This window comes from Streptomyces sp. NPDC057307 (genome assembly GCF_042667665.1).
Lineage (GTDB): Bacteria > Actinomycetota > Actinomycetes > Streptomycetales > Streptomycetaceae > Streptomyces.
Genome location: NZ_JBHUZM010000029.1, coordinates 1 through 54,890, shown reverse-complemented (window position 1 = coordinate 54,890; position 54,890 = coordinate 1). Strand labels below are relative to the sequence as shown.

At 71.0% G+C, this 54,890-nt stretch carries 57 protein-coding genes and 2 pseudogenes (1 of these 59 running past the window's edge); 29 read left to right on the top strand and 30 right to left on the bottom strand.

The window, feature by feature from the left end; genetic code table 11:
* The 6 genes from ACFUN8_RS14010 to ACFUN8_RS13985 form a co-directional block, all read left to right on the top strand.
* Positions 1-119 carry the final stretch of an energy-coupling factor ABC transporter permease gene (locus ACFUN8_RS14010; protein WP_383635769.1) on the top strand. The gene continues 988 nt to the left of window position 1, outside the view, so the window shows 119 of its 1,107 coding nt (coding positions 989-1,107); the start codon falls outside the window, past its left edge; the stop codon is at positions 117-119.
* A gap of 1 nt (position 120) precedes the next feature.
* A complete protein-coding gene (cbiQ, locus tag ACFUN8_RS14005; RefSeq protein ID WP_383635766.1) occupies positions 121-882 on the top strand; it encodes a cobalt ECF transporter T component CbiQ in 762 nt (253 codons plus the stop codon).
* Positions 879-1,649 (top strand): energy-coupling factor ABC transporter ATP-binding protein, encoded by a 771-nt coding sequence (locus ACFUN8_RS14000; RefSeq protein WP_383635763.1) that lies wholly within the window; start codon positions 879-881, stop codon positions 1,647-1,649. Before cbiQ ends, ACFUN8_RS14000 begins: the two co-directional genes overlap by 4 nt.
* A 45-nt stretch (positions 1,650-1,694) precedes the next feature.
* Entirely contained in the window at positions 1,695-2,897 is a 1,203-nt protein-coding gene (locus ACFUN8_RS13995) for a serine hydrolase domain-containing protein (RefSeq protein ID WP_383635760.1), read from the top strand.
* 81 nt (positions 2,898-2,978) lie between these two features.
* Positions 2,979-3,764 carry an SDR family NAD(P)-dependent oxidoreductase gene (locus tag ACFUN8_RS13990; protein ID WP_383635818.1) on the top strand — a complete coding sequence of 262 codons (786 nt, stop codon included), beginning with the start codon at positions 2,979-2,981 and terminating at the stop codon, positions 3,762-3,764.
* 97 nt (positions 3,765-3,861) lie between these two features.
* On the top strand, positions 3,862-4,836 hold the full coding sequence (locus ACFUN8_RS13985; protein WP_383635757.1) for a phosphotransferase family protein: 975 nt from the start codon (positions 3,862-3,864) through the stop codon (positions 4,834-4,836).
* A gap of 9 nt (positions 4,837-4,845) precedes the next feature.
* Here the strand turns inward: ACFUN8_RS13985 and ACFUN8_RS13980 are convergent, their stop codons facing one another.
* The 9 genes and pseudogenes from ACFUN8_RS13980 to ACFUN8_RS13940 form a co-directional block, all read right to left on the bottom strand.
* The gene (locus tag ACFUN8_RS13980) at positions 4,846-6,402 is read right to left on the bottom strand and encodes an MFS transporter (protein ID WP_383635754.1); all 1,557 of its coding nucleotides are present in this window, start codon (positions 6,400-6,402) and stop codon (positions 4,846-4,848) included.
* Positions 6,403-6,669: 267 nt separating this feature from the next.
* Entirely contained in the window at positions 6,670-7,920 is a 1,251-nt protein-coding gene (pcaC, locus tag ACFUN8_RS13975) for a 4-carboxymuconolactone decarboxylase (RefSeq protein ID WP_383635751.1), read from the bottom strand.
* Positions 7,917-9,587 carry a lyase family protein gene (locus ACFUN8_RS13970; RefSeq protein WP_383635815.1) on the bottom strand — a complete coding sequence of 557 codons (1,671 nt, stop codon included), beginning with the start codon at positions 9,585-9,587 and terminating at the stop codon, positions 7,917-7,919. Before ACFUN8_RS13970 ends, pcaC begins: the two co-directional genes overlap by 4 nt.
* Positions 9,588-9,762: 175 nt before the next feature.
* Positions 9,763-10,383 carry a protocatechuate 3,4-dioxygenase subunit alpha gene (pcaG, locus tag ACFUN8_RS13965; protein WP_383635748.1) on the bottom strand — a complete coding sequence of 207 codons (621 nt, stop codon included), beginning with the start codon at positions 10,381-10,383 and terminating at the stop codon, positions 9,763-9,765.
* Positions 10,380-11,165 (bottom strand): protocatechuate 3,4-dioxygenase subunit beta, encoded by a 786-nt coding sequence (gene pcaH, locus ACFUN8_RS13960; RefSeq protein WP_383635745.1) that lies wholly within the window; start codon positions 11,163-11,165, stop codon positions 10,380-10,382. The genes pcaG and pcaH overlap by 4 nt, the downstream gene beginning before the upstream one ends.
* Positions 11,162-11,449 (bottom strand): annotated as a pseudogene (locus tag ACFUN8_RS13955) (3-oxoadipyl-CoA thiolase); the annotation flags it as partial. The pseudogene ACFUN8_RS13955 and the gene pcaH, both read right to left, overlap by 4 nt.
* On the bottom strand, positions 11,398-11,520 hold the full coding sequence (locus ACFUN8_RS13950) for a hypothetical protein (RefSeq protein WP_383635824.1): 123 nt from the start codon (positions 11,518-11,520) through the stop codon (positions 11,398-11,400). The gene ACFUN8_RS13950 and the pseudogene ACFUN8_RS13955, both read right to left, overlap by 52 nt.
* A 6-nt stretch (positions 11,521-11,526) precedes the next feature.
* On the bottom strand, positions 11,527-12,279 hold the full coding sequence (locus ACFUN8_RS13945; RefSeq protein ID WP_383635812.1) for a CoA-transferase subunit beta: 753 nt from the start codon (positions 12,277-12,279) through the stop codon (positions 11,527-11,529).
* Between the two features lie 110 nt (positions 12,280-12,389).
* Complete coding sequence (locus ACFUN8_RS13940) at positions 12,390-13,220, bottom strand: CoA transferase subunit A (RefSeq protein ID WP_383635742.1); 831 nt, start codon at positions 13,218-13,220, stop codon at positions 12,390-12,392.
* A gap of 137 nt (positions 13,221-13,357) precedes the next feature.
* Here ACFUN8_RS13940 and ACFUN8_RS13935 point away from each other — a divergent pair, with 137 nt between their 5' ends.
* Entirely contained in the window at positions 13,358-15,124 is a 1,767-nt protein-coding gene (locus ACFUN8_RS13935) for an IclR family transcriptional regulator C-terminal domain-containing protein (protein ID WP_383635739.1), read from the top strand.
* 139 nt (positions 15,125-15,263) lie between these two features.
* Positions 15,264-16,559 (top strand): NAD(P)/FAD-dependent oxidoreductase, encoded by a 1,296-nt coding sequence (locus ACFUN8_RS13930; RefSeq protein WP_383635736.1) that lies wholly within the window; start codon positions 15,264-15,266, stop codon positions 16,557-16,559.
* Positions 16,560-16,582: 23 nt separating this feature from the next.
* Here ACFUN8_RS13930 and ACFUN8_RS13925 read toward each other — a convergent pair whose 3' ends face one another.
* On the bottom strand, positions 16,583-17,632 hold the full coding sequence (locus ACFUN8_RS13925; protein WP_383635733.1) for an aldo/keto reductase: 1,050 nt from the start codon (positions 17,630-17,632) through the stop codon (positions 16,583-16,585).
* A 212-nt stretch (positions 17,633-17,844) separates the two neighbouring features.
* Between ACFUN8_RS13925 and ACFUN8_RS13920 the strand changes: the two genes are divergently transcribed.
* Both ACFUN8_RS13920 and ACFUN8_RS13915 read left to right on the top strand, forming a co-directional pair.
* Positions 17,845-18,567: a hypothetical protein gene (locus tag ACFUN8_RS13920; RefSeq protein ID WP_383635730.1), complete on the top strand. Its 723-nt coding sequence runs from the start codon at positions 17,845-17,847 to the stop codon at positions 18,565-18,567.
* A 105-nt stretch (positions 18,568-18,672) separates the two neighbouring features.
* A complete protein-coding gene (locus tag ACFUN8_RS13915) occupies positions 18,673-19,623 on the top strand; it encodes an SDR family NAD(P)-dependent oxidoreductase (RefSeq protein ID WP_383635727.1) in 951 nt (316 codons plus the stop codon).
* A 16-nt stretch (positions 19,624-19,639) separates the two neighbouring features.
* Here the strand turns inward: ACFUN8_RS13915 and ACFUN8_RS13910 are convergent, their stop codons facing one another.
* Complete coding sequence (locus tag ACFUN8_RS13910; RefSeq protein WP_383635724.1) at positions 19,640-20,050, bottom strand: ankyrin repeat domain-containing protein; 411 nt, start codon at positions 20,048-20,050, stop codon at positions 19,640-19,642.
* A gap of 191 nt (positions 20,051-20,241) precedes the next feature.
* Here ACFUN8_RS13910 and ACFUN8_RS13905 point away from each other — a divergent pair, with 191 nt between their 5' ends.
* Complete coding sequence (locus ACFUN8_RS13905; RefSeq protein ID WP_383635721.1) at positions 20,242-20,898, top strand: aminoglycoside phosphotransferase family protein; 657 nt, start codon at positions 20,242-20,244, stop codon at positions 20,896-20,898.
* A gap of 354 nt (positions 20,899-21,252) precedes the next feature.
* Positions 21,253-23,037, top strand: coding sequence for a DUF262 domain-containing protein (locus ACFUN8_RS13900; RefSeq protein WP_383635718.1), 1,785 nt, complete (start codon positions 21,253-21,255; stop codon positions 23,035-23,037).
* Positions 23,038-23,811: 774 nt separating this feature from the next.
* Here ACFUN8_RS13900 and ACFUN8_RS13895 read toward each other — a convergent pair.
* From ACFUN8_RS13895 to ACFUN8_RS13885, 3 genes are all read right to left on the bottom strand, one after another.
* Positions 23,812-24,663 (bottom strand): EamA family transporter, encoded by an 852-nt coding sequence (locus ACFUN8_RS13895; RefSeq protein ID WP_383635715.1) that lies wholly within the window; start codon positions 24,661-24,663, stop codon positions 23,812-23,814.
* Positions 24,660-25,169, bottom strand: coding sequence for a YbaK/EbsC family protein (locus ACFUN8_RS13890; RefSeq protein WP_383635712.1), 510 nt, complete (start codon positions 25,167-25,169; stop codon positions 24,660-24,662). Before ACFUN8_RS13890 ends, ACFUN8_RS13895 begins: the two co-directional genes overlap by 4 nt.
* Before the next feature lie 68 nt (positions 25,170-25,237).
* Positions 25,238-26,209: a helix-turn-helix transcriptional regulator gene (locus tag ACFUN8_RS13885; protein WP_383635709.1), complete on the bottom strand. Its 972-nt coding sequence runs from the start codon at positions 26,207-26,209 to the stop codon at positions 25,238-25,240.
* A 62-nt stretch (positions 26,210-26,271) separates the two neighbouring features.
* Here ACFUN8_RS13885 and ACFUN8_RS13880 point away from each other — a divergent pair, with 62 nt between their 5' ends.
* The 3 genes from ACFUN8_RS13880 (at position 26,272) to ACFUN8_RS13870 (ending at position 28,627) form a co-directional block, all read left to right on the top strand.
* Positions 26,272-26,817, top strand: a complete 546-nt coding sequence (locus ACFUN8_RS13880) for a DinB family protein (protein WP_383635705.1) — start codon at positions 26,272-26,274, stop codon at positions 26,815-26,817.
* On the top strand, positions 26,814-27,275 hold the full coding sequence (locus tag ACFUN8_RS13875) for a VOC family protein (protein ID WP_383635703.1): 462 nt from the start codon (positions 26,814-26,816) through the stop codon (positions 27,273-27,275). The genes ACFUN8_RS13880 and ACFUN8_RS13875 overlap by 4 nt, the downstream gene beginning before the upstream one ends.
* 134 nt (positions 27,276-27,409) lie before the next feature.
* Positions 27,410-28,627 carry an epoxide hydrolase family protein gene (locus ACFUN8_RS13870; RefSeq protein WP_383635700.1) on the top strand — a complete coding sequence of 406 codons (1,218 nt, stop codon included), beginning with the start codon at positions 27,410-27,412 and terminating at the stop codon, positions 28,625-28,627.
* Between the two features lie 241 nt (positions 28,628-28,868).
* Here ACFUN8_RS13870 and ACFUN8_RS13865 read toward each other — a convergent pair whose 3' ends face one another.
* The 4 genes from ACFUN8_RS13865 to ACFUN8_RS13850 form a co-directional block, all read right to left on the bottom strand.
* The gene (locus tag ACFUN8_RS13865) at positions 28,869-29,396 is read right to left on the bottom strand and encodes a hypothetical protein (protein ID WP_383635697.1); all 528 of its coding nucleotides are present in this window, start codon (positions 29,394-29,396) and stop codon (positions 28,869-28,871) included.
* A gap of 55 nt (positions 29,397-29,451) precedes the next feature.
* Complete coding sequence (locus ACFUN8_RS13860) at positions 29,452-29,829, bottom strand: nuclear transport factor 2 family protein (protein WP_383635694.1); 378 nt, start codon at positions 29,827-29,829, stop codon at positions 29,452-29,454.
* Positions 29,830-29,889: 60 nt separating this feature from the next.
* Positions 29,890-31,515, bottom strand: a complete 1,626-nt coding sequence (locus tag ACFUN8_RS13855) for a penicillin-binding transpeptidase domain-containing protein (protein ID WP_383635691.1) — start codon at positions 31,513-31,515, stop codon at positions 29,890-29,892.
* A gap of 189 nt (positions 31,516-31,704) precedes the next feature.
* Positions 31,705-33,426 carry a dolichyl-phosphate-mannose--protein mannosyltransferase gene (locus tag ACFUN8_RS13850; protein ID WP_383635688.1) on the bottom strand — a complete coding sequence of 574 codons (1,722 nt, stop codon included), beginning with the start codon at positions 33,424-33,426 and terminating at the stop codon, positions 31,705-31,707.
* Positions 33,427-33,571: 145 nt separating this feature from the next.
* On the opposite strand from ACFUN8_RS13850, the gene rsmI reads away from it, so the two are divergent.
* The 7 genes and pseudogenes from rsmI (at position 33,572) to ACFUN8_RS13815 (ending at position 40,170) form a co-directional block, all read left to right on the top strand.
* Positions 33,572-34,486 (top strand): 16S rRNA (cytidine(1402)-2'-O)-methyltransferase, encoded by a 915-nt coding sequence (gene rsmI, locus ACFUN8_RS13845; protein WP_383635685.1) that lies wholly within the window; start codon positions 33,572-33,574, stop codon positions 34,484-34,486.
* A gap of 128 nt (positions 34,487-34,614) precedes the next feature.
* Entirely contained in the window at positions 34,615-35,079 is a 465-nt protein-coding gene (locus tag ACFUN8_RS13840; protein ID WP_383635682.1) for a hypothetical protein, read from the top strand.
* A 42-nt stretch (positions 35,080-35,121) separates the two neighbouring features.
* The gene (locus ACFUN8_RS13835) at positions 35,122-36,042 is read left to right on the top strand and encodes a TatD family hydrolase (protein ID WP_383635679.1); all 921 of its coding nucleotides are present in this window, start codon (positions 35,122-35,124) and stop codon (positions 36,040-36,042) included.
* Positions 36,043-36,131: 89 nt separating this feature from the next.
* Positions 36,132-37,461: pseudogene (locus ACFUN8_RS13830) on the top strand (ubiquitin-like domain-containing protein).
* A complete protein-coding gene (gene rsmA, locus ACFUN8_RS13825) occupies positions 37,458-38,369 on the top strand; it encodes a 16S rRNA (adenine(1518)-N(6)/adenine(1519)-N(6))-dimethyltransferase RsmA (protein ID WP_383635676.1) in 912 nt (303 codons plus the stop codon). The pseudogene ACFUN8_RS13830 and the gene rsmA overlap by 4 nt, the downstream one beginning before the upstream one ends.
* 62 nt (positions 38,370-38,431) lie before the next feature.
* Complete coding sequence (locus tag ACFUN8_RS13820; protein WP_383635674.1) at positions 38,432-39,358, top strand: 4-(cytidine 5'-diphospho)-2-C-methyl-D-erythritol kinase; 927 nt, start codon at positions 38,432-38,434, stop codon at positions 39,356-39,358.
* Positions 39,358-40,170 (top strand): hypothetical protein, encoded by an 813-nt coding sequence (locus ACFUN8_RS13815; RefSeq protein ID WP_383635671.1) that lies wholly within the window; start codon positions 39,358-39,360, stop codon positions 40,168-40,170. The genes ACFUN8_RS13820 and ACFUN8_RS13815 overlap by 1 nt, the downstream gene beginning before the upstream one ends.
* On the opposite strand, the gene ACFUN8_RS13810 is transcribed toward ACFUN8_RS13815, so the two are convergent.
* From ACFUN8_RS13810 to ACFUN8_RS13800, 3 genes are all read right to left on the bottom strand, one after another.
* The gene (locus ACFUN8_RS13810; RefSeq protein ID WP_383635668.1) at positions 40,133-40,723 is read right to left on the bottom strand and encodes a GNAT family N-acetyltransferase; all 591 of its coding nucleotides are present in this window, start codon (positions 40,721-40,723) and stop codon (positions 40,133-40,135) included. The genes ACFUN8_RS13815 and ACFUN8_RS13810 overlap by 38 nt on opposite strands.
* Positions 40,724-40,740: 17 nt before the next feature.
* On the bottom strand, positions 40,741-41,529 hold the full coding sequence (locus tag ACFUN8_RS13805; RefSeq protein ID WP_383635665.1) for a hypothetical protein: 789 nt from the start codon (positions 41,527-41,529) through the stop codon (positions 40,741-40,743).
* 90 nt (positions 41,530-41,619) lie between these two features.
* Positions 41,620-42,822 carry a helix-turn-helix domain-containing protein gene (locus ACFUN8_RS13800; protein WP_383635662.1) on the bottom strand — a complete coding sequence of 401 codons (1,203 nt, stop codon included), beginning with the start codon at positions 42,820-42,822 and terminating at the stop codon, positions 41,620-41,622.
* 251 nt (positions 42,823-43,073) lie between these two features.
* Here ACFUN8_RS13800 and ACFUN8_RS13795 point away from each other — a divergent pair, with 251 nt between their 5' ends.
* Positions 43,074-44,006 carry an alpha/beta fold hydrolase gene (locus ACFUN8_RS13795; RefSeq protein ID WP_383635659.1) on the top strand — a complete coding sequence of 311 codons (933 nt, stop codon included), beginning with the start codon at positions 43,074-43,076 and terminating at the stop codon, positions 44,004-44,006.
* Positions 44,007-44,064: 58 nt separating this feature from the next.
* On the top strand, positions 44,065-44,766 hold the full coding sequence (locus tag ACFUN8_RS13790; protein ID WP_383635656.1) for an alpha/beta fold hydrolase: 702 nt from the start codon (positions 44,065-44,067) through the stop codon (positions 44,764-44,766).
* Between the two features lie 376 nt (positions 44,767-45,142).
* On the opposite strand, the gene ACFUN8_RS13785 is transcribed toward ACFUN8_RS13790, so the two are convergent.
* The gene (locus ACFUN8_RS13785) at positions 45,143-45,922 is read right to left on the bottom strand and encodes a helix-turn-helix domain-containing protein (protein WP_383635653.1); all 780 of its coding nucleotides are present in this window, start codon (positions 45,920-45,922) and stop codon (positions 45,143-45,145) included.
* Positions 45,923-46,010: 88 nt separating this feature from the next.
* On the opposite strand from ACFUN8_RS13785, the gene ACFUN8_RS13780 reads away from it, so the two are divergent.
* The 3 genes from ACFUN8_RS13780 (at position 46,011) to ACFUN8_RS13770 (ending at position 48,081) form a co-directional block, all read left to right on the top strand.
* Entirely contained in the window at positions 46,011-46,397 is a 387-nt protein-coding gene (locus tag ACFUN8_RS13780; RefSeq protein ID WP_383635650.1) for a nuclear transport factor 2 family protein, read from the top strand.
* Positions 46,398-46,451: 54 nt separating this feature from the next.
* Positions 46,452-47,009, top strand: coding sequence for a YciI family protein (locus ACFUN8_RS13775; RefSeq protein ID WP_383635809.1), 558 nt, complete (start codon positions 46,452-46,454; stop codon positions 47,007-47,009).
* Positions 47,010-47,235: 226 nt separating this feature from the next.
* Complete coding sequence (locus tag ACFUN8_RS13770; protein ID WP_383635648.1) at positions 47,236-48,081, top strand: LLM class flavin-dependent oxidoreductase; 846 nt, start codon at positions 47,236-47,238, stop codon at positions 48,079-48,081.
* A gap of 15 nt (positions 48,082-48,096) precedes the next feature.
* On the opposite strand, the gene ACFUN8_RS13765 is transcribed toward ACFUN8_RS13770, so the two are convergent.
* The 6 genes from ACFUN8_RS13765 to ACFUN8_RS13740 all read right to left on the bottom strand — a co-directional run bounded on the left by ACFUN8_RS13765 (position 48,097) and on the right by ACFUN8_RS13740 (position 52,277).
* Positions 48,097-48,342, bottom strand: coding sequence for a hypothetical protein (locus tag ACFUN8_RS13765; protein ID WP_383635645.1), 246 nt, complete (start codon positions 48,340-48,342; stop codon positions 48,097-48,099).
* Positions 48,326-48,619: a DUF6400 family protein gene (locus ACFUN8_RS13760; protein WP_383635642.1), complete on the bottom strand. Its 294-nt coding sequence runs from the start codon at positions 48,617-48,619 to the stop codon at positions 48,326-48,328. The genes ACFUN8_RS13765 and ACFUN8_RS13760 overlap by 17 nt, the downstream gene beginning before the upstream one ends.
* 204 nt (positions 48,620-48,823) lie before the next feature.
* Positions 48,824-49,699, bottom strand: a complete 876-nt coding sequence (locus tag ACFUN8_RS13755) for a DUF4184 family protein (protein WP_383635639.1) — start codon at positions 49,697-49,699, stop codon at positions 48,824-48,826.
* Between the two features lie 185 nt (positions 49,700-49,884).
* Complete coding sequence (locus ACFUN8_RS13750) at positions 49,885-50,799, bottom strand: hypothetical protein (protein ID WP_383635636.1); 915 nt, start codon at positions 50,797-50,799, stop codon at positions 49,885-49,887.
* Entirely contained in the window at positions 50,796-51,137 is a 342-nt protein-coding gene (locus tag ACFUN8_RS13745) for a PadR family transcriptional regulator (protein WP_382561085.1), read from the bottom strand. Before ACFUN8_RS13745 ends, ACFUN8_RS13750 begins: the two co-directional genes overlap by 4 nt.
* Positions 51,138-51,188: 51 nt before the next feature.
* A complete protein-coding gene (locus ACFUN8_RS13740; protein ID WP_383635633.1) occupies positions 51,189-52,277 on the bottom strand; it encodes an epoxide hydrolase family protein in 1,089 nt (362 codons plus the stop codon).
* A 113-nt stretch (positions 52,278-52,390) separates the two neighbouring features.
* On the opposite strand from ACFUN8_RS13740, the gene ACFUN8_RS13735 reads away from it, so the two are divergent.
* The gene (locus tag ACFUN8_RS13735) at positions 52,391-52,846 is read left to right on the top strand and encodes a MarR family winged helix-turn-helix transcriptional regulator (RefSeq protein WP_383635631.1); all 456 of its coding nucleotides are present in this window, start codon (positions 52,391-52,393) and stop codon (positions 52,844-52,846) included.
* A gap of 154 nt (positions 52,847-53,000) precedes the next feature.
* Positions 53,001-53,483: a GNAT family N-acetyltransferase gene (locus ACFUN8_RS13730; RefSeq protein WP_383635628.1), complete on the top strand. Its 483-nt coding sequence runs from the start codon at positions 53,001-53,003 to the stop codon at positions 53,481-53,483.
* A 461-nt stretch (positions 53,484-53,944) separates the two neighbouring features.
* On the opposite strand, the gene ACFUN8_RS13725 is transcribed toward ACFUN8_RS13730, so the two are convergent.
* On the bottom strand, positions 53,945-54,163 hold the full coding sequence (locus tag ACFUN8_RS13725; protein ID WP_383635625.1) for a DUF397 domain-containing protein: 219 nt from the start codon (positions 54,161-54,163) through the stop codon (positions 53,945-53,947).
* Positions 54,164-54,209: 46 nt separating this feature from the next.
* The gene (locus ACFUN8_RS13720) at positions 54,210-54,590 is read right to left on the bottom strand and encodes a hypothetical protein (RefSeq protein ID WP_383635622.1); all 381 of its coding nucleotides are present in this window, start codon (positions 54,588-54,590) and stop codon (positions 54,210-54,212) included.
* Between the last annotated feature and the right edge of the window lie 300 nt (positions 54,591-54,890).

The window sequence follows — 54,890 nt, the reverse complement described above, 5'->3', positions numbered from 1 at the left end:
TCGGCGCGACGGTCGTCGTGGGCAGCGGGATCTTCTACGTGGTGCACCGGCGCCGTACGACGGACAACGCGCCGGTCTCCTCCGGGCCGTCCGCGTCCTCCTCCGCCGAGCGGGCCTGACATGGGCGCGGGCCACGCCCACAAGCTCTACCGGCACGGCCACTCCCCGGTCCACGCCCTGCCGCCGCACTGCAAGCTCGCCGCCGTCCTGTGCTTCGTGCTCGTCGTCGTCTCCACACCGCGCGAAGCCGTGTGGGCCTTCGCTCTGTACGCGGCGCTGCTCGCCGGCGTCGCCGTGCTCGCCCGCGTCCCGGCCGGCTTCCTGCTGCGCCGGATGCTGATCGAGGTCCCGTTCGTGGCGTTCGCCGTCCTCATGCCGTTCGTGGTGCCCGGCGACCAGGTCCAGTTCCGCGGGGTGTCCCTGAGCGTCCCCGGTCTGTGGGGCGCCTGGAACGTGCTGGCCAAGGGCACCCTGGGCGTCGCCGCCTCCGTACTCCTCGCCTCCACCACCGAACTGCGCGCGCTGCTGCTGGGGCTGCAACGGCTCAAGCTCCCGCCGATGCTCGTCCAGATCGCGTCCTTCATGATCCGCTACGGCGATGTGATCACCGACGAGCTGCGCCGGATGTCGATCGCCCGCCGCTCGCGCGGATTCGAGGCACGCGGCGTACGGCACTGGGGTGTGCTCGGCAAATCCGCCGGCGCCCTGTTCATCCGCTCCTACGAGCGCGGGGAGCGGGTGCATCTGGCGATGATGAGCCGCGGCTACACGGGCACGATGCCGGTCATCGACGAGATGACGGCGTCCCGCGCCCAGTGGACGTCGGCCGCCGCACTCCCCCTCTCGGCGCTCGCGGTCTGTCTGCTTGGCTGGACGCTATGAGCACGCAGTCCCAGGAACAGCCGCCGCCCTCCCTCGAAGTACGCGGGCTCGCCTACGCCTACCCCGACGGCCACCAGGCCCTCTTCGGCGTCGACCTGACCGTCGCGCGCGGCGAGCGGGTCGCGCTGCTCGGACCCAACGGCGCGGGCAAGACCACCCTCGTCCTGCACCTCAACGGCATCCACACGGCGGGCGCCGGGTCCGTCACCGTCGCCGGGCTGCCCGTCGCCAAGCAGCACCTCGCCGAGATCCGCCGCCGCGTCGGCATCGTCTTCCAGGACCCCGACGACCAGCTGTTCATGCCCACGGTGCGCGAGGACGTGGCCTTCGGCCCCGCGACGTCCGGACTGCGCGGCGCGGAGCTGGAGGCCCGGGTCGTCGCCGCGCTCACCCGGGTCGGCATGGCCGAGTACGCGGACCGGCCGCCGCACCATCTGTCCTTCGGGCAGCGCCGCCGGGTCGCCGTCGCGACGGTCCTGGCCATGGAGCCCGAGATCCTCGTACTCGACGAGCCCTCGTCCAACCTCGATCCCGCGTCGCGTCGCGAACTCGCCGACATCCTGCGGGCGTTGGACGTCACCGTCCTGATGGTCACGCACGACCTGCCGTACGCGCTGGAACTGTGCCCGCGCGCCGTGATCCTCAGCGAGGGCGTCATCGCGGCCGACGGGCCGACGCCCGAGCTGCTCGGCGACGCGGAGTTGATGGGCGCGCACCGGCTGGAGTTGCCGTTCGGTTTCGACCCCACGACGGTCGTGAGGCGGTGAACCCCGGTGGCCCTGCCGGTGCCGTGAACCGTGCACCATGGAGGCATGAGCGGGATGGTAGGCGTCGATGACGTCCAGGGCACGGTGGCCGCGGGCTTCGAACCCGTCAAGGACGCCTTCGTACGGAACTTCCAGGAGCGCGGTGAGCGGGGCGCGGCCGTCGCCGTCTACCGGCACGGGCACAAGGTCGTCGACCTGTGGGCCGGCACACGCGACTTCGACGGCGCGGAGCCGTGGGCCGTCGACACCGCACAGGTCGTCCGCTCCGCGACGAAGGGCGTCGCCGCCGCCGTACCGCTTCTGCTGCACCAGCGCGGGCGGATCGACCTGGACGCGCCGGTGGGCACGTACTGGCCGGAGTTCAAGGCGGCCGGCAAGGAACGGGTGCTCGTACGGCACCTGTTGTCGCACCGCGCCGGCGTGCCCGTCCTCGACCGGCCGCTCAGCCCCGCCGAGGCGCTCGACGGTGAGTCGGGCGCGCGGGCGCTCGCCGCGCAGCGGCCCGTGTGGGAGCCGGGCACCGATCACGGCTACCACGCGCACACCTACGGCTGGCTGATCGCCGAACTGGTGAAGCGCGTCACCGGACGGTCCGTCGGCCGCTGGATCGCCGACGAGATCGCCCGCCCGCTCGGCCTGGACTTCTGGATCGGGCTGCCCGCCGACGAGGCGCACCGGGTGGGCCGGATCGGGCGGATCGAGGAGCCGGCCGGGGTCGGCGGAGAGCTGCGGCTGCGCGCCAAGCGGTCGGTCTCGGAGGCGTACAAGGACCCCGAATCGCTCACCCGGCGGGCGTTCGGCGCGATCGATCCGCCGCCGGACGAGAACAGCGCCGCGTACCGCGCCGCCGAACTGCCCGCGAGCGGCGGGATCTCCACCGCGCGGGCGCTGGCGCGGTGTTACGCGGCGATGATCGGCCCGGTGGACGGCCCCGGGCGCGGCTACCGGGGCGGCGAGCGGCTGTTCGCCCCGGCGACGCTGACCGCCGCCCGCACCGAGGAATCGGCGGGCCCCGACCGGGTGCTGGTCGTCGGCACGCGCTTCGGGCTCGGCTTCATGCTGCACGGTTCGGGCGCGCCGCTGCTGGGCCCCGGCTCGTTCGGGCACCCGGGGCGCGGCGGCTCACTCGGCTTCGCCGACCCCGAGTCGGGCATCGCCTTCGGCTATGTCACCAACGGCATGCGCAAGGGCGTGACGGCGGATCCCCGGGCACAGGCCCTGGTGCGGGCCGTCCGGTCGGCGTCATGATCGGCCCATGAGGCGATCACGATGAGCACGACGGGCACGACGGGCACGACGGGCACGACGGGCACGACGGGCACGACCGGCATGAGGCGATTCGAGAATCACGGCGTACTGATCACGGGAGCCGGGCGCGGCATCGGCGAGGCCGTCGCGCGTCGGCTGGCCGCCGAGGGCGGGCGGGTGCTGATCACGGACGTGGACGGTGAACGGGCCGAGCGGGCAGCGGAGTTGATCGACGGCGCGGAGTCGTACGTGTGCGACGTGGGCGACCGCGCCTCGGTCGAGGCGGCCGTGGCGTACGCCGTCGAGCGCTTCGGCTCGCTGGACGTCCTGGTCAACAACGCCTACTCCTGCACCCCGGACACGCCGCTCTTCGAGGACGAACCGGACGAACACTGGGCCCGTGACCTCGATCTCACCCTGACCGGCGCCTTCCGCTGCGCGCGGGCGGCGCTGCCGCACCTGGCGGCGTCGGGGCGCGGCGCGATCGTGAGCATCGGCTCGGTCAACGGCGAGCAGGACTTCGGCAACCACGCCTACAGCGCCGCGAAGGCGGGCCTCGCGAGCCTGACCCGCACCCTGGCGGGCCACGCGACGCCGCGCGGGGTCCGCGTCAACCTCGTCGCGCCCGGCACGATCCACACGGACGGCTGGCGGGGCCGCGAGGCCAACCTGGAACGCGCGGCGCCCCACTACCCGGCGGGCCGGGTGGGACTGCCGGACGACGTCGCGTCGGCGGTGGCGTTCCTGGCCTCGTCGGACGCGGGTTGGATCACCGGGGTGACACTGCCGGTCGACGGCGGAATCCTGTCGGCGAACGTGGGGCTGCGCGACGCCCTCGCGGGGGCGCCGGTGCACGGGGAGCGATGAGTTGCGGCGGGGAGGGAGTTCGCGGGGCGCCGCGGATGGTGCTCGTAGGGTGGGGCCCTGAGCCACGCCGTGGCCGTGCCGTCGAGAGGGTCCGTACATGTCCGCGCTGACCGTGTCCCGTCTCGCCGCGATCCTGGACGCCGCCGGGGTGGGGGAGGCGCGGGCCGTCGACGGGTACGAGCCGCTGGGCGGGGGGACGTACAACTCCCTCTACCGGGTCCGGCTGGACGGCGGTGGGCGGTTGGTGTTGAAGCTGCCGCCGGAGCCGGGTGTGCCGCGGATGACGTACGAGGGTGAACTGCTCGTCAACGAGGGTGAGTTCTACCGGGTGGCCGGGGGTACCGGTGTGCCCGTGCCGGAGGTTGTGCGCCTCGCGGACGACTCGTTGCTGATGTCGGAGCTGCCGGGGGAGCCATGGGCCGGTCTCGTGGATGGGCTCGGGGACGTGGAGCATGAGCGGCTGAGGGGTGAACTAGGGGCGTACGTGGCCGAGTTGGGCGCCGTCGCCGGTACGCGTTTCGGTTATCCGTCCGAGGCCGTGCCCACCGCCGGGACCTGGCGTGAGGCGTTCGGCGCGATGCTGGAGGCGGTGCTGGCGGACGCCGAGCGGTTCGAGGCGCGGCTGCCTGTGTCCGTGGGGCGCGTACGGGAGTTGGTACGGGGCGCGGTCCCGGCCCTGGACGAGGTCACTGTTCCCGCGCTCGTGCACTTCGATCTGTGGCAGGGGAACATCCTCCTGACCGGAGATCCGGGGGCACGGCGAATCGGTGGGCTCATCGATGGTGAACGGATGTTCTGGGGCGATCCGTTGGCGGAGTTCGTCTCGCTCAATCTGTTCGGTGAGCCCGAGGACGACCAGGCGCTGCTGGCCGGTTACCGGGCGGGCGGCGGGGACACCGGCTTCGACGAGGCCGCGCGGCTGCGCATGGCGCTCTACCGCTGCTACCTGTATCTGATCATGCTGGTCGAGGGCGTACCGCGCGGCTACCCGCCCGCGCAGAGCGCCGTGACCCGCAGGACCGCCGGGACCGCCCTGATCCTGGCCCTCGGGCTGATCTCCACGACGACATGAACGAGGGGGTCAGGCGGCGGGCGGCGGCATGCCGCCCTGGAGGCGTTCGAGGTCGGAGGCCCGTACCTGGATCACGAACACCGCGATCAGGGCCGACACGAGGGCGAAGATCGCCGCGGCGATGAACGCGTTTGTCACACCGTGCGTCAGCACCTCGTCGCTCCACGGCTTCGGCAGCGACCCCGTCTTCTGGAACGTCAGCTTCTGCGCCGGGGTCGCGTGTGCCAGGAAGTCGCGGGCCTGGGTCTTCGCCTCGTTCCTGCTGGCGGTGCCGTACACCGTCACCAGGATGGACAGCCCCAGTGAACCGCCCACCTGCTGAGTCGCGTTGAAGACACCGGACCCCGCTCCGGCCTCCTCCTGGCTGATGCCCGAGAGCGCCATCAGGGTCAGCGACACGAACTGGAAGCCCATACCGAGGCCGAAGACCAGCACCGGGCCCAGCAGGCTGCCCAGATAGGTGCTGTGCACGTCCGTCAGCGTCAGCCAGGCGAGACCCGCGGCGGCGAGGACCGCGCCGGACACCATGAACGGCTTCGGTCCCCAGCGCGGCAGCAGTTGCGAGGCGAGGCCCGAGCCGATGGCGATGACCACACTGACCGGGAGGAAGGCGAGACCGGCCCGCAGGGGGCTGAAGTCGAGGACCTCCTGCACGAAGAGCGTCAGGAAGAAGAACATGCCGAACAGCGCCGCGGCCAGGCTGAGCATCATCCCGTAGACACCCGCGCGGTTGCGGTCCTTGAACATCCACAGCGGTGTGATCGGCTGCCTCGAACGCTGCTCGATGACGATGAACAGCACGAGGAGCACCACGGCCGCGGCGAAGGACCCGAGTGTCAGGGCGTCGGTCCAGCCCTCCTCGGAGGCCCGGATGAAGCCGTAGACCAGACCGACCATGCCCAGCGTCGCGGTGAGCGCGCCGACGACGTCGAAGTGCCCCGGGCGCGGCTCGGACTCCTTGATGAAGCGGGGAGTCAGAAGGATGAGCAGCAGCCCGATCGGCACGTTGACGAAGAAGATCCACCGCCAGTTCAGCCACTCCACCAGGATGCCGCCGGCCAGCAGCCCGATCGCGCTGCCGCCCGCCGAGACGGCCGCGAAGACGCCGAACGCCCTGTTGCGCGCGGGCCCTTCACGGAACGTGGTGGTGATCAGCGACAGGGATGTCGGGGAGGCGATGGCGCCGCCGATGCCCTGGATGGCACGGGCGGCCAGCAGCTGCCACGAATCCTGCGCCAGACCGCAGAGCAGGGAGGCGACGGCGAAGAGCGCGATGCCGAACATGAAGACCCTGCGCCGCCCCAGGATGTCGCCGAGGCGCCCGCCGAGCAGCAGCAGGCCGCCGAAGGTGAGGGTGTACGCGTTGACCACCCACGACAGGTTCTGGGTCGAGAAGTCGAGCGCGCTCTGGATGTGCGGGAGCGCGATGTTCACGATGGTGACGTCGAGGACCACCATCAGCTGGCAGGAGGCGATGATGGCCAGCGCGATGCCGTTGCCGCCCCCGTCCTCGGGGGTGGCGTCGGACTTCGCGGTGTTCGGCGGTGTGGGCTGTGAATCAGTCATAGGTGAGGGTGGTGGAACGGGGTGGTGCGCGCCCTCGGACAGGGAACGCCACCGTTCACCGGATTCCGACCCTAAGCGGGGCGAACCGGTCTCGCGACTCGGCCGCGACCAGGCGGGGAACCGACTGTTGTTCGAGCACTGCCGGGCCCGACACGCGGGCGTGCCTGTCCGTCAGGCCGGGGCGCCCCAGGCGGGCGTCGGCCGGGAAGGGGCCCAGGACGGGGTGCCTCAGGCGGGCGTCGGCTCGGAGGTGTCTCGAAGGCGGGCTCAGGCGTGTTCCGACAGCACGTCGTCCGCGATCGCGAACGCCTTGTTGGCCGCGGGCACCCCGCAGTACACCGCCGACTGGAGCAGCACCTCCCGGATCTCCTCGGGGCTCAGCCCGATCCGTACCGCCGCCCTCACATGCATCGCCAACTCGTCGTGGTGCCCGCCGGCGACCAGCGCCGTCAGGGTGACGCAGCTGCGCGTACGGCGGTCGAGACCCGGCCGTGTCCAGATCTCGCCCCAGGCGTAGCGGGTGATGAAGTCCTGGAAGGGCGCGGTGAACGCCGTCGTACGGGCGACGGCCCTGTCCACGTGCTCGTCGCCGAGCACGGCGCGGCGCACCGCCATCCCCGCGCCGTGCCGGGTGGCGTCACCGACGGCCTGGGCCGTCGCCGCGAGGTGGTCCAGCAGTGCGGCGAGCACCGGTGCGGGGCGTTCGACGTTCGCCAGATGCGCGGCTCCGGCGATCTCGGTGAGGCTCGTGCCCGGAATGCCGTCGGCGATCGTGCGGGCGTGCGGCGACGGCGGGGCCGCCGGGTCGTCGCGGCCGGCGACGACGAGCGTCGGGACCCGCACCGCCGCCAGTTCGTCGCGCAGGTCGTGTCCGGCGACGGCCGAGCAACAGGCCGCGTACGACTTGTCGTCCGCCGCCCGCAGGTCCGCCACGAGCGCCGCGCCCAGCGGGGTGCGCTCGAAGCCGGGCGCGAACCAGACGCCGGGGCGGCTCGCCACCAGGGACTCGGTGCCCTCGGCGAGGACGCTCGCCGCGCGGTCCCGCCAGGTGTCGGGGGCGCCGAAGTACGCGGACGAGCACAGCACGGCGAGGGAGACGAGACGGTCGGGGTGCCGTACGGCCAACTCCAGGCCCACCGCGCCGCCCAACGAGATACCCGCGTACGCGAACCGCTCCCAGCCCTGTTCGTCGGCCAGCCGCACCACCTGGTTCGCCAGGGCGGCGACGGAGACGGCGGGCGCGGCGGAGGGGGCGGAGCCGCCGTGGCCGGGCAGGTCCCAGCGCAGGACGCGGTGGTCGCGGGCGAGGGCTTCCAGCTGGGGTTCCCACACGCGCAGGGACGTGCCGAGGGACGGCCCGAGGATCAGCGGCGCGCCGTCGGCCGGGCCGTCGAGCCGGAAGTGGGGGTGGGGGAGGTGGAGTTGAGGCGTCTCCGCCGTCCCGGTGCCGGTGCCGGCATCAGTCTCGGTGCCGGTCCCGGTGCCTGTCCCGGCCCCGTCATCGGTCTCGTCGCTCATCGAGGGGCCTCCTCCGGTGGGTCCTCCGGGTGGTCGGCCAACGCGGCCCGCGCCAGGGCGCTGTCGGCGACGGCGTGTTCGGCGAGGGCGCGGTCCACGAGCGCCGGGGCGGAGCCCGTGTAGCCGGCCGGGTCGGTGAGGGCGCGCAGCCGCTCCTCCCCGATCAGCTCGGCGACCGCCGGATCGGTCTCCGTGAGCGCCTGCGCGAGCGGGATGCCCGCGCCCGACGCGAGGCGGGCGGCGGCGCCGACCAGTTGTTTGGCGCGGGCCGCGCCGACGGCCGGGGCCAGGGCCGTCGCCAGCCGCTCGCTGACGAGCAGCCCGTGGGTCAGGCCGAGGTTGTCCCGCATCCGGTCGGGGAAGACCCGCAGGCCGTGGGCGAGTGCGGCGGCGTCGTGGGCGGCTCCGCCGGTCAGCCGCAGCAGCTCGCGCAGCGGCTGCCACTCGGCGTGCCAGGGACCTGCGGGGCGTTCGTCCTCGGCGACGAGTGACCCCAGCAGTACGGAGGCGAGCGCGGGCGCCTGCCGCGCGGCGGCGGCGATCAGGGTGGCCCGCACCGGGTTCCGCTTGTGCGGCATCGCGGACGAACCGCCGCCGCGCGCCTCGGCGACCTCCCCGATCTCGGTCCGGGACAGCACGAGCACATCGGCGGCCACCTTCCCGAGCGCGCCGGCGGCGAAGGCGAGGGCCGAGCCTAGATCGGCGACAGGGGTACGGAGGGTGTGCCACGGCAGCGTCGGTTCGGCGAGGCGGAGCTGGGCGGCGTAGGCGGCGAGGAGGCGCACGCCGTTGTCGGTGCCGGGCGCGCCCCGGTCCGCCCCCGGGGCCCCGGTCTCGTTCTCCGCCGAACCCGCCGAACCTGCCGGGCGGCCCGCCGACTCCTCCGAGCCCTCGGGGACGGCGGCCTCGACCGATCTGGTGGGGGCCGCGCCCGTCAGGTCGTAGACCGGTTCGTCGGGGGCGGGGTCGGCCCCGAGTTCGGGCTCGGGGTCCAGTCTCGGGTCGGTGCCCGTGGCGGGCGGATAGTCGGGCAGCGGCTCGGGAGGGCTGTCCAACGTGGTGTCGAGCGCACCGGTGAGGTCGTAGACGGGCTCGCAGGACGCGGCGGTGGAGGTGCTTTCCGGTGTGCCGGCCACCGCGTCGTCGCTCCGCGCGAAGGCCGCCAACGTGCCCGCCGCACCGCCCAGTTGGACCGGCAGCCGGACAGCCGCCAACCGGGTGCGGGCGTCCCGTACCGACGAGAGCCAGCCCGCCGCCTTCAGCCCGAACGTCGTCGGGACCGCGTGCTGCGTGAGGGTGCGCCCCGCCATCGGCGTGGTGCGATGGGCGGTGGCCAGGGCGGCGAGCGTGTCCGCCGTACGGTCCAGATCCGCCAGGATCAGCGGCACCGTACGGGTGGCCACCAGCATCATCGCCGTGTCCACGATGTCCTGGCTGGTCGCGCCCCGGTGGACGTACTGCGCCGCTTCCTCGTCGTCCAGCACCGTCGTCAGATCCGCCACCAGGGGGATCACCGGATTGCCTCCGGCGCGCGCCCGCAGCGCCACGTCCCGTACGTCGAACCGCTCCGCCGTCCCCGCCGCCGCCGTGATCGCGTCCGCCGCAGCCGTCGGCGCGAGACCGACCGCCGCCTGCGCGCGCGCCAGCGCCGCCTCGGCGTCGAGCATCGCCCGGAGGAAGGCGGCGTCACCGGTCGCCGCCTCGGCGGCGGATCCCGCCCGGCCGGGCGAGAGCAGCCCCGCGTCGGGGGAGGGACCGGAATCCGACGGGGCGGTGGCATGGTCGGTGGCGCGGTCGGCCGCGCGTTCTGCGGCCGGGTCGGCGGCGTGGTCAGCGGCGTGGTCAGCGGAAGTCAAGGAAAACCGTCTCCTCGTCGCCCTGAAGTCGGATGTCGAAGCGGTACGTGCCGGGCGTGGGCCCGGCCTTCGCCAACAGCGTCTCCCGCCGGTCCGCGTCCAGCGAGGCGAGCAGCGGATCGGCGGAACGCGCCTCGGCGTACTCCGGCGCCGGGAAGTACAGGCGGGTGAAGAGGTGATGCGTGAGCCCCCGCGCGAAGACGCACAGACTGAGGTAGGGAGCGCGCCCCGGGCGTGCGCCCGGCAGCAGGGTCCGCGCCGCCCACTGCCCGTCGGCGTCCGTCGCGACCCGCCCCCAGCCGGTGAACGTGACACCGTCACGCCCCGCGAAACCGCCCGTCACCGGGTCCCGCCGCATCGATCCCGCCCGGCGCACCGGTTCACCCGACTGGTCCGACTGCCACAGCTCCACTAGGGCGTCGGGCACCGGCGCGCCCGCGCCGTCGTACACGCCCCCGTGCACGGAGATCGCGTCCGGGTGGCCCACGGGCGCCAGTTCGCCGCCGCCGGGGAAGGGCAACGCGTAACCGTAGAAGGGGCCGACCGTGTGAGACGGCGTGGGGCCGCCGGCCCGGTCGGGGTGCTGAGCGGAGTCGTACACCGTCATTCGCGTCCCTCCTCGATCCAGGTGGCGGACGGGCCGTCCAGCACGATGTCCCAGCGATAGCCGAGTGCCCAGCCGGGCTGTGAGAGCCCGTGGTCGTACGTCCCCACCAGCCGCTGCCGCGCGGACTCGTCCGTGACCGACCGGAGGATGGGGTCGTGGGCGAACAGGGGGTCGTTCGGGAAGTACATCTGCGTCACGAGGCGCTGGGTGAAGGCCGTACCGAACAGCGAGAAGTGCAGATGCGCCGGGCGCCAGGCGTTGTCGTGGTTGCCCCACGGATACGCGCCGGGCTTGATCGTCGTGAAGCGGTAGCCGCCGTCGTCGTCCGTCAGCGTCCGGCCCGCCCCGGTGAAGTGCGGGTCCAGCGGCGCCGGATGGCGGTCCCGCCGGTGGGCGTAGCGCCCGGCCGCGTTGGCCTGCCACAGCTCGACGAGCTGGCCCCGTACGGGACGGCCCGCGCCGTCCAGCAGCCGCCCCGAGACGGTGATGCGCTCGCCGAGGGGCTCACCGGCGTGCTGGGCCGTCAGGTCCGCGTCGAGGTCGATGACATCGGTGTGCCCGAACACCGGGCCGTACAGCTCGACGGCCTCCGGGTCGTCCGCCACGACAACCGGCGGGCGCTTCGGGTGGCGCAGCAGCGTGCTCCGGTACGGCGGGTAGTCGCGCGCCGGGTGGTGCGCGGGGGGCGCGCCGGCCGCGCGGGCCGCCAGGTAGGCCGCTTGGTGCTCGGCCATCTCGCGGTCGATGTCCCCCTGAGGTGTGGCGGGTGTGGTGTCTGTCATGGGTGCTCCAGTACGAGGGCGACTCCCTGGCCGACCCCGACGCACAGGGCCGCGACGCCCGTACCGGAACCGTGTGCGGCCGGCTGATGCGCGACGGCCCCCGCGAGCCGGGCGCCCGACGCGCCCAGCGGGTGGCCGATGGCGAGGGCGCCGCCGCGCGGGTTGACGAGGGACGGGTCGAGGTCGGGGAGACCGGCGAGACAGCCGAGTACCTGGGCGGCGAATGCCTCGTTCAACTCGACGGTGTGCAGGTCGGTGTAGTGGCGGCCCGCCCGGTCGGGCGCACTCCGGCGTACGCGCCGCCGTACTTGCCGAAGGGCGTGCGGACGGCGTCCACGACGTACACGTCTCGCATGTGGTCTCACTCCTTGTTGTTGGCGCCGGGCGCCTTGAGCGCGCGCAGTGCGGTCAGTTCGGCCGCGCTCGGCGGGTCGGTGGTGGCCGGGGAGCCGGTCGGGGATTCGGCCGTACGCAGCTCCCAGCCGGTGGCCGCGCGCGCCTGGTCCACCGTGACGCCGGGGTGCAGCTCGGTCAGTACCAGCTCGGCCGTCTCCGGGTCGGGGCGCAGGATGCCCAGGTCGGTGATGACGGCGACGGGACCGCGCCCCGGCATGCCGAGCGAGGCCCGGTCGCGCGGTCCCGCGCCGTGCCCGAGCGTGGTGACGAAGTCGAGGCGGTGCACGAAGTTGCGCGGGGTGTGGCGCAGGACGAGCAGCACCCGGCCGCAGTTGGCGGCGATCTCCGGGGCGCCGCCGGCGCCGGGCAGCCGCGCCTCGGGCCGGTCCGGACCCCGGTCGACGACGGTGGTGTTGACGTTGGCGAAGCGGTCGACCTGCGCCGCGCCGAGGAAGCCGACGTCGATACGGCCGCCCTGGAGCCAGTAGTTGAACATCTCCGGCACGGAGACGACCGCGTCCGCCGTGTCGGCCAGTTCGCCGTCGCCGATGGAGAGCGGGAGGCGGGTGGGCTTGGAGCCGATGGTGCCGGACTCGTAGAGAAGGACGAGTCGCGGGTCGGTGGTGCGGCGGGCGAGATTGGCGGCGGTGCTCGGCAGACCGATGCCGACGAAGCAGGTACGGGCACCGGCGAGGGCACGGGCCGCGTTGATCTCCATCAGCTCGTCGGGTGTGACGGCGTGAGGTGTGACGGCGTGAGGTGTGGCGTCGTGAGGTGTGACGTCATGGGGTGTGGCGTCGTCGGGTGTCACGTCGGCGAGGGCGGCGTTCATGAAGCGATCACCTCGTCGGCGCCGCGTCCGTGTACGTGTGTGTCCAGCCAGGCCGTGAACGTCGCCCGGTCGCGGGCGATCGCGTCCCACGACCGGTAGAAGTCGTTGTCGCGGACCGAGTACCCGGCGGCGTACGACGGGTGCGCCCCGCCCGGCACGACGGCCACCGCGTCGATCACCCACGTGGGCAACACCACGGCGCCGGGGCGCGGTTCGAGGGCGTCGACCAGCTCCTCGACGGTGACCAGCACCCGGCGGGCGGCGAGCGCCGCCTCCTTCTGGACGCCGGGCAGCCCCCAGAGCTGCACGTTGCCCTCGCGGTCCGCCTGCTGGGCGTGGATCACCGTGACGTCCGGATTGAGCGCGGCGACCGCCGCCAACTCCTCGCCGGTGAACGGGCAGACGACGGTGGCGACGGTGTCCGTACGAAGGGGGAGATCGCTGCCCCGGTAGCCGCGCAGAGTGGCGAACGGGAGCTTCGACGCCCCGGCGACATAGCGGTTGGCCATGCCGGCGTGGCTGTGCTCGTCCAGTTCGAGGGGGCGTGGCCAGCCGTTCTCCACGGCGTCCCGGAAGCGGTGGAGCGAGCCGACGCCGGGGTTGCCGCCCCAGGAGAAGACCAGCTTCCTCGCCGCGCCCGCGCCGATGAGCTGGTCGTAGATCACGTCGGGGGTCATCCGGGCCAGTGTCAGATCCGTGATGCCCTGACGGATGACCTCGTGCGCCGCCGCGTGCGGGATGAGATGGGTGAAGCCTTCCATGGCGACGGTGTCCCCGTCGTGGATCAGGTCGGCGACGCCGTCGTGGAGCGAGCGGAGGTCGGCCATCGTCTCTCCGGTTCTCTTCTAGGTAGTGTTCGCCTGGTGAACTAATGTTCATGAATCGCGACGGCCAGAGTGTCGTCCCGGGGTCGGGAGCTGTCAATGGGGCGCTGTCGACCACCTCCGCCGACCGAGGAGAGCCCATGAACGATCCGGCCGCCGCACCCGCCGCACCCGCCGCACCCGCCGCACCCGCCGCGCCGCGTGAGGCCGTCGGGCCGTTGATCCGTGGGCTGTCCGTGCTGCGCGCGCTCGCCGGGGCGGGCGGGCGGCTGTCCGTCGGCGATCTCGTACGGGCCACCGCCCTGGCCCGCTCGACCGTCGACCGCACCCTCAGCACGCTGGAGCGCCTGGACCATGTCCGCCTCGAAGGAAAGTCGGCCGTCCTGGCGCCCCGGTCGGCGGAGCTGGGCAACGCCTACCTGTCCGCCTGCCGGCTGCCCGACGTCTGCGGCCCGGCGGCGGACCGGCTCGCCGACGAACTCGACGAGTCCGTCTCGCTCGCCGTGCCCGACCGGGACGGTATCCGCTTCGTCCATCAGTCGACACGGCGCCGCACCATGTCCCTCGCCTTCCGGATCGGCGACCGGCTGCCCGCCGAGTGCGGCGCGGTGGGCGCGCTCCTCGCCGTCGACTGGACCGAGGCGGAGTGGGACGCCTGGGAGGCACGGCGTCGACGCGATCCGCTGTACGACGGCTTTCCCGCCGTACCGGCGGAGGCGGCGCGCGCCGGTGAGTCGTTCCGACAACGCGTGGACGCCGCACGGCGGTTGGGCTGGTCCGAGGACGACCAGCTGATCGAGCCGGGACTCGTCGCGCTGGCGATGCCCGTACGCGACGGGGCGGGGCGGCCGGTGGGGGTCGTCAGCGTCGTCAGCCACACGAGCCGCCGGGAACTGGCGTCGATGCGGCAGGCGCTGCTGCCCCGGCTGCGGGAGACGGTCGCGGAGATGGAGGCGGCGCTGGAAGGGGAGCCGGAGGGTGCGCTGGATGGGGAGCCGGCGGCGGAGACGAGGCGTGCGCCCGTTGGGCACCCGCGGCCCCCGGCGAGCGCCCCGTCCGCCGACTCCGAACGGGCCCGCGAGTCCAAGCGGGAGATGGGCCCCGGCTTCGTGGAGTCCCTGGCGCGCGGGCTCGCGGTCCTGGCGGCCTTCGGCCAGGTCCCGGCCGGTGACCGGGCGACCGGTGTCCCGCTGAGCGCGCTGGCGCAGACCACCGGCCTGGCCCGCGCCACGGTCCGACGCGCGCTGATCACCCTGGATCACCTCGGGTACGTCGCGAGCGACGACGGCCTGTTCCGACCCTTGCCGCGCGTGCTCGACCTGGGCTTCGCCCCGCTCTCCGGCCTCACGCTGCCGCTACTGGCGCAGCCGCATCTCGTGACCCTGGTGAAGCGGGTCCAGGAGTCCGCGTCGATGTCGGTCCTGGCCGGGGACGACATCCAGTACGTCGCGCGGGTCGCGACCGAACGGATCATGAGCGTCGACATCACGGTCGGTACGCGCTTCCCGGCGTACGCGACGTCCATGGGCCGCGTCCTGCTGGCCGACCTCCTGGCCGGCCTGCCGCCGGACGAGCGCGTGGAGCGGTTGCGTACGCCCGCCCCGGCGGCCCTCACGCCGTACACCGTCACCTCCGCGCAGCGGCTGAGCGCCCTGCTCGACCAGGCGGGGCGGGACGGATACGCGCTGGTCGAGGGGGAGTTGGAGGAGGGGCTGCGGTCTCTCGCCGTACCCGTACGCGATCGTGACGGCCGGGTGGTGGCCGCGGTCAACGTGTCGATGCCCGTCGGCCGTCGCACCGCGGAGGAGTCCCTCGCCGATCTGCTGCCGCCGCTGCGCGAGGCGGCGGCGGGCATCGAGGGGGACCTGTGGGTGGCGGGTCGCCACACCCACATCCGCACCGTCTAATTCGGCGATGTCCGGGGATGTTTAACACCCTTTGACAGGAAATGGGTAACTGCCCTTTGATCGAACAACCCTTGCGCGAAAAGGAAGTCGGACTGATGAAGTACGACATCAAGCCGGGATTCCGGGTCGGCGATCGGGAATGACCGGGATCCGCGGGATCGACGGAACGCTCCGTCATATCGCCGTTGTCGGTGCCTCCCCTGCGGGAATACGCACCTCGGAGGCCCTACGCGAGCGCGGCTTCGACGGCCGGCTCACGGTGGTCGACGCGGCGGACGGCATCCCGCCCGCCCTCGACGCCGAGGCGCTGCCGCATACGACGGCCGAGGGGCTGGACCTCGTCGGCCGTAACGTCCGGCTGTCGGGCGGCCGGACCCTGGACTTCGACGGGCTGGTGATCGCCACCGGCGCCGCGGCGCGGCGACCCACCGGGCTGCGGAGCGGTCATCCGGCCGTCTTCGCCCTCCGTACCTTCGAAAACGCAGAAAACGCCGAAGACGCGGAGAACACGGAAAACACGGAGAACGCGGAGGGCTCCGAGAACGCCGAGAACGCCGAGAGCATCGAGAACGCCGAGAGCATCGAGAGCGCCGAGGTCTCCCGTGCGCTGCGCGCCGCGCTCGTCGGCGGCCCCCGGGTCGCCGTCGTCGGCGCCGGATTCACGGGCTGCGAGGTCGCCTCGTACTGCCGGGCCCGCGGTCTCGACGTCACCCTCGTCGAATCGGGCGCCGCCCCGCTGGAGGGTGTGCTCGGTACGGAGATGGGGCGGGAGCTGGCCGGGCTGCACCGCGAGAACGGCACGGCCGTGACGACCGGCGCCCGCGCCGTGGCCCTCCGCCCCGAGGGGGTCGTGACGGCCGACGGCCGTCTCGTACCGGCGGATGTGGTGGTGATCGCGGCGGGGCTCGCGCCGCGTACCGAATGGCTGCGGGGGAGCGGTCTCGACGTCGAGGACGGAGTGCTCCTGGACGCGACGTGTGCGGCGGTGGGTGCCTCGCGCGTCGTCGCGGCCGGGAGCGTGGCCCGCTGGTTCAACCCGCTGTTCGGCGAGGTGATGCGGGTCGAGAACCGGAACGGAAGCGAGCACCGGAGCGACACGATGGAGCAGGCCGTGGCCGCCGCCGACACGCTGCTGGCGGACGGTGAATGCGCCCTGTCGTTCGAGTCGTTGCCCTACTTCAGGTCGGAGCAGTACGGCACCGAGATCCAGTTCGTCGGGCTCGCCACCGGTGTCCCGCACGTCGTCGCCGGGACGGTCGCGGAGGGCCGGTTCGTCGCCGTGTACACGGACGGACAGCTCGTCACCGGCGCGCTCTGTGTGAACAGACCGTCCCAACTCGACCGCTACCGGCGGATGGTGGCGGCGCGCGTCCCGGTGGATGTGGTGTTCGCGCCGCCCACCGTGCTCAAGTCGACCGTCCGACAGCCCACTTGACCTCCACTCCTGCCCCAAACCCCCTACGCGGCGGCCCGGTCCCCGGCCGGGCGTCGCCGCCGTGCGGGCTCGGTCAGCGCGAGCGGCTTCCAGACGCCGTCCGGGTGGTAGACGTTCGTACCGGGCGCCACGATCTCGTCGATACGGTCGAGCGTCTCGTCGTCCAGCGTGAGCGCGGCGCCCTTCAGCAGACCGTCCAACTGCTCCATCGTGCGCGGGCCGATGATGACCGACGTCACCGCAGGATGCGCGACGGTGAAGGCCACCGACAGCTCCGGCAGCGAGCAGCCGATACCGGCGGCCAGCTCGGCCAACTGCTCCACGATCTCCAGCTTGGCGATGTTCACCGGGAGCGTCGGATCGAACCGGGCGGGGGTCAGCGCGGCGCGGCCCGTGGTCAGGTCGATCGCGCCGCCCTTGCGGTACTTGCCGGTGAGGAAGCCCGAGGCGAGCGGACTCCAGGTCAGCACGCCCATCCCGTACCGCTCGCACACCGGCAGCACCGCCGTCTCGATGCCGCGCGCCAGGATCGAGTACGGCGGCTGCTCGGTCCTGAACCGGTGGAGCCCCCTGCGCTCGGCGACGACGTGCGACTCCACGATCTCCTCGGCGGGGAACGTCGAGCAGCCGAACGCCCGGATCTTGCCCTCCCGTACGAGATCGGTCAGCGCGGACAGGGTCTCCTCGATGTCCGTCGTGTGGTCGGGCCGGTGGACCTGGTAGAGGTCGATCCACTCCGTGTCCAGCCGCTTCAGGCTCTCCTCCACCTCCTTGACGATCCAGCGCCGCGAGTTGCCGCCCCGGTTGCGGCCCTCGCCCATCGGGAAGTGCACCTTGGTCGCGAGTACGACGTCGTCACGGCGGCCCTTGAGCGCCTTGCCGACGATCACCTCGGACTCACCGGCCGAGTACATGTCCGCGGTGTCGAGGAAGTTGACGCCCCGGTCGAGGGCGGAGTGGATGATGCGTACGGAGTCGTCGTGGTCGCTGTTGCCGACGGAGCCGAACATCATGGTGCCGAGGCAGTGGGCGCTCACCTCGATACCGGTGCCGCCGAGAGTGCGGTAGCGCATGTCGTGTTCCCTTGCTGGTCAGGCATCTGATGGGGCGTACGTCGGGCACTCTAGGACTTGGAGTGCGATCGAGGTCAAGGCGCGACGGTCCGGTACGTCAGGCGCGGCGGTCCGGTACGGAGCGGGAGCCGCGGCAGGGCCGATACTTTCGTCACGCCCGCGGATCCCTTCGACGGATACCGGCCCCGGCCACCGCTTCCTAGCCTCGGAGCATGAAGGCAATCCCCGAACAGAGCGCCGACGTCACCGTGCTGGCCCAACCGGTCTGGCTCGTCCCGGCGTTCGCCGCCGCCGGCGCGCTCCTCGGCTGGCTGGTGAAACTCCTCGCCAACTGGCTGGTGGGCTGGGACTGGGCCCCGCTGAAGGGCCCGGCGAAGCTGCTGAACTCCATTCCCGAACCGTGGCTCACCGTTCTGGGGGTGACGGCGGGCGTGCTGCTCGGGGTGCTGGTGGGGTTCATCGCGCTGCACGAGTCGCTGACCGTACGGGTGTCGGACACCCGGCTCACGCTCAAGATCCGCGACGAGACCCGTGAGCTGCGCCGGGCCGATGTCGGCACGGTCTTCCTGGACGGCAAGTTCCTCGTACTGCTCGGCCGTCACACCGAGGAACTGGTCCGTGAGCCCTTCGACCTGAACCGCGCCGCCCTGGCCACCGCCTTCACCACCCACGGCTACGCCTGGGCGGCCGAGGACCCGCACAGGGCCGACTTCCACCTCTGGGTCCCGGACACGCCGGGCCTCCCGGTGGGCGCGAACGCCCTGCTGACCGCCCGCGCGCACGCGATGCGCAAGACCGACTCGGGGGAGGACGTCCGGGCCCTGCGCGCCGAGCTGAACGCGCTGGGCCTGGCCGTCCGCGACGAGAGCAAACGCCAGTACTGGCGGCTGCCCGCGCCGCCCCCCGACGGAAACGGGCCGCTCCGCCTCCCCTGAACGGCCCGCGTGCGGTGGTTGGGTTGCGGGGTGCCGACCGGGAAGTCCGAGAAGTTCGGAAAGTCCCGGCGGCGCCCCCGACAGCCCCGAGAGGCAGGTAGCCCGATGACCACCGACTCCACCGGCCGCATCACCACCCCGTTCGACGCCGAGTCCACCGCCGCCGAGGTCGTCGCCGGTGTCGACCTCACCGGCCGGCGCGCCGTCGTGACCGGCGGCTCCTCCGGTATCGGCGTCGAGACCGCCCGTGCGCTCGCCGGCGCGGGCGCCGAAGTCACCCTGGCCGTACGCGACATCGACGCGGGCGGGCGCACCGCCCAGGACATCACCGGCACCACCGGCAACCAGCGGGTGCTCGTCGCGCCGCTCGACCTCGCCGACCAGGGGTCCGTCGCCGCGTTCGTCGCCGCGTGGGACGGGCCGCTGCACATCCTGATCAACAACGCCGGTGTGATGTACACGCCCGAGCTGCGGACGCCGGAGGGCTGGGAGCTGCAGTTCGCCACGAACCATCTGGGCCACTTCGCGCTCGCCACCGGTCTGCACCCGGCGCTCGCCGCCGCGGACCGGGCGCGGGTCGTCTCGCTCACCTCGGTGGGGCATCTGCGGCAGGCCGTGAACTTCGACGACATCGACTTCCACGACGGGCCGTTCGACACCCAACTCGCCTACGGCCAGTCCAAGACGGCCACCGCGCTCTTCGCGGTCGAGGCGAACCGGCGCTGGGCCGGCGACGGCATCACCGCCAACGCCGTCCACCCCGGCGCGGTCCTGTCGAACCTGACCCGCCATATGAGCCAGGACGAACTCGACAAGGCGATCGCCTCCGGCTACACGTTCAAGACGCCCCAGCAGGGCGCGGCGACCTCCGTGCTGGTCGCGACCTGGCCGGGGCTCGAAGGCATCGGCGGCCGGTACTTCGAGGACTGCCACGAGGCGCGTCCGCACCGCGAGGGCGACTCCGGCGGCGTCGCCGCGCACGCCCAGGACCCCGCCGCGGCCGCGCGGCTGTGGCAGGTGTCGCTCGACATGCTGGCCGCGGCCGGCCGCGCCTGACCCCCCGCCCGCCTTCTCAGGCCCCCGCCTCCTCCAGCAGCCGCACCGTCTCCGGATACGGCCCGGTCCGCGCCCACTCCAGCGGCGAGCGCCCGCCGCCGCCGTCCTCGCGCAAGTGCGGATCGGCGCCGTACGCGAGCAGTTCGCGTACGGCGCCGGCATGCCCCCAGCACGCGGCCCCGCACAGCGGCGTGCCCTCCGTGCCGTCCCCGCTCTCCGTGTCGGGCAGCGCGCCCGCCGCCAGGAGCAGGCGTACGGCGATGGCGTCGCCGTGCACGGACGCCGCGTACAGGGGCGTCGACCCCTCGGAGTCGTACGTCTGCGCCGGCGCTCCCGCCCGCAGCAGCGCGCCGACCTCCGCGGTGTGGCCGAGCCGCGCGGCCCACACCAGACGCCGCGAGAGCTTCTTCCGCCGTCGGTTGTTCATCTCTTGCCCCACCCTCAACTCGTCCGCAGCCCGGCCGACACTATGGTCTCGCCTGTCGTCACTGTCCGTGGGTACGGGCGCCTTGATTGTCCGCATGACAGGCCGGCATTAGCTGAGGGAGTTGGTGGGGCATGCCGTCTGGTGCTGAGCGGAGCGCGGGGGAAGGGTTCACTTCGGCTGTCGCTACGAGGGTGGTGGCTGCGGCATGCCGGCGGGCGGGGCTCGACGGTGAGGGGGCCCGTCTGATCCGCCTGGGTGAGAATGCTCTGTTCCGTCTGGAGGCGCACCCGGTGGTGGTTCGGATCGCTCGGTCGACCGAGTATCTGGAATCGGCCCGGGGTGAGGTCGCTGTGTCCCGTTGGCTGGCCGGTGAGGGCTTTCCAGCGACGCGGGTTCTGGATGATTTGGAGCAACCGGTTGTTGTCGATGGTCACCCGGTCACTTTCTGGCGCTTGATCGAGGAGAGTGACCGTAGGCCGAAGTATGGCGAGTTGGGAGCGATCCTCCGGGATCTCCACTCGCTCACCCTCCCTGCTTCCCTGAGTCTCCCTCCGTACCCGGTGCTGGACCGGACAGACCGACGCATCAACGCGGCGACCGGCATACCGGAGGACGACCGCGCGTTCCTGCGTAAGCGCGCGCGTGAACTCCGTGGCCGGGTTGCGGAGTTGCGCTTCGAGTCGCGGAAGGGGTCCGTGCACGGGGATGCTCACGTGCAGAACCTCATGGTGGATCGTGATGACCGGGTGATCCTGGTCGACCTGGAGAGGTTCAGTTTCGACCACCCGGAGTGGGACCTGATGGTCACGGCTACGGAGCATCACAGCTTGAGTTGGCAGACTCCGTAGGAGTACGGGGCGTTCGTCGGCAGCCGTGCCCCATCATCGGGGGTCGATGAGCCGCCCCATGCCGCGTTGATCAACGACGGTCAGGTCACACCGCTAATCAATGAGAGCGCAACATGCGGCTGCTATGTGCTGGTTCGGCGGATGCGCCACCTTGGTGTCGACGGAGAGCGCATAGAAGTACGTGAACGTTCACGCGACCGACTGCGCCGCGAGCTCGTACGAACCGTATCCGACAGTGCGTTTCTTGATCGACGTCAGTATGCAGCACGCAAGGCACGCACCGCCGTACTTTGGCCTGACCCATTTCTGTAATCTACGAGACCAATCCCCAGTACGTCGACTACGGTGATACACATGCAGAGTTCAGAGCTATCCGTCCAAGGACAGAACCTCCATCAGCTTTACAACCAGTACTACAAGAATAAACTCCTTGTCGACCGCCGCTATCAGCGAAAGCTCGTCTGGACACGCGACGAGAAGGAGAAACTCATCGACTCAGCCGTCAACAAGCTGCCGATCCCGCTAATTCTCCTCGCTCAGAGAAGAAAAGGTGGACTGGAAATTTTCGAGCTGATCGATGGGCTTCAGCGTCTCGAAGCGTTCTTCTCTTTCATGGAAAATAAATACCCTTATAATGGAGAATACTTTGATTTGGCCACAACGGGTGACACCTTGGCCAAGCTCCACTCTAGAGAGCTTGCCCAGAAAGAGCCGGTAATGTCTCGTGAGACATCTTTGGAGATTGCCAACTATCAAATCCCTGTATCGACCTATCGCGATGCGGCAACCTCATCGATCGACGAGGTTTTCCGTCGAATCAATAGTGGCGGCCGGCGCTTGAGTCTGCACGAGATTCGGCAGGCAGGTGTAACAGGGCCGCTATCAGATGTGGTGCGACGTACTAGCGCCACTATTCGAGGCGACGGAACTTTCGCTGAAGCTCTTACCCTCAGCGAGATGGAAAAGCTCTCCATCTCGCGGAAAGATCTTGAATATGGCCTAGATCTCGACCGCATCTTCTGGACGCGACACAACATTATTGGCGCAGATGACATTCGCTCGTCCGGTGATGAAGAAATGGTATTGGACCTGATTCTCGATGCCGTTCTTAGTCCGTGGCCTACGAGTGGGTGGCAGAATCGAGACGTGGCTTACGGATTGCCACGGAAAATCAGGTCAGCTTCCCCGGATGTAGTTAACGCGGCTATCATGACTGTTGGAATTGAAAACCTGCAGCAACGAATCGTCTCGGTAATCGAGCTGCTGGATGAAGCTATGCTTGACCACGGCCCACTTGGCCGCCACATGGTCCATCTGGAGACCTATGAGAAGGGCACGCGACGGCAGTTTCAGGCAGTCTTTTCTGTTCTTTATGAGCTCACTTTCGTTGATGAGATGCAGCCTCTCTCAATGGAGGCGATTCGCAATGTCTTGGACAATTTTTGGGGTCGTGACCTTGCCATTCCGACCGGCGGAAGTGCGTGGGGTAAGGATGAGAAGGCCAAGCTATACCCGCAGGTAAAGCGTCGCATCAAGAAGGCATTCTTTAATCCCGAACCCAAAAGTGTTGCCAAGCAACTCAATGCGCGCATGCTAATCGAGAGCTACCTGCAGGGCCCGGTTAACGAGGATCCCCTCATTGAGCTTAAGCAAGGATTCTGTGAACTCTCGAACCCGCCCACCGAGAATGTGGATCTATTTGACGAAGTAATGCAGACCGCAGTTGGTATTGCAAACTGGAGTCGCGACGCAACTGGTCTAATTCTGATCGGGGTTGCAGACAAGAAATCGGCGGCGCACCGATTGACAGAACTCTTCGGCGTGACCTCGGTCGAAATTCACGGGCAGCACGTAGTGGGTACCGAGGAGCAGATTTCTCACCTGGGTCACGACATCGACTCTTGGTGGCTCAAGTGGCAGGAAAGGATCAAGTCCGCCCAAGTTGACCCTGATTTCTCTGCTGACCTTGTGCACAGCTTTAGCCCACTCGTCTGTGACGGAAAGGTCCTTTGGATCATGAAGCCTAGATCGCTCGGTAAACCCATTTCATACAAGAACAGGTTCTTCTTGAGGGTTGGTGCATCAACGCGCGAAATGGAAACAGACGAATTCCTCTCCCACATTTCTCGCAACTTCTGAACTCAAATTAGACGCCCTATTTTCGTCTCGTTGAGGATTGATGGTCGGCTAGATGTGGCCACATCTTCTTCGGTGGGTGTGCCGCAGTCGCGATGCCTTAGGGTTATGCATGCTGTCTGACCTATGTGGCCCTGGTGGAGTGTTTCTGAGAAGGGCTCCTCATAAGAAAGACGAGCCCCCCGCAGTTCCAACATTGTTTTCTCGGAGTCAGTGCGACAGGTGGTGGTCGGCAAGCAACTTGGATGGAGAGTCATCCCGCAACTGATATACCTCGCCTGCGCTAACGGTTTCGCAGATGTCTGCGCAACTTTTGAAGTGGGCGTGCACTCTTCCGGCATCGTTGCGCGGTCACCCTTAGGGGGCTGGCTCATTTTTACCGCGGATCGAGATCCGAGAGGTTGGTGGAGCGGTTTTGGGGTCGCGCCGAAAGTGGCTCCGTAGCCGTGAAGTCGACCACCCAGCCACGACTTACCTATGCTCTCACCTCAGGCAGCAGCCGATTGCCGTGTGTGTAGTGCGGCGCCTTGAACGCGTCCTTGAGCAGTCGCGATGTGTCGTCGGATGAGCGGCATGCGTGCGCGGCCTCGATGCGCAAGATTAAATCCTTGTCGAGGTCGGACATGGCGCGACCAGTCGATGTCGCCGTAGACGGACGTCACGTAAGGAGGCGTCGCGCCCACGGCGTCGTGCGTCTGTACCGAGGCGCCCACTCGCAGCAGGGCGCCGACATCCGCTGTGTCGCCGAGCCCTCGCGGTCCACACCAGTCACGACCCTCAACTCGTGTGCAGCATCAGGCCGATGCCGACCACCATCAGCCCGGCGGCCGCGATGCGCGGCGTGCCGAACCGTTCCTTGAAGAACACGGCGCCTATCGCCGCCCCCACGATGATCGACGACTCCCGCAGCGCGGCGATCGGCGCGAGTGCCGCGCGCGTCTGGGCCCACAGCACCAGGGCGTACGCCCCGACGGACAGCGCCGCGCCGAGCAGGCCGAGCCGCAGATGGGGACGCAGCGCGGCGAACAGCCCCGCGCGGCGCGCGTAGAGCGCGTACAGCGGGATCAGTGAACCCTGGAGGATCATCAGCCAGCCGATGTAGCCGAGGGGCGTGCCCGATTCGCGTACGCCCACCCCGTCCACGACGGTGTACGCGGCGATCGACACGCCCGTCGCGAGCGCGGCCAGCAGCGCGGGCCACTGCGGCTTCGTCTCCGCGCTCCGCATGCCCCACAGGGCGACGCCGACGAGCCCCGCCGACGCGACGGCCACGCCCGTCGCCTGCCAGCGGTCCAGCGACTCGCCGACGAAGACCGCGGCCAGGACGGTCACCAGCAGGGGCGCCGTGCCGCGCGCGATCGGATACATCTGGCCGAAGTCGCCGAGGCTGAACGACCGCATCAGCAGCACCTGGTAGCCGACGTGCAGCACCGCCGAGGCGATCAGATACGGCCACGCGCCGGCGGCCGGGAAGGGTGCGAAGCAGACGGCGACCGCGCCGAGTACGGTGCCGCCGCCCGCGATCAGGGTGAAGGCGACCAACTGGTCCTTGATGGTGTGCGCGATCGCGTTCCAGGTGGCGTGCGTGACGGCCGCCAGGAGGACGGCGGCGGCGACGCCCGGCGTCACGCCGTGCGCTCGCGGACATCCACCAGGGTGCCGCCGGCGTACGAGACCAGGCTCTTGGGGTCCATCGGGAACACCGTGTGCGGCGTGCCGGCCGCGGCCCACACCACGGCGTGGTCGAGCAGCCCCCGGTCGGCGAGGACGCGCGTCCGGGTGCGGTGGCCGAAGGGCGGTACACCGCCGATCGCGTACCCGGTGGTCTCCCGTACGAGATCGGCGCGCGCCCGCTTGACCGCCCCGGCGCCCAACTCCTCCCGTACGCGCTCCACATCGACGCGCGACGCGCCGTCCATCAGCACCAGGACCGGGACACCGTCGGCCTCGAAGATCAGCGACTTGACGATCTCGCTGAGCCCGCAGCCGATGGCGGCGGCGGCCTCGGCCGCCGTACGGGTGGCGTCCGGGAAGGTGCGGACCTGGCCGGTCAGGTCGTCCAGGCCCAGTTCGCGCAGGGCCTCGACGAAGCGAGGATGGGCCGGGGTGTCAGGCGTGCCGCCGGGGTTGCTCATGGCGGGCACGCTAGCGCCAGGGGGACGGCGAGTGCGAACGCGTTTCGACGGGCGGGCGCGAAAGCGTTTCAGCGAGGTGCGCCGGCCGACCGCAGCCTCTCCGCCAGCGCGCGGGCGCGCCCCGCCAGCTCCTCGGGATCGAGTACCTCGAAGTCGTGCCCCAGCAGCAGGACATGCATGAGGATGAAGTCGAGGTCGCCGCCGCCGCTGAGCACTTCGCAGCGGTCGTCCCCGCGCGGCCGTACGACGGCGGCCGACGCCGAGACCTGTTCGCGCACCGTGTCGGCCGGCGCGTGCACGAGGAAGCGCGCCCGGTGCGGATAGACGCGGCTCGCCACCCCCTCCTGCACGTACGCCGCCGCGTCGGGCGCCTCGCGCGGGCGGAAGCGCCAGGTCCGCGCGGACACGGCGGTCATCCGGTCGACGCGGAAGGTGCGCCAGTCGTCGCGATCGAGGTCGTAGGCGAGGAGGTACCAGCGCCGGTCGGAGGCGACCAGACGGTAGGGCTCGGCCCGCCGCCGCCGTACCTCGCTCCCGGAGGGGTAGTCGAAGCCGGCCTCGACCTCGTCGCGGCAGGCTCTGGCCAGGGTCATGAGCACGTCCGGGTTGATCGGCGGGCGGCCCCTGCCGAAGAACGCGACCGAGCCGGAGAGCGCGCGCACCTCGTGCCGGAGCCGGGTGGGCAGCACCTGGTCGAGCTTGGTCAGCGCGCGGAGCGCCGCGTCACTCGCACCACTGCCGCCGTCCGCGCCCGCGAGCAGCGAGACGGTGACGGCGATGGCCTCCTCGTCGTCCAGCAGCAGCGGCGGCAGTTCCTGCCCGGGGCCGAGCTGGTAGCCGCCGCCGACCCCCTGACCGGCGTGCACCGGATAGCCGAGCGCGCGCAGCCGCTCGACGTCGCGCCGTACGGTGCGCGACGTCACCCCGAGCCGGCCGGCCAGCTCCGGACCGGTCCAGAGCCGGCGCTGCTGCAGCAGCCCGAGCAGCGTCAGCACCCGCTCCGTCGTACCCCGCTCGGCGGTCCCGCTCGCCCTGTCCATGGTGCCCAGCCTGACAGAGATGGCGGACCGATCCTGTCCGCCAGGGGTGCCACGGTGGGCGCATGAACGCGGACGAACTCGACTGGAACCGGACGCTGCGCGAGCAGTGGGAGTTCCACTGGAACCATCAGCTCCGGGCCCGGCTCGACGGGCTCACCGACGACGAGTACTTCTGGTCGCCGGTGCCGGGCGCCTGGAGCCGGCACGGCTTCCCCGGCCCCGGCCCGGCGGACTTCACCACCATCGCCTGGCGGCTGGATCACGTCATCGTGGACGTACTCGCCGCGCGCAACGCGGTGCACTTCGGCGCGGCGGTGGGGTCGCGTGAGACCTGGGTGTACGCCGACGGCGCGGCCACCGCGCTCGACCAGCTACGGACCCAGCTCGACAACTGGCTCGCCGGGGTGTCCGGGCTGGACGACGCGGCGCTCCGGGTCCCGGTCGGTGCGAAGGAGCCGTACCCGGATGCCCCGATGGCGGATCTGGTGCTGCACATCCACCGTGAGCTGATCCACCATCTGTCCGAGGTCTGCCTGCTGCGGGACCTCTACGCACATACGAACCCCGCCATGAACGCGAATCCCGCCACGAATGGAGCCACCCGATGAGCCGCCACGTGCAGATCACCTTCGACGCCCACGACCCCGCCGCGCTGTCGACCTTCTGGCGCGACGTCCTGGGCTACGTCCACCCCGGCCCGCCCGGCGTCGACCTGCCCGAGGGCGCCGACCCGTTGGCCGCGTGGGACGACTTCCTGGCGCGGATCGGCGTACCGGAGGGGGAACGCAACACGAAGTCGGCCCTGGAGGACCCGGACGGGCAGGGCCCCCGGCTGTTCTTCCAGCAGGTGCCGGAGGACAAGGTCGCGAAGAACCGTGTCCACCTCGACGTCCGCGCGGCTCCCGGGCTGGCGGGGGAGGAGCGGATGGCGGCGCTGGAGGCCGAGTGCGACCGCCTGGTCGCCCTCGGAGGGACGCGCGTACGCCGCGACGAGCCCGCTCCGCCGCTGAGCACCGGCTACATCGTGATGCAGGACCCGGAGGGCAACGAGTTCTGCCTGGACTGAGTGCCGGGGCCCGCCGTCGCCCCGGCGCCGGGGGGCGCCGGGGCGGGCGAGGACCGTCCTCCCAACGTTGACAGCAGCGGCCGCCCGGTGTGCCCCGCCCCGCTCCCGCCTGACCTCTCCGTAGGATGCGGCCCATGCCGGACCCCGCCTCGCCCCGCCGTCCCGAGCCCTTCACCGCGCGGGCCTCGCCCGCCGCGCTGGAAGACCTCCGCGCGCGGCTGCGGGCGACGCGCTGGCCGGACGCGCCCGAGGACGCCGGGTGGTCGCTCGGGACCGACCTGGACTACCACCGGGAGCTGGTCGCCTACTGGGCGGACGAGTTCGACTGGCAGGCCCTGGAGGCGGCCCTCGCCCGCTTCCCCCGCTTCCGCGCCCGACTCGGCGGCACCGGCACCGGCACCGACACCGGCGGCGCCGGCGGCCTCGGGATCCACTTCGCGCACGTACGTGCCGTCGCGCCCACCGGGCCCGTGCTGCCGCTCGTCCTCAGCCACGGCTGGCCGGACTCGTTCTGGCGGTACGCGAAGGTCATCCCGCTCCTGACCGACCCCGGCGCGCACGGCGCCGACCCCGCCGACGCGTTCGACGTCGTCGTGCCCGACCTGCCGGGCTTCGGCTACTCCGACCGCCCCACCGGCCCGCCCCTCAACTCCATCGCCGTCGCCGGTCTCTGGGCCGAGCTGATGGATCTTCTCGGCTACGCGCGGTTCGGCGCGGCGGGCGGGGACATCGGCAGCCATGTGAGCCGGTATCTCGCGCTCGACCACCCCGACCGGGTCGTCGCCGTCCACCGCACCGACGCGGGCGTCCCCGTCTTCACCGGCGATCCGGCGGACCTCGCCCCCGAGGAGCGGGCCTGGCTCAGGGACGCCGCGGCCTGGGGCGCGACCGAGGGCGCGTACGCCGCCATGCACCGTACGAAGCCCCAGACCGCCGCCTTCGGGCTCACCGACTCCCCGGCCGGGCTCGCCGCGTGGATCGTGGAGAAGATGCGGGCGTGGAGCGACTGCGACGGTCACGTCGAACGGAGCTTCACGAAGGACGAGATCCTGACGAACGTCACGCTCTACTGGCTCACGGGCACGATCGGCTCGTCGATGCGCATGTACGGCGCGAACGCGGCGATCCCGCCCGCGCAGCTCGCCCGCCGCGTCGAAGTGCCGTCCGGCTTCTCGCTCTTCCCCGGCGACATCGTCCGCCCGCCGCGCGCGTGGCTCGACCGCACGGCGAACGTCGCCCGCGTGACCGAGCCCGAACGCGGCGGCCACTTCGCCGCGTTCGAGGAGCCCGAGCTGTACGCGGAGGAACTGCGCGCGTTCTTCCGCCCTTACCGGGCACCGTCGTTGGACTAGGCCGTGTCCGCAAAGTCTCGCCTGGCCCGCGACGCCTGGCACGGCACCTCGCCGCGTTGTCGGAATCGACCAAGTACGCCCAGTACGAGGCCGATCCTCCGCCTTGCGATGCACCGCACCAGCCGCCGCAGGCCCCGCCCTACGGGCGGACGGCGCTACTTTGCGGACACGCCCTAGTACCCGGCGGACGCGCGAGTGGTGGGTGGCTGGTGGCTGGTGGCTGGTCTCGGATGGCGGCTGGTCAGGGGAAGTACAGGGACGCCTTCTCCAGGACGTGGCCCGTGAACATTCCGCCCCAGGTGACCCCGCCCCGGTACATGGTGACGCCGCCGGTCCCCGGGACCGTCGTCTGGACCGTGACGGGACGGCCGACCACGGTCGTTCCGACGAGCCGGGCGTCCTTGGCGGCCCAGTCCGAGGCGGACGGCCGGATGTTGCCGCTGATCAGGGCGGGCAGGACCATCAGTGCGTTGCGGGCGCCGGGCAGGCCGCCGCGGAGGTCACCGGCGTACTCCATCGCCCACCTGGTGAAGCTCGCCAGCGACGTGTCGTCGGCCTCGGGCACGGCGGCGGCCAGGACGAACAGCTGAACCTTGGTGCCGAACCACCGTGCCTTGCGGTCCGACCGGCTGCCGATGACCACCTGGCTGTCACCCCAGAGGGTCCCGGTCACCTCGCATCCGTCGGCGGCGAGCCGCCCACGGAGTGTCTCCAGATAGGCGGTTGCCGCGTCGGCCGACCGGGCCCCGCCGATTCCTTGCTGAGTCATGCGCAGATCCTCCGTCACCCACGCGTCCGGCGGAAGACCGGGGCGAGCCATCCCGTCAGGGCCCGGACGGCTCGATCTCCCCCGCGAACACGATGACTTGGTCGATGAGGCTCCGCCGCAGATGGACGACGTCCGTGCCCGCCAGGCGGGGGCCGCCGTCCGGTGTGGTGAAGACCCACTGGTACCGGGCCCACTCGTCCGGCACGTCCACCGCCGAGCAGCGCACCATCGTGCCGGTCCCCGCCGGGTGGCGCCGGATGTCCAGCACGAACCGCTCCACCGCCTCGATCCCCTCGCTGCGGCCCAGCGGTCCCCAGAAGACCACGTCCGAGGTCAGGGCCTGGGAGAGCAGCCCGGCCACATAGCTGTCGTCCGAGGCGTTGAAGGCGGAGATGAACGTGTCGATCGCGGACCGCGCGGTCTCTTCATGCATGCACCCAGTAGTACCAGTTGCCTCACGGACCGCGCTCGCCCCGTGACAGCACCGGGCGCCTCACCCCGCCGAGAGCACCGCCGCGACCACCGGTCCCGCCGCGTCCCCGCCGTGCCCGCCGGACTCGACGCTCGCGGCGACGGCCAGGTCGTCCTGGAAGCCGGTGAACCAACTGTTCGACGTGGCCTGCCCGTCGACCTCCGCCGATCCCGTCTTCGCGCCCTTGTCCCCGCCGAGCCCGGACATCGCCTTCTGACCGGTGCCCCACGCGGCTGTCGCCCGCATCATGTCGCGCAGCTGCTGGCCCACGGACCCCGGCAACTGCCGCTCCGCGACGGCCAGTTGGCGGTCGTCCAGATCGCGCGGGACGATGATCGGCTGGCGGAAGGTGCCGTCCTTCGTGGTGGCCGTGACGGACGCGATGTTCAGCACGTTCATCTGGACCGTGCCCTGACCGATGTACTGCGCGGCGGCCCCGCCCCCGTCCGCCTGCGGCACGCTGCCGTCCGCGGACGCGATGCCGGTCTGCCAGTCCAGCCCGAGGCCGAAGACGTGCGTGGCCACCTCGGGCAGCGCGTGGTCGTCCTTCGTGTCGTCGATCAGCTTGATGAAGGCGGTGTTGCAGGAGCGGGCGAAGCTCTGGGTGAATGTGCCGCCCGGGATGTCGAAGTTGTCCAGGTTGTGGAACGAAGTGCCTTGGTAGAGCACCGACTTGGGGCACTCGGCCGGCTTGCCCGCCCCGGCCAGGCCCTTCTCCAGCAGCATCGCCGCGGTCACGATCTTCATCGTCGAGCCCGGTGCCTGCTTGCCGAGCATCGCCGCGTTGAAGCCGTCCTCGCGGTTGTTGGCGACAGCGACGATCTCACCGGTGCTCGGCTTCACCGCCGCGACGGACGCCTCGTTGTACTTCTTCACGGCCTGCTCGGCCGCCGCCTGCACCTTCGCGTCGAGCGTCGTCCTCAGCTCGCCGGTCTTTCCCTTGGAGAGCGTCAGCAGCATCGAGCGGGGCGTGTTGTCGCCGTCGGTGTGGATCCACATCTCGACGCCGGACTTGCCGCCCGCCTTCTCGCCGTACTTGTTCCGCAGCTGTTCGAGCACCGGCGCGAGCGACGGGTACTTCTGCGCCGTCAGCTCGGTCCCGTTGCGGTCGACCGCCTTGATCGGCGGCTTCGCGGCCTGACCGGTGACCAGGTGCGTGTTCTTCTCCAGCTTCGGATGAATGACCGTCGGCGTCCAGTCGACCAGCGGCTTGCCGCTCGTCAGCCCACGGACGACGGTCAACTCGGAGGCGTACGAGAGGGGCTTGCTCAGCCCCTCGAACTTCACCGTCGCCTTGACGGTGAAGGGCACCTTCGCGCCCGTCGCCTTCCCCGGAGTGATCACGGCGTCGGTGATGTGCGCCTGCTCGCTGTAGCCGGCGACGGCGTCCTTCGCCTCGGCCGCGTTGTTGGTGTACGCGGCGGCGAGTTCGGGGTCCTTGCCGTCGGCCCACGCGGCGAGGAAGTCCTCGGCGGTGGTTTTGATCTCTTCCTCGCTGAGCGGCCCGGTCCTGACCTCGGTCGCCTTCGACTGGGTCGTCGTCCCCCCGCCGCCCCCGTCGAGGACGTTGTACGCCCCGTACGCGACCCCACCGGCCACCACGATGAACACGCCGCCGATCACGGCGACTTTCGCCCCACTGCGCATGAGCGCGATCCCCTCCCCCAGGAGTGCCCCCGACCACGTTTGAACGTGTTCAAAGGAGCAATGATTTCGCACTCTACGGGACGTGGGTGAACAGGGAAGGGGCCGTTATCGGACCGCGACGATCGCCACGACGGCCGCCGGGACGATCGCTCTGCCGGTTCGGCGCGCGAACCCGCCGTACCGGCGCGCTCACACCCAGGTGTCGAACCACATCCGGTCCTGCCACTGGTCGATGGGGATCGTCTGCCCCGTGTAGATCGGCCAGAAGTAGATGAAGTTCCAGACGATCAGCAGCACCAGCACACCCGCCCCCACCGCGCCGATCGTCCTGCGTCTCTCGTCCGAGCCCGCCGGGCCCAGCATCGCGCCGATCATCATCGACACCGCCAGGCAGAGGAACGGGACGAAGACCACCGCGTAGAAGAGGAAGATCGTGCGTTCCTGGTAGAAGAACCACGGCACCCAGCCCGCCGCGATCGCGCAGGCGATGGCGCCCGCGCGCCAGTCGCGGCGGAAGAACCAGCGCCACAGGACGTACAGGATCGCGAAGCAGGCCGCCCACCAGAGCAGGGGCGTGCCGATCGCCAGGACCTCCTGGGCGCACTTCTCCCCCGGGGCCGACGTGCAGCCCTCCGTGCCGCCCCTCGGGTCCTCGTAGAAGTACGACACCGGGCGGCCCAGGACGATCCAGCTCCACGGGTTGGACTGGTAGGTGTGGCCGGAGGTCAGATTGACGTGGAAGCTGTAGACCTCGTTCTCGTAGTGCCACAGGCTGCGCAGCCAGTCCGGCAGCCAGGACCACATCCCGCCCCGGCCCTCGGTGGCGGCCCAGTTCCGGAAGTAGCCCTTGTCGGTGACGATCCAGCCGGTCCACGAGGCGATGTACGTCACGATCGCGACCGGGACCGTCGACACGAACGCCGGCAGCAGGTCACGCCTGAGCACGGCGAGATACGGGCGTACGGCGCCGGCGGTGCGCCGCGCGCCCACGTCCCAGACGACCGTGAGCAGCCCGAACGCGGCCAGGATGTAGAGGCCGTTCCACTTCGTCGCGAAGGCCAGGCCCAGCATCAGACCGGCGGCGATACGCCACGGCCGCCAGCCGAGCCGCAGCCCCCCGGCGACCGCGTCGTCCGGGCGCAGCACCCCCTCCGCGTCCACCGGCAGCGCGGCCGCGAACTTCCGTCTCGCCCAGTCCCTGTCCAGCAGCAGACACCCGAACGCGGCCAGCACGAAGAACATCAGCACCAGGTCGAGCAGTGCCGTGCGGCTCATCACGAAGTGCAGTCCGTCGACGGCGAGCAGCCCGCCCGCCAGACACCCCAGGAACGTCGAACGGAACAGCCGGCGGCCGATACGGCACAGCATCAGTACGGAGAGCGTGCCGAGGACCGCCACCATGAAGCGCCAGCCGAACGGGTCGAAGCCGAACATCAGCTCGCCGAGCCCGATGATCCACTTGCCCACCGGCGGGTGCACCACATACCCGGGGTCGGTCGGCACCGGCACCTGCGAGGGGTCGGCCAGGATCAGCTTGTCGACGTCCTTGGGCCAGCTCGCCTCGTACCCCTGCTTGACGAGCGCCCACGAGTCCTTCGCGTAGTACGTCTCGTCGAATATCACCGCCTTGGGGCTGCCCAGATGCCAGAACCGCAGCAGCCCGGCGACCAGCGCCACCGCCAGCGGACCGAGCCAGGCGGACCAGCGGACCAGCCGGTCGGCGTGCAGCGGCGGCACACCGAGCACCGTCCACAGGCGGGTGGACGGCTCCGTGTACGGCGGGACCAGCCGCTCGCGCAGCCCGATCACCGGTCTCGGCGCATAGCCGAACCGCCGCAGCCGCTGGGGCCATGACGGCGGCCTGTCCTCGGCGTCCCGACCCTGGAGGGCTTCTGGCGCAGTACTGGTCACCGCGCCATCGTAGGGAACGCCGCTGCGCGCCGTGGGCACGCGTCGGCTGACACGGCGGTGGACCCGTCGCTGGACACGGCTGCGGCCCCCTCGGCGGAGTCCGCCGCGGACCGGCCTCCCGCGCCGCCCTGCGAGGATGGCGTACGTGACTACTGTGCCCTCCCGGGGAACGGCCCCCGCAGCCCCGACCGGCGTTCTCGTCCTCGCCGGGACCCCCATCGGCGACACCTCCGACGCCCCGCCGCGCCTCGCCTCCGAGCTGGCCACCGCGGATGTCGTCGCCGCCGAGGACACCCGGCGGCTGCGCAGGCTCACCCAGGCGCTCGGCGTGCAGACCACGGGCCGCGTCGTGTCGTACTTCGAGGGCAACGAGAGCGCCCGTACGCCGGAACTCGTCGAGGCACTGGCCGGCGGCGCCCGCGTGCTCCTCGTCACGGACGCCGGGATGCCGTCCGTCTCCGACCCCGGCTACCGGCTCGTGGCGGCGGCCGTCGAGCGGGACATCAAGGTGACCGCGGTGCCGGGGCCGTCCGCCGTACTGACCGCGCTGGCACTCTCCGGGCTGCCGGTCGACCGCTTCTGCTTCGAGGGGTTCCTGCCGCGCAAGGCGGGCGAGCGGCTGGGCAAGCTCCGCGAGGCCGCCGACGAGCGGCGCACCCTCGTCTACTTCGAGGCGCCGCACCGGCTGGACGACACCCTCGCGGCGATGGCCGAGGTCTTCGGCGCCGAGCGCCGGGCCGCCGTCTGCCGCGAGTTGACCAAGACGTACGAAGAGGTGAAGCGCGGCGGCCTCGGTGAGCTGGCCGTGTGGGCGGCCGACGGCGTACGGGGCGAGATCACCGTCGTGGTCGAGGGAGCCCCGGAACGCGCGCCGGTGACGGACCCCGAGGAACTGGTGCGCAGGGTGCTGGTGCGCGAGGAGGCGGGGGAGCGGCGGAAGGAAGCCATCGCCGCCGTCGCCTCGGAAGCGGGGCTGCCCAAGCGCGAAGTCTTCGATGCGGTGGTCGCGGCAAAGAATGCTGCCCGCACAGGCCCCCGGGACGGTAAAGGACCATCTTGAATTGCAAAGCGCAGACCGTGTGCCGGGCCCTTTCGGCATGGGGAGGCCAAGAGCCTGCCATTAATCGACAGCGCTGATGCGTTCCCGCCCGAATAGGCGTCCACTGGATCGAGTGGAGAGGAGCTGGCATGAGTGAGATCACGGGCAACGCCGTCGCCCACGAGGCATATGCGTTCTGCTGCATGCGATGCGGTCACGGCTGGGAGCAGGCGTACGACATAGAGCACCACACGGACGGTTCCGGACAGCAATTCGTCGTCTACAAGGCGGACGGACTGCGGGTGCCTTCACCGCTGTCGAGCCCGACCTGCGTCAACTGCGGACACCACGTCGTGCGGATCATGCGCTCGGGACAGGTGTCCTCGGTGCACGCCCTGAGCCGGCAGAGGACCGCCCCGAAGACGCCCAGAGCGCCGAAGGAGCCGAAGGCACCCAAGGCGCACAAGGCGAAGGCGCCCAAGCGGACCAAGCCGATACCCGTGACGGACGAGGCGGGCGGAGCGGCCATCGGGGCCGTGGGCGACGGCGCGCGGGGGAAGCCGGCCCACCACTGGCACCTCTCCGACCTCCTGCACCCCTTCCACCGCAAGTAGCCCGCTCCGGGCACCGGGCGCCGCCCTCGTACGATCGTGCCCATGAGCCCGAAGAGCGCCAACAGCACGAGCAGCGCCGCACGCGCCACAAGCGCCAAGCGCGCCGACGAAGCGCCACCGGCACCCGAACCGCTCCGGGTGCCGGTCGCCGACTCGCACACCCACCTGGACATGCAGAGCGGCACCGTCACGGACGCCCTCGCCAAGGCGGCCTCCGTAGGAGTGCCGGTCGTCGTCCAGGTGGGCTGTGACGTGAAGGGGTCCCGCTGGGCGGCCGACACCGCCGCCGCGCACGCGTCCGTGCACGCGGCGGTCGCGCTGCATCCCAACGAGGCGCCGCGCATCGTGCACGGCGACCCCGACGGCTGGTCGCGCCAGGGTGTGCGCGAGGCCGGCGGGGACGCGGCCCTGGACGACGCGCTCGCGGAGATCGACCGGCTGGCCGCGCTGCCGCACGTGAAGGCCGTCGGCGAGACCGGGCTCGACTTCTTCCGTACGGGGCCCGACGGCATGGCCGCGCAGGAACGCTCGTTCCGCGCGCATATCGAGATCGCCAAACGGCGCGGAAAAGCGCTCGTCATCCACGACCGCGAAGCGCACGCCGACGTGTTGCGCGTGCTCGCCGACGAAGGCGCTCCGGAGCGGACTGTTTTCCACTGCTATTCGGGCGACGCGGAAATGGCCGAAATCTGCGCCGCTGCGGGCTACTTCATGTCCTTCGCCGGCAATATGACGTTCAAGAACGCGCGCCCGTTGCGTGAGGCGTTGGCCGTCGCTCCGCTCGAACTCGTTCTGGTGGAGACGGACGCGCCTTTTCTGACGCCCGTTCCGTACCGGGGGCGGCCCAATGCGCCGTATTTGATTCCGGTGACGGTGCGTGCGATGGCGGAAGTGCGCGGGGTCGACGAGGACGCGATGGCGACGGCGATTTCGGCCAACACCGCACGCGCTTTCGGGTACTGAGACGGCCGGTTCGGCCCGGCCCCGGAGACGCTGTGTAGTCGCGCTGCTTTGGAGAGTGACCGTCGCTCCGCTAGTGTCCGCCGGGTCGCGTGGGGGCCGGACCGGACTTGTGGAGCGTCGAGCGTCATGAGCAGTACGCAGGGCAGTCACCGTGCCGGACACCGCCGTCCCGAACCGGCGCCCACCGTGGCGTGGTTCGACCCCACCGAGGCGCTGCTCCCGCACCAGCACGAGCACCAGCACCACCAGCACCAACACGAGCAGCAGCCACCGTCCGCCGTCACGCCCGACGCCGACCCGAACCTCGACCCGGACCTCGACCCGGGCCGTGGCTCCCGCCGCCGCCTCGTCCCGCAGGCCCTCGTCGTCGCCGTCCTGGCCGGCGGCACCTCCGCGTTCGTCGCCAACGACAAGGCCGTCGAACTCAGCGTCGACGGCGCCCCGCGCACGCTCCACACCTTCGCCGACGACGTGGACGAACTCCTCGCCGACGAGGGCGTGCGGATCGGCGAGCACGACCTCGTCGCCCCGGGCCGGGGCGCCGAACTCACCAACGGCGACAAGGTCGTTGTCCGCCACGGCCGCCCCGTCATGCTCACCCTCGACGGCAGACGCCGCCAGATCTGGACGACCGCCGACACCGTCGACGGCGCGCTGCGCCAGCTCGGCGTACGCGCGGAGGGCGCGCTCCTGTCCGTGTCGCGCTCGTCCGCGATCCCCCGCAGCGGTCTGGCCCTCGACGTCCTGACGGAGCGCACCGTCACGTTCATGGCCGACGGGCGTGAACACACCCTCCGTACGAACGCCGCGACCGTGTACGAGGCCCTCGCCCACGCCCGGCTCACCCTGCGCGGCGAGGACACCACCTCCGTATCGCCCGACAGCTTCCCGCGCGACGGCCAGACGATCACCGTGATGCGGATCACCCGCGACGAGATCGTCCGCGACGAGGCCATCCCGTACGACACCGAACGCGTCCGGGACCCCTCGATCCTCACCGGCACGGAGGTCGTCACGCGCCAGGGCGAGCTGGGGACGCGCCGCCTCACGTACGCCGTGCGCGCCGTCAACGGCGTCAAGCAGAAGCCCCGCAAGATCGCCGAGCAGATCGTCCGCGCGCCCGTCACCCAGTACGTCAGGGTCGGTACGAAGCAGCGCCCGGCCTCCGTCGCGGGCGCCGACGGCCTCAACTGGGCCGGGCTCGCCGCCTGCGAGTCGGGCGGCCGGCCGAACGCCGTCGACCCCTCGGGGACGTACGGCGGGCTGTATCAGTTCGACACCGGCACCTGGCAGGCGCTCGGCGGCAGCGGCCGCCCGCAGGACGCCTCCGCGGGCGAGCAGACCTACCGGGCGAAGAAGCTCTATGTGCAAAGGGGGGCGAGTCCGTGGCCGCACTGCGGCCGTAGGCTGCACGGGTGAGCACCACAGAGCCCCCCGAAGTCCCCGACGACGCCTCCGGCGCGCCCCACGCCTCCGACGCCCTGCTCGGCCCCGCGGACATCCGCGAGCTGGCCGCGGTCCTCGGTGTGCGACCCACCAAGCAGCGCGGGCAGAACTTCGTCATCGACGCCAACACCGTGCGCCGGATCGTCCGCACGGCCGGTGTACGCCCGGACGACGTCGTCGTGGAGGTGGGCCCGGGGCTCGGCTCGCTGACGCTGGCGCTGCTGGAGGCGGCCGAGCATGTGACGGCCGTCGAGATCGACGACATCCTCGCCGCCGCGCTGCCGCGCACCATCGAGGCCCGGACGCCGGCCCGCGCCGGCCACTTCTCGCTCGTCCACGCGGACGCGATGCAGGTACGCGAGCTGCCGGGGCCGACGCCCACGGCGCTGGTGGCGAACCTCCCGTACAACGTCGCCGTGCCCGTCCTGCTCCATATGCTGGAGCACTTCCCCACGATCGAACGCACCCTGATCATGGTCCAGGCGGAGGTCGCGGACCGGCTGGCGGCCGGGCCGGGGAACAAGGTGTACGGCGTGCCGTCGGTGAAGGCCAACTGGTACGCGGAGGTCAAGCGCGCCGGAGCCATCGGCCGTAACGTGTTCTGGCCCGCGCCGAACGTCGACTCGGGCCTCGTCTCGCTCGTACGGCGCGCGAAGCCGCTCACGACCACGGCGTCGCGTACCGAGGTCTTCGCGGTCGTGGACGCGGCCTTCGCGCAGCGCCGCAAGACGCTGCGGGCCGCGCTCGCGGGCTGGGCCGGGTCGGCGCCGGCGGCGGAGACGGCACTGGTGGCGGCGGGGGTCTCGCCGCAGGCGCGGGGGGAGTCGCTGACGGTGGAGGAGTTCGCGCGGATCGCGGAGTCGAAGGGGGCGGTCGCGTGAGCGACCCGGACACGAGCACGGGGACGGAGAGGGTGAGGGTGAGTACGGCGAGGGGGAGCGCGGTGAACGGTACGGAAGCGGTGAACGGCACGGACGCGGTGACCGTACGGGTACCGGCCAAGGTCAACGTCCAGCTGGCGGTGGGCGCGGCGCGCCCCGACGGCTTCCACGACCTGGCCAACGTCTTTCTGGCGGTCGGTCTCCACGACGAGATCACCGTCACCCCCGCCGACGAACTGCGCGTCACCTGCGCCGGCCCGGACGCGCACCAGGTCCCGCTGGACGCGACGAACCTCGCGGCGCGCGCGGCGATCGCACTCGCGGAACGCCACGGGATCGAACCGCGCGTCCATATCCACATCGACAAGGACATCCCCGTCGCGGGCGGCATGGCCGGCGGCAGCGCGGACGGCGCCGGAGCGCTGCTCGCGTGCGACGCGCTCTGGTCGCTGGGCTCCTCCCAGGCCGAACTGCTCGCCATCTGCGCCGAGTTGGGCAGCGACGTACCGTTCAGCCTGCTGGGCGGCGCGGCACTCGGCGTCGGGCGCGGGGAGCGGCTGACACCGCTGGACGTCGGAGGCACGTTCCACTGGGTGTTCGCGGTCGCCGACGGCGGACTGTCCACCCCGGCGGTGTACGCGGAGTTCGACCGCCTCACCGCGAAGACCGACGTCCCGGCCCCGGCCGCCGACCCGGCGCTGCTCGCGGCCCTTCGCACGGGCGACGAGACGGCCCTGGCGGCCACCCTCACCAACGACCTCCAGCCGGCCGCCCTCTCGCTGCGCCCGTCCCTCGCGACGACGCTCACCACGGGGACGTCGGCGGGCGCGCTGGCGGCCCTGGTCTCGGGCTCGGGCCCGACGACCGCGTTCCTGACGAAGGACGAGGAGTCGGCGGCGACGGTCGCCGAGGCGCTGCTGGCATCGGGCAACTGCCGTACGGCGAGGGTGACTTCGGCGCCCGCGGCAGGGGCGCGGGTGATGTCCTGATGGCCGGTTCGAAGGCCACGACCGCCGCCGGCGCCACCATTGCCACCGCACCGTTGGTCGCGCTGCTCCGGGAGATCGCCGACGGCTCCGGCGGCCTCGTACAGCTCCGCCCCGGACTCTCCGACGCCCGGATGGACGCGTGGGCGGCGCCGGTGCCGGAGGAGATCCGCGTACTGCTGCGCGAGGTGGGCGGCATCCGGATCGCCTACAGCCGCCGGAAGGACAACGACACCTACCTCTGCTCGGAGATCGACTTCGACGAACCGCTCAACGACGGCACGGACCCCGCCGGTGGGGACGGCAGTTGGTACGTGGAGCAGGCCGGTGGCCCCGGCACCCACCGCTTCGTCCATCTCGACGAGGGCGACGGCTTCTTCTACGTCGATGTCGACCGTGAAACCGGCTCCTGGGGGCCGGTGTTCATGTTCTGGGACGCCAACGACGCGGCCCTGTTGGACAGTTCACTTACCGCCTGGCTGCACCGTACGGCCCACTGTCTGCGCGAAGCCCTGCGGGGCGCCGACGGAGACGCGTACACGTTCAACTCCGCTTTCCAGGAGACCTGGACCGAGCCCCAGCGGAACGCGCCCCAGGTGCCCACGGTCCCCGCCGCCGACGCACGGACGAGCCCGGACCCGGTCATCCGCTCCGTGGCCACCGCCCTCCCCGACGACGGGGCCCTGGCCGACCTCCGTGAGGTGGACGGCGCCGCGCTGGTGATCTTCGACTTCCCGGAGCTGTGTCACTTCGGGCGGGCGCACGGCGGGACCGTACTCACCGCGGTCCCGTCGAATCCGTACGAGGACGACTGACCCGGATGTGCCGGTGCCCGTCCAGGGGGAACGGCGGCCGGGCGGGCAGCGTCCGCTCGTACGCGTAACCGGTCTTCTCCGCGACGCGGCACGAGGCGATGTTGTCGATCTGATGGAGCAGTTCGAGGCGGGTGACGCCGTCGAGGGTGTCGAACGCCCAGCCGGTCAGGGCCTCCAGGGCGCGCGAGGCGATCCCCCGCCCGCGTGCCTCGACTGCGGTCCAGTACCCGACCTCGGCGCAATCACCCGGCACCGCACCCCGCTTGACGGCGACGTTGCCGACGAGCCGGTCGGCTTCGGTCCGGTCGCCTTCGAGCCGGTCTCTTTCGAGCACGGCGAAACTGAGCCGCTGCCCGGTGCGCCACCCGTCCGACTGGATCGCCAGCCAGCGCACGGCGTCCTCAACTTCCGTCACCGGCAACCGAGTCCACTTCCGGAGCAGCGGATCCCGGTAGATCTCGATCAGCGGCCGGATGTCGCCGTCCGCCCAGGGACGCAGGATGAGAGCGGGGTCCCCGGGGAAGCTCGGCTCGACGCGGATTTCGACGTTCACGTCGGTCGACACGGCTCCTACCGGCCCTGCGTGGACTCGGGGATCTCCGGGAACAGGCCGGTCACCTCGGCGGATCTCACGGTCTCGGCGGCCGGGGGAGGTGTGGCCCGTACGGGCTTGTCGGGGTCGCTGACGGTTACCCGCACGGGTTCGTCGTCGATCTCGAACTTGACCCCGTGCGGCAGGGGTTCGCCTTTCTCCGGTACGTAGACGGCGATCCCGTCGCCCTCCGGCTGCTCCACCAGTTCCACGACTCGCTTCCCGTCCTGCGTGACGGGATTGAGCGCCTTGACCTCGTCGACCGAATCGGGCAGGTCGGCGAACGCCTTGTCCAGATCGCACAGTTCCAGCAGCGGGTCGTTCTTCAGATCGGAGGCCGCCGTCTCGATGTACTTTCCACGGGCCTTCTTCGCGGCCTTGTCGTGGAGGGCGACCGCGTCAGGGCTGATCTGCTCGGCGAGCCTTCGCCAACTTGTCAGCCTGGTGTCGTCGTACCGGTACCACACCCGCTCGCTTCCCAGTTGGACGACTTCCGCCTTGCCTTGATCGGAGTACTCCGTGGTGCCGACGCAGTTGCCCTCGTGGTCGATCCGGAGCTGTACGCGGCCCATCAGCGGGTAACTCCCGTCGATGTGAACCGTGTTGTAGCCCTTCAGGGTCTTGAGCGCCGAAGACGCCCGCGCGACATCGTCCCCGCCCTGCTTCCCGTCCCCATCGCCCTCCGAGCCGCCGCATCCGGCCGCCCCGCCCGCACCCAGCACCACGATCGCGCACAGCACCGCCGTACGCCGCCTTCGCTTCCCCACCCCGGCACGCCTCTCTCATCTGCTCTCATCCGCGAACTCGCCTTGCGCGAAGAACGCTATCCCGGCCCCGTCCGCGTGCCCGCGCCGCGCCTACTCGGCCAGGGCCTCGGCGACGAACCGCCAGATCTCCGCGGTCAGGGCCATGTTGCCGCTCTGCTGGGCCTGCTCGGCGAGTTCCCGCAGCCCGGCGAGCGCCGGAGCCTGCTCGCCCTCCAGCAGCAGCACGCGGTTGCGCAGTACGTCGAGCCTGATCCGGTCCTGATACGTCAGCCGGTCGTCGAAGCCGACCAGCTGGTCCAGCGCCGCGCGCGCCTCGTCGGGGCGGCCCTTGATGACGGCGATCCGGGCGCGCACCGCCAGCAGTTCCTGCTCGGTGGCCGGTGCGCCCGCGAACGGCAGGGCCGCCTGGACTTCCTCGACGCGCCGCTGGGCGCGCTCCGTCCTCGGTGGATCGGTGAGGAGATCGGCGCGGGCCGAATTGATGCGCACGCGCATCCACATCGTCAGATCGTCCCGGCCGTCGAAGCCTTGGCATGCCTGGTCCATCAGCTCCGCCGCGGCGTCGGGATCGCCTTGTCGGGAGCGGGTGGTGGCCGCGGCCCACAGCGCTTGCGCCCGCAGCGACGGCGCACCCCCTTGCGTCACGGCGAGCAGTTCGTCGGTGTAATGCGCGGCCTCGGGCAGTCGCCCGGCCTCCCCGAGCCCCGACACGAGGGCCAGCAGGGCCGCGATCTCCACCCGGGCGGGCAGTCGCTCGCTCTTGGCCAGCTCGTAGGCGTGCGTCGCGGTGGCGACGGCGTCGGCGATCTCACCGGTGCTGCGCATGCACCGGGACAGCTCGGCCAGCGCCCTGGCCCGCAGCTCGGGCAGCCCGGCCTCCGTGCCGAGCGCGACCAGTTCGTCGAGGCACGCCCGCTGTTCGGCGTGCTCCTGCCGCCGCCGACGCCATTCGGAGACCTGCCAGAGCGCCTGCCAGCGCAGAAGCGGATCCTCGCCCCCCGAAGCCTTCAGGGCCTCGCTGAGCGTTTCACCGGCTTCGTCCTGGCCCAGTCCGGTGGCCAGCGTCAGGCTCCGCGCGAGGGAGGCTGCCGTGGTCTCGGTGAGTTCGGCCGGGCTGATGCCCAGTTGTTCGGCCAGGTGCGCGACGGCCCGCTCGGTGGGCTGCCGTGCGCCGGACTCCAGCCGGGACAGATATCCCGCGGACATGCCCTCGCCGGCCAGCGCGGCGAGCGTCAGACCGCGCTCGGTCCTCAGTTGCCTGAGCCTGCGGCCGAAGACTGGCTGCTCGGTCATGTCCGAACTCCTGGGTAGCGGTGACGCCGTCCGACGTCCGGTGGGGGGTACGTCGCGCCCGACCTTAACTTACTTGCCCACATTGAGACAATCTCTTGCCAGCTCACCGGACGGGTGGGTCGCCAACTTGGCAATCATTCTTGGCAACTACTTGCCAAAGCTGTGGCAACAGTCCTAACGTTGCTGTCGTTGGCGCCGGACGATTCCTCGCCTCGGCCGACACCCCGCAGCCACAGGATCAGGAGCGCACGATGCAGAAGTTCGACACCCCGGCCCCGACCTCCACCGTCCTCGACACCCCCGCCCGCAGCTGTGAAGTAGGAGCGCCCCTCATGAGTACGGCGAAGCAGAACAGCACTTCCTCGACCGCCTCCTCGACCGCTTCCTCGACCGGTTCCGCGTGGAGCGGCATGGTGCCGGTGGACGATACGGCTCTGGCCGTCACCGACACCGGCGGTCCCGGCATCCCCGTGATCTACCTCAACGGCCAGTTCGCGACCCAGGGTTACTGGGCGCGGGTCGTCGCCGAACTGGGCACGGACTGGCGGCACATCACGTACGACGAGCGGGCCCGCGGCCGGAAGTCGAAGCGGTCGGCGGACTACTCCTTCGAGGCGGCCGTGCGTGACGTCGACGCCGTTCTCGCGGCCAGAGGGGTGGAGCGGGCGTTGGTGGTGGGCTGGTCCTACGGGGCGTTCGTCGCGGCGCACTGGGCCTCGCGCAATCCGGAGCGCGCGTTGGGCGCGGTCCTGGTGGAGGGCGCGCAGCCGCACGACTGGCTGGACGACGCCATGGAGGAGCGGATCCGCAAGACCTTCCGGCGGTTCAACCTGTTCATGCCGCTGCTGCGTCCGACGGGTCTGACCCCACGGATGAGTGCCACGCAGATGGCGGAGTGCAACATCGAACTGGGCAAGCTCGCCCGTGCGCGCGAGTTGGGTCCGGTGCTGGACAGCATCTCGGTCCCCGCGCGGTATGTGGTCGCTTCGGGAACGTCCCTCGGGAGCAAGGGGGATGAGCAGGAGGTGATCCGTGCCAGCCTGGACGGGGTGGTCGCCCGTAACGCGAACATCGAGATCAGCGCGAAGGTCGCCAGCAATCATGACGCGATCCTGAAGAAGGACTTCCGGGCCGTCGCCGACGCCGTACGCGAAGTCGCCGCCCTCGATCGCGAAGAGAGCTGAAGACAGAGCCGGCCGGTTGTCGGAGCCGGCTGTCAGACCCCTGCGCTAGCTTCTCGATATGACTCGATTCGTATTGGTGGCAGGTGCGTGGCTCGGCTCGTGGGCGTGGGACGAGGTGGTGTCCGACCTGCGTGCCGCCGGGCACGAGGCACACGCGCTGACCCTGTCCGGTCTCGCCGACAGACAGCGTGAGCGGCACGACGAGCCCATCGGGCAGCAGACGCACGTACGGGACATCGTCGACGCCGTCGAGCGCCTCGACCTGCGTGATGTCGTCCTGGTCGGACACAGCTACTCGGGCATCCCGGTCGGCCAGGCCGCCGAGCGCATCGGTGACCGGCTGTCGCGCGTGGTGTTCGTCGACTCGAACGTGCCGGTGGACGGCGAGTCGTTCGTCTCCGGCTGGCCCGACGGCCGGGCGGCGGTGGAGGCCGCGATCGCCGAGAGCGGTGGCTTCTGGCCGCCCCTCACGGCGGCGGACTTCGACGGCCAGGGCCTCACGGACGAACAGACCGCCCGCATCGTGTCCGGCTCGACACCGCACCCCGGCGCGACCCTGACCGAACCGGCGAAGCTGGAGCGCCCACTGGGTGGGCTCCCGGCGACGTACATCAAATGTCTGCTGGACTGGCCTGAGCCGAGCCCCGAGGTGGCCGAGCTGTTGAAGGGTGAGCACTGGCGGCTGGTGGAGATGAACACGGGCCACTGGCCGATGTTCTCGCAGCCCCGCGAGCTGGCCCGGATCCTGCTCCAGGACTGACCGGCCGATCGGCCCTTCGATTCGACCGCGGGCCCGCTCCACCACCCCGTTGGGTACCCCCGGTGGCGCCACGTCCTATGTCGTCTGGTCCTACACCGTCCAGCCGGGCAGCGCGGCCGACCTGCGACCCGGCCAGCGGATCGCCATGGCGCTGCCGGCCGACGCGGACGTACGTGATCCCGCCCTGTATCCAACGGTGCCCGCCCTCGCCGGGGCCTTCCTCGAATCCGACGTCGGCGCCGCCCGCCAGTACGCGGGGCGGAGGGTCACCGGCGGCGTTCATGGAAGCGACGATGAATCCGTGAGACGGAGGGTGTGGGGTGTGCGGGTCACACCGCCCGGTGCCACAGCGGCTCGGCGCCGCAGCGGCTCGGCGTCACGGTCTCTCGGTGGCGAGTTCGCGCAGGAGCGCCGCGCCGGCGGCGTCCGTCGGGTAGTAGGACTCGATCGAGATCTCGTCGAGCGTGATGTCCTGCGGCGTTCCGAACGTCGTGATCGTCGAGAACAGACTCAACTCCCGCCCCTGGAAGCGGAAGACCATCGAAGTCGCCACCTCCGACTCCGGCGCCGGGGCCGGCACCTCGGGCCCGTCCGCCCCGAAGAACTCGTCGTACAGCTCACCCACCACCGGATCACCGGTCCGCGCCACCTGCCGCGACAACCGGGCACGGAGGAAAGAGCGGACCTCGGCGAGATTGACGATCCGGGACGCGAGACCTCGTGGATCGAGCCCGAGCCGGACCAGATTGACCGGGGGGACCAGCAGATCGGGGTCGACCTCCGCGAGGAAGTGGTTGATCGGGGCGTTGGCCAGCACGATGTTCCAGCGCCGGTCCAGGACCAGCGCGGGGTAGGGCTCGTGCGCGCGCAGGACCCTGACCACGGCATCCCGTACGGCCGCCATGTCCGGCTCGTCGAGCGGCCGCTCGCGGTACCTCGGCGCGAACCCGGCCGCCACCAGCAGCCGATTGCGGTGCCGCAGCGGCACCTCCAGCTGGGCCGCGAGCCGCAGCACCATGCCGGCGCTCGGCCGGGAGCGGCCCGTCTCGACGAGGCTGACGTACCTCGGTGAGACGCCCGCCGCCAGCGCGAGATCGAGCTGGCTCAGCTGTCGACTGTGCCGCCACTCGCGCAGCAGGCCACCCACGGTCTCCACGACGCCGACCCTAGTCGCGCGCCCCGGCCACGGTCCATGAACTGCGAGTTCATCGACAGGCCGTACTCGCGTGGCCACACTCCTCGACATGAGCACCGACAACACGAGCACGGACCACAAGGAACTCGTCCTCAACTGCCTTGAGCTGTACGGCAAGGGCGACCTCGACGCCGTCGCACCACTCATGCGCGACGACTACGCGGATCACGGCCTGCCCTTCCAGACCTCCACGAAAGCGGAGTGGATCGCGGAGGCCAGGAAACTGCCCCTCGCCGACCTGCGGATCGACATCCGCCGTCTCGTCGCGGAAGGCGACTACGTGACGATGTTCTCCCGGCGGTGGCTGCCCGGAGGCGCGCTCGACATCGCGGTGGCCGACATCTTCCGTGTCCAGGACGGTCTGATCGCCGAGCGCTGGGAGGTCGTCGAGCGAATCCCGGCGGACGCCCCGACGAACCCGGTGGCGGAGCTGTAGCCCGGCCGGCACCCGTTCTCCTCCCCGGGGGCGGCCGTGGTGAAGACTGACGCCATGGAGTTCTTCTGCTACCACCGCGACCGGCCCGGCTCCCTGACCCTGCGCCATGAACTGCTGGAGGAGCACTGGTCGTACATGGACCGGTACGCGAAGGAGATGATCGCCCGCGGTCCGACCCTGGCCGGCGACGGCACACCCACCGGCAGCGTCCATATCCTCGACCTGCCGAACCCCGCCGCCGCCCGCGCGTTCGCCTTCGACGAGCCCGGCTACCAGGCCGGCGTGTACCGCGACGTGTCGCTGCGCCGCTGGCACAACGCGCTGGGGCGCACCATGTGGGACTTCCCCGGTGGCCCCGAGGACGGCAACCGCTACCTGGTGCTCGGCCTCGGCGCCGGACCGGCCGTCGACCTCGCCGTACCGTCGTCGTCCGACCGGGACGAACTGATCGCGTACGGGCCGCTGATGTCGGACGACGACACCACCTGGCTGGGTACGGCGGCGCTGGTCCGCGCGCCGGACCCGGACACGGCCCGTGCCCGAGCCGGCCTGACCCCGGAGGGGTACGCCGACATCGAGGTCCACAACTGGCAGTTCGGCGGGCGGTCTTGAGACGGGCGGTCTTGAGACGGGCAGCCCTGAGACGGGCAGCCCTGAGACGGGCACCGGGGGCCGCCGAAATCGGTTGTCCCGCGAAACCGGCTCGCCCTAAGGTGAGACGACTTCGATGAGACGTTCCCCCGGAAGCACGCCGCAGAACGGGAACGTCCCACCTCACTGAGGTGCCGGAGGGGCGGCAGCAACTTTGTCGACCCTTCCCCCTTCGGAGGCTTTCTTCATGAACGTCGGAATCGGCCTGCCCATCGGCGACCCCGCCACCCTGCTGACCTGGGCGCGGCGCGCCGACGCCGGGCCCTTCAGCACGCTCGGCCTGCTCGACCGGCTCGTCTACGACAACCCGGAACCACTCGTCGCCCTCGCCGTCCTCGCGGGCGCGACCTCCCGTATCCGCGTCCAGACCGAGGTACTGCTCGCCCCGCTGCGCGACACCGCCCTCCTGGCCAAGCAGGCCGCCACGCTGGACCGGATGACCGGTGGCCGCCTCGTCCTCGGGCTCGGCATCGGCGGCCGGGACGACGACCACCAGGTCACCGGCATCGACATGCGCACCCGCGGCCGACGCCTGGACGAGCAGATGGCGGTGATGCGCCGTCTGTGGTCCGGCGAGCCGTACGGCGACGGAGTCGGCCCGATCGGCCCCGCACCCGCCCGGCCCGGCGGCCCCGAGGTGCTGTTCGGCGGGTTCCGGCCCGCTGCGCTCGAACGCGTCGCGCGCTGGGGAGACGGCTTCCTCGCCGCCGCCGCGCCGTCCTGGGCGGGCGGGCTGTTCGAGACGGTCCGTACGTTCTGGCGGGAGTACGGCCGCGACGGCGCACCGCGCATTGTCGCGCAGGTCAACGTCGCGCTCGGCCCTCAGGCCGTGATCGACGAGGCCCGGAGCAACATGCACGCGTACTACGCCTTCACCGGCATGGCCGACCGGATGGTCGCCGGACTGCTCACGACGCCCGCCGAGATCCGCGACGCGATCACCGGCTTCGCCGACCTCGGCGCCGACGAGGTGATGCTCTACTGCTACGGCCTCGACCCGGACCAGGTGGACCGCGTCGCCGACGTCCTGTGACTCCCAACCGCCTTGTCAGGGGCAGGAGTTGTCGTCGCCGCGACGGCTGACGCCCGGCCGGGTGTTCAGTGACCACGAGTGCGTGCAGCGTGGGCACTGGAGGTGGAGGACCGGCCCGCTGTTGGCGATCAGATAGCGCCAGTGCTCACCGCAGTTGCGCGGGCCGGCGCAGTCGGCGCAGTGACGGGCGTCGTCGCAGACGGGGCAGGCCACCCAGGCGCGGCGGGAGGAGTCCGCCTGCGGGTCAATGGGAAGCCGCACGGCCTGTCCCGTCCCCCGGCAGGACCCCCGCCGCCACCAGCATGTCGTAGGTGCGCTGCTGCTCCGCGTCCAGGCCCGAGTAGAGCAGCGCGTACGCCTCGTCCTCGCCCCGGAGGGCGGCCACGGGGTCCCACTCGGGCCCGAGCGCGGCCACGACCTCGGCCCGTCGCCGGGCTTCCTCGAAGGTCAGGTCGATCGTGAAGGGTATGAGGTCGGGGTTGGGGCCGGTGCCGGTGCCGGTGCCGGTGCTGGTGCCGTTGCCGTTGTCCTGATTCATGGCGAGACTTTCGCTGTGCCGCTGGAGGTTTCCGCTGGAACGCCACCATCTGTACCAGGCACGCGCGGCGGCAGGGAAGGGTGACCTAAGTCCCCCTGCCGGCCCTGCCCGGCCCCGAGCGACGGCCCGCTCCCGGATCGGCGGGCGGGGGTGGCCCGTTGTCGGCGTCGGGCCGCAGGCTCGCCCGCACTCCTGTGACGTACTTCACCGTCTTGTGTCGCGCAGGTGGCGTTCAAGGCCCCACCAGATGGCGGCGTAGACGGTGAGCGCGCAGGCCAGCGCGGCGCCGCCGCCGACTGCCGAGTCCGAGAAGATCCCCTCCACGACCTGTTGGACCGGTGCGGGGTCGGCCGCGCCCGGTCCGCCCCGGTAGTCCTCCAGGGTCTGCAGGTTGGCCGCGGCGCCGATGAGGGCGGCGACGGCCAGCGCCGATACGACGCTCCAGCGAGCCGGTGCCGGGAGCCCGCGCCGGCCGGTGCCGGCGCGGTTGCTCCCGGCCGGGGCGGACGGATCATCCGGGGCCCGGCGAGTGAGGCGCGTGCGGCGCGTGCGGCGCCACAGGTGTACGGCGACGGCGACCAGGCCCCCGACCGTGCTGAGGTGCTGGACCACCCGCGCCACCGTCAGATCACCCGCCACGTGGGAACGCAGGACGCTCAGGTGGGTGACCACGTAACCGTCGGCGTGCGTGAAGGAGTCCCACGCCAGATGGGTCAGGACGCCGATCAGGGCGGACAGCAGCACCCAGCCGGCCCGGCGCGGGTAACTGCTCGTACGGCCGGGCGTCCCGGCCATGGAGAGCCGGCCGGGCAGCAGCTCCGCGGCCGGGCGCCGCACCAGCCGGTACAGCGCGAGGAGAGCCAGCGTGAACGGCAGCGCCACCGTCAGGCCGGGCAGTGTGTGGGAGTAGGTGGCGTTGAGGAACGGCTCGTACCAGGACTGGGCGCTCACGGGTATGCCCGCGCCGCCGAGGAAGTACGGCACGTCCGGAGCCAGCGCTCCGCAGACCAGCGCGGCCGGGCAGAACGGGGAGCGCAGCAGCGGCAGGACGGCTGCGGGGTGGGACAGCGTGAACGGCAACGGGGGAGTCCCTTCCGTGTCGGCGCGGGGCATGGGGTTGCGGGGCGCACCGCGCGCCCGACGCGAGCCGGCGCACACGGACCCACAGGTCGAGCAACTGGATATGTCTTCCAAGAGTATATGTCGGCCAACTGACTATGGAGGCCGATGGCGGACGCACAGCACCACCCCCGGCTGTGATCCAGTTACCGGCTCGGTCGGCGGCCGCGAAGGCGAAGCGCGTGCGCGTACGCCGCCAACCCGCCCGCCAGCGGCACCACGGCACCGATCACCAGGACGGGAAGCAACTGCCCCCAGGCCCCGGTGTAGGCGTACGCGAGGAACGGCGGGCAGGCCACGGTCATCGCCATGGTCTCGGTCATCGCCACGGTCCCGGCCGGCCCGGCCCCTGGTCCCGGCGACTTCGACCGCAGAGCCAGCACCACACCGGTGGCCGCCAGCACGAGCAGGGGCCACAGGCCGTAATCCGTGCTGAACGGCAGTACGCGGGCGTGGACGGCGACCAGTGGCAGCCACGCGACCGCCGCCATCGCGCCGGCCGTGGCGCACGCTCGGGGCCCCGGCCGCAGGTCGGGCGGGCACGCCAGCACGATCAGCGCGGTGAGCAGTGCCATGGCGGGGGTGACGACCGGGTCCCCGAACGCGGGCCCGCTGACGACAGCGGCGGCGGCCAGTCCCGACAGTCCGACCGCGACCGCGGTCACCCCCGCGTGCCACCGCCCTGTCAGTGCCGTGATCGCCCCGACGACGACCAGCGCCGGAGCGAGCAGCAGCGCGAGCGCGCCCCACGCGTCGGCGAAGAAGGAGACGGGGGTCGGCGGGACGACCATCCCGGCGTACCAGCGGGTCAGGAACACACCGCAACCGGCCGCGGCCGCGCCCACCGCGAACGGCGCCGCGTTCGCCAGCAGCCGTCCGGCGGCCGTCGCGGAGCTGAGCCCCAGCCTCATCCGTACGGCATGAGCGGCGATGTCCGCGCCCTCCCGGAACCTGCCGGTACGAGACGCTTCCGCCGCGGCCTGCCGGTAGACGGCAAGGATCTCCTCGCCGGACTCCTGGCGGTAGCGGCGCGGGTACAGGCGCAGAACCAGCCCGATCACGCCTCCGTCACCGCCGCCCCCGAGACCCCCAGCCGCCGGCTGGCCTCACGCGCCGTCGCCGCCATCCGCGCCGCCTCGGCGGCCAGCCTCTCGCGCCCGAGCGGTGCCAGCGCGTAGACCTTGCGGGCCCGCCCGTCGACGACCTCCTCCCGGTGCACGTCGATCAGCCCGTCCTTCAACAGCCGGTCGAGAGCGCCGTAGAGGGTGCCGGTCCGCAGGACCACCCGGTCGCCCGAGAGCGACTTCACCTCCTGCGCGATGGCGTACCCGTGCCGGGGGGCGTCCGCCAGGGCCGTCAGCACCAGGAGGGTCGGCTCCTGCAACACACGCTCGCTCATCCGGCCAACATATGTCGCCCGACGACGTATCGACAACGGGCTCCTGAAGTCCTACTCGGTGAGGGCGAGGGTGAGGAAGAAGTCGCGGATGTCCTCGGCGAGCAGTTCCGGCACCTCCATCGCGGCGAAGTGGCCGCCGCGGTCGAACTCCGACCAGTGCCTGATGTCGTACAGCCGCTCGGCCAGCGGTCGTACCGACTGGGTGATGTCGTACGCGAACACCGCCACGCCGACCGGTACGGGGCACGGCTCGCGCCGCCTCGGCGCGTCGTGGTGCAGCCGCGCCGAGGATGCCGCGGTGGCGGTCAGCCAGTACAGCGAGATGTCGGTGAGTATCCGCTCGTCGCTGATCGGCGAGCGGGGGTCGGTCCACTGCGCGAAGCGCTCCGCGATCCAGGCCAGCTGCCCGACCGGTGAGTCGGTCAGCGCGTAGCCGATGGTCTGCGGGGTGAGGGCCTGCAGGGCCTGGAACGGGGGCCGGTTCGCCAGAAGCTGTCCGACCTTGTCCAGTCGGGCCTTGTCCGACTCGGACAGCTCGATGCCGGCGTTCGGAACCGGCGCGGTCGGCAGGTAGTTGACGTGCACTCCGACGACCTGCTCGGGGGCCACCGCGCCGAGCGCCGTCGAGATGCCCGAGCCGAAGTCGCCGCCCTGCGCGCCGTAGCGCTCGTACCCGAGACGGCGCATCAGCTCGGCCCAGGCCCGTGCGATCCGCACGATGTCCCAGCCGCGCTCATGGGTCGGCCCGGAGAATCCGAAGCCCGGGATCGACGGGATCACCAGATGGAAGTCGCGCGACAGCGGCTCGATCACATCGAGGAACTCCAGGAACGAACCGGGCCAGCCGTGGGTGAGGACCAGCGCGAGCGCGTCCGGTTTCGCGGACCGGACGTGGACGAAGTGGATGTTCTGGCCGTCGATCTCGGTGGTGAAGTGCGGAAGCTCGTTCAGCTCGGCCTCGTGCGCGCGCCAGTCGTAGCGGGTGCGCCAGTGCTCGGCCAGTTCCTTCAGCCGGGCGAGCGGGAAGCCGTAGTCCCACCCGGCGTCGGCGACCTCGTTGGGCCAGCGGGTGCGGGAGAGGCGGTCGGCCAGGTCGTCGAGGTCGGCCTGGGGGACGGCGATACGGAACGGTTCGATCATGCCTTGACTCCCGGGGGGATTCATTAGGAACCCAAATGTTAGGGTGACCAACGTTAGTCATCCAAACGGTATCACGATCGTAGGCGTGACCAATGATTCGCTAGACTCGCCCCATGGAGAACCCACCTGAGGAGACGCCCGCCGCCTGGAAGAGCCAGCCGAGCTGGCTGCTCACCCAGACGGCGAACCACGCGCACCGCCTGGTGGCCGACGGGTTCTCAACCGTCCACGCCCGCGGCTACCACTACCGCCTGCTGGCGACCCTGGAGGAGTTCGGCCCCTCCAGCCAGGCCGGGTTGAGCCGCCGTACGGGCATCCATGTCAGCGACACGGTCGGAGCGCTCAACGAACTCGCCGCCGACGGCTCGGTCGAACGCACCACGGACCCCACGGACCGGCGCCGCAACGTCATCTCACTGACCACGACGGGCAAGCGAAGACTGCGCCGCCTGGAAAAGCCGCTGGCCGAAAGCCAGGACGAACTGCTGGCACCGCTGTCGGGCGAGGAGCGCGAGCGGCTGACGGAACTGCTGTCCAAATTGCTGACGCACCACGACGGTCAGCGCTGAGGGCCGGGCCTGGGGGTGTGCGTGTTCCGTCCGCTGGACCGGGCGCCCGCCGGTTGATGGCAAAGTGGTTGTGCGACCCAGGCATTGAGGAGACACGGTGCAGTTCACGATGCGTCCCGCTCGTTCGCACGATGCTCCCGCAGTCAGGAACATCGTGCTCAAGCGCTCTGACTGGCTTGAGTCCAAGGGGCTGCCGAGCTGGCGGCAGGACGCGGGACTCGTCAGCGAGCTCACCGAGAATCCGGACGGTTCTATGTGGATTCTCGAAGCCGACGGGCGTCCCGTCGGCTGCACCACGTTGACGGACTCCACTCCCCCGATGGCATGGACGCCGGCGGAGCTGGCCGAGTCATCGCTGTACCTGTACACGACGATCACGGACCCGTCGTTCAGCCGGTGGAAGCCGGGAACACTCATCGCCTTGTGGGCAGTGGACCGGGCCTTCCGGGCGGGCGCTGCGTGGGTACGCAGAGGCTGCCGCTTCGACGGCCTGGTGGCCTACTACGAGCGCCAGGGTTTCACCGTGATCCACATGATGCGGAAGACCCACGGCCCCATGTACCTGATGGGACGCCCTGCGGAGCGGATCGAGGAACTGCCGGACCGCTTCGCCGCCTCGGTCCCGGACCGCTTGTAGGAACCGTATTCGCCGACCGTTGTGGGCCGTACGTCCGGCTCACACGGCGGCTGCCCGGCCACACGCTCGCGCACCACCAGAAGAGTACGGCGCCCGTCCGTCACGGCGAGCTGCTCGACCATCGGGTGCGCGAGCGGGGCGATCTTTCCTCGCTGATCTCCGGTTACGTAGCGACCGGAGCGCCACTGCCACGTGTCGTCGGCGCAGGGGGTGAGCCGAAGCGTGAGCACGAGCCCTCCAAGTCCGAACGTCCGGGTCGAGTCGCTCCTGCGGGCAGCTTCGTCAGATGGCGGTGGTGTCGTAGGTGTGAGCGCCGTCCGCCGAGCCTTGTGCCTTCTTGTACTCATGCGACTCGGCCGGGGCTTGGACCCTGCGGACCGCCTTCGACGGGCCAGAGCGTCCTTCGGCTGACGACCAGTTGGGGTCGCGTACCTCGGAGGCCGTGCGAGTGAGGGGTGCTGTCAGATCAGGTGGTCGAACTCGCCGGCCTTCACGCCGAGGAGGAAGGCGCGCAACTTGTCGCGGTCGGTGGTGACGATCGTGTCCGGTGCGTCGCTCTCGCGGAGGAGGATCTGGCCGTTGACCTGGGCCAGTTCGACGCACTTGATCTCGCCGTCGTGTCCCGAGTACGAGGACTTCTGCCAGTTGATGTTGGCGGGGGTGTTGGCGGGGTTCGTCATGGTTGGTTGCTCGCGTTCTGTGAGTGTTGTGGTGTGTGGGTTGCGTTCAGCGCGGTACGAGGGGGAGTCGGCGGGCTTCCGGCGGCTGGAACAGGTGGTACGGGTGGACGGTCCACTCCAGCCAGGCGCTGCGCCCGCTGAGCGAGAACCCGCAGGGTTCACCCCGGTGCAGCGCGGCGACGGCACCGACGCAGCCGCCGCCTTGGGCCCAACTGAGGGCGCGCTTGCGCTCTTCGGGTGGGAGCGTGGGGGTGAGGGCGCGGACGGACAGCCGGATCTGGCGGATTGCCTCGGCGGGGGTGCGGGCGGAGTGGTGTTCGATCTTGTCGATGTCCGAGCCCGCGGCGGTGAGCGAACGGTACGTGACGTGCTCGTACCAGTAGCGGATTTCGGTGTCCGGGCATGGCGAAGCTGCGGGCTGGTACATGGGTGGGCCTTCCGCCGTCGCTTGGGATGCGGGGTTGTCCCCGCCTGCCGCCGGCATGACGGGCGGCCGGACGGGGACAACCTTTCGGTCTCTCCCCGGCCGGGCCAAGGGCAGGGAGAGGTACGTCGCCACGGGCCCGACCTGCCGAGTTGGCCGGTCCGGTTGCGACGCATGGTGACGGTAGCGTGACAGGCAGGAGTGTCGCAACGGTGGGACGTCCCAAAGTTGCGCCGTGGTTGACGGGCGGGGGGAGCTGCCTCCGTACAAGCGCGAACGCCCTCCGCCTGTAGAGGCGGAGGG

Coding starts and splice junctions, on each gene's coding strand:
- ACFUN8_RS13890 (WP_383635712.1), bottom strand. CDS start 25,169: ATGAGCAACCCCGGCGGCACGCCTGACACCCCGGCCCATCCTCGCTTC.
- ACFUN8_RS13930 (WP_383635736.1), top strand. CDS start 15,264: ATGACCGGGATCCGCGGGATCGACGGAACGCTCCGTCATATCGCCGTT.
- ACFUN8_RS13870 (WP_383635700.1), top strand. CDS start 27,410: ATGCCGGACCCCGCCTCGCCCCGCCGTCCCGAGCCCTTCACCGCGCGG.
- ACFUN8_RS13770 (WP_383635648.1), top strand. CDS start 47,236: ATGAACGTCGGAATCGGCCTGCCCATCGGCGACCCCGCCACCCTGCTG.
- ACFUN8_RS13875 (WP_383635703.1), top strand. CDS start 26,814: ATGAGCCGCCACGTGCAGATCACCTTCGACGCCCACGACCCCGCCGCG.
- ACFUN8_RS13985 (WP_383635757.1), top strand. CDS start 3,862: ATGTCCGCGCTGACCGTGTCCCGTCTCGCCGCGATCCTGGACGCCGCC.
- pcaH (WP_383635745.1), bottom strand. CDS start 11,165: ATGACAGACACCACACCCGCCACACCTCAGGGGGACATCGACCGCGAG.
- ACFUN8_RS13860 (WP_383635694.1), bottom strand. CDS start 29,829: ATGCATGAAGAGACCGCGCGGTCCGCGATCGACACGTTCATCTCCGCC.
- ACFUN8_RS13925 (WP_383635733.1), bottom strand. CDS start 17,632: ATGCGCTACCGCACTCTCGGCGGCACCGGTATCGAGGTGAGCGCCCAC.
- ACFUN8_RS13915 (WP_383635727.1), top strand. CDS start 18,673: ATGACCACCGACTCCACCGGCCGCATCACCACCCCGTTCGACGCCGAG.
- ACFUN8_RS13815 (WP_383635671.1), top strand. CDS start 39,358: ATGGCCGGTTCGAAGGCCACGACCGCCGCCGGCGCCACCATTGCCACC.
- ACFUN8_RS13940 (WP_383635742.1), bottom strand. CDS start 13,220: ATGGCCGACCTCCGCTCGCTCCACGACGGCGTCGCCGACCTGATCCAC.
- pcaG (WP_383635748.1), bottom strand. CDS start 10,383: ATGACGGTGTACGACTCCGCTCAGCACCCCGACCGGGCCGGCGGCCCC.
- ACFUN8_RS13735 (WP_383635631.1), top strand. CDS start 52,391: ATGGAGAACCCACCTGAGGAGACGCCCGCCGCCTGGAAGAGCCAGCCG.
- ACFUN8_RS13780 (WP_383635650.1), top strand. CDS start 46,011: ATGAGCACCGACAACACGAGCACGGACCACAAGGAACTCGTCCTCAAC.
- ACFUN8_RS13835 (WP_383635679.1), top strand. CDS start 35,122: ATGAGCCCGAAGAGCGCCAACAGCACGAGCAGCGCCGCACGCGCCACA.
- ACFUN8_RS13945 (WP_383635812.1), bottom strand. CDS start 12,279: ATGGAGATCAACGCGGCCCGTGCCCTCGCCGGTGCCCGTACCTGCTTC.
- ACFUN8_RS14000 (WP_383635763.1), top strand. CDS start 879: ATGAGCACGCAGTCCCAGGAACAGCCGCCGCCCTCCCTCGAAGTACGC.
- ACFUN8_RS13745 (WP_382561085.1), bottom strand. CDS start 51,137: ATGAGCGAGCGTGTGTTGCAGGAGCCGACCCTCCTGGTGCTGACGGCC.
- ACFUN8_RS13865 (WP_383635697.1), bottom strand. CDS start 29,396: ATGACTCAGCAAGGAATCGGCGGGGCCCGGTCGGCCGACGCGGCAACC.
- ACFUN8_RS13725 (WP_383635625.1), bottom strand. CDS start 54,163: ATGACGAACCCCGCCAACACCCCCGCCAACATCAACTGGCAGAAGTCC.
- ACFUN8_RS13775 (WP_383635809.1), top strand. CDS start 46,452: ATGGAGTTCTTCTGCTACCACCGCGACCGGCCCGGCTCCCTGACCCTG.
- ACFUN8_RS13800 (WP_383635662.1), bottom strand. CDS start 42,822: ATGACCGAGCAGCCAGTCTTCGGCCGCAGGCTCAGGCAACTGAGGACC.
- ACFUN8_RS13990 (WP_383635818.1), top strand. CDS start 2,979: ATGAGGCGATTCGAGAATCACGGCGTACTGATCACGGGAGCCGGGCGC.
- ACFUN8_RS13900 (WP_383635718.1), top strand. CDS start 21,253: ATGCAGAGTTCAGAGCTATCCGTCCAAGGACAGAACCTCCATCAGCTT.
- ACFUN8_RS13935 (WP_383635739.1), top strand. CDS start 13,358: ATGAACGATCCGGCCGCCGCACCCGCCGCACCCGCCGCACCCGCCGCA.
- ACFUN8_RS13920 (WP_383635730.1), top strand. CDS start 17,845: ATGAAGGCAATCCCCGAACAGAGCGCCGACGTCACCGTGCTGGCCCAA.
- ACFUN8_RS13720 (WP_383635622.1), bottom strand. CDS start 54,590: ATGTACCAGCCCGCAGCTTCGCCATGCCCGGACACCGAAATCCGCTAC.
- ACFUN8_RS13950 (WP_383635824.1), bottom strand. CDS start 11,520: ATGCGAGACGTGTACGTCGTGGACGCCGTCCGCACGCCCTTCGGCAAG.
- ACFUN8_RS13980 (WP_383635754.1), bottom strand. CDS start 6,402: ATGACTGATTCACAGCCCACACCGCCGAACACCGCGAAGTCCGACGCC.
- ACFUN8_RS13995 (WP_383635760.1), top strand. CDS start 1,695: ATGAGCGGGATGGTAGGCGTCGATGACGTCCAGGGCACGGTGGCCGCG.
- pcaC (WP_383635751.1), bottom strand. CDS start 7,920: ATGAGCGACGAGACCGATGACGGGGCCGGGACAGGCACCGGGACCGGC.
- ACFUN8_RS13795 (WP_383635659.1), top strand. CDS start 43,074: ATGCAGAAGTTCGACACCCCGGCCCCGACCTCCACCGTCCTCGACACC.
- ACFUN8_RS13855 (WP_383635691.1), bottom strand. CDS start 31,515: ATGCGCAGTGGGGCGAAAGTCGCCGTGATCGGCGGCGTGTTCATCGTG.
- ACFUN8_RS13880 (WP_383635705.1), top strand. CDS start 26,272: ATGAACGCGGACGAACTCGACTGGAACCGGACGCTGCGCGAGCAGTGG.
- ACFUN8_RS13885 (WP_383635709.1), bottom strand. CDS start 26,209: ATGGACAGGGCGAGCGGGACCGCCGAGCGGGGTACGACGGAGCGGGTG.
- ACFUN8_RS13760 (WP_383635642.1), bottom strand. CDS start 48,619: ATGAATCAGGACAACGGCAACGGCACCAGCACCGGCACCGGCACCGGC.
- ACFUN8_RS13740 (WP_383635633.1), bottom strand. CDS start 52,277: ATGATCGAACCGTTCCGTATCGCCGTCCCCCAGGCCGACCTCGACGAC.
- ACFUN8_RS13790 (WP_383635656.1), top strand. CDS start 44,065: ATGACTCGATTCGTATTGGTGGCAGGTGCGTGGCTCGGCTCGTGGGCG.
- cbiQ (WP_383635766.1), top strand. CDS start 121: ATGGGCGCGGGCCACGCCCACAAGCTCTACCGGCACGGCCACTCCCCG.
- ACFUN8_RS13910 (WP_383635724.1), bottom strand. CDS start 20,050: ATGAACAACCGACGGCGGAAGAAGCTCTCGCGGCGTCTGGTGTGGGCC.
- ACFUN8_RS13840 (WP_383635682.1), top strand. CDS start 34,615: ATGAGTGAGATCACGGGCAACGCCGTCGCCCACGAGGCATATGCGTTC.
- ACFUN8_RS13970 (WP_383635815.1), bottom strand. CDS start 9,587: ATGCTCGACGCCGAGGCGGCGCTGGCGCGCGCGCAGGCGGCGGTCGGT.